Raw genomic sequence first — 55,657 nt, 5'->3', positions numbered from 1 at the left:
TCTCGATGCTGCTGGACACTGCACGCGGCAGGGCAACGGTCGCCCAACGGCTGCGCACGCTCGTGCAGGAAACAGCGGAGCATCTGCGCATTCAATTGCCGGTCTATCTCGTGGTGACCGGCCTGGAGCGCCTCGACGGTTATCAGGTCGTGCGCGACTCGCTGCCGCAGCAAGTTCTCTCGCAGGCGCTCGGTCATCGGCTGCGCAACGACGCATCGCCTCGCGCGCCGGCCGACACCCAGCTGGACGGACTCTTCGCGGAGTTCATGCAGCGCATGTATGCACTGCGGATGGCGCTTTTCCGTTCCAGCGAACACCCGGCCGAGCGGCGGGCGATCCATGCCTTCGTGGAGCAGGTCCGGTCGCTGCAACCGGGCCTTCGCGCTACGGCGGACTGCCTCTTCGGCAATGGCCAGGGACCGCGCTCGCCGCGCTGGCGAGGGCTCTACTTCACGGCCGCACCGCCCGACGGCAGCGGCGGCGCCTTCGCGCAGGATCTCTTCACGCGCTTTCTTCCCACCGACCAGCCGCTTGCGCATTCGAGAAGACCCGGCGCCGGCAGCGACAGCGATTTCGACTCGACGCGGATCTGACGCTTGCAGGCCTCAGTCTTCGTCGCGCACGCGGTGTTGGCCCATCAAGGTCTGCTGGACGCTGGGCGGCACGGCTTCGTAATGCGACAACGCGATCGTGTAGCGCCCCTGGCCGCTGGTCATCGCGTTGAGCCGCGATTGATAGCTGGACAACTCCGACATCGGCACCTGGCCCCGAACGACGATCGTGCCGGCCGCCAGATTCGACGTGCCGGTCACGAGCCCGCGTCGCGACGACAGGTCGCCCGTGACGTCGCCGACCGCGCTATCGGGTGCGGCGATCTCGATCTGCACGATAGGCTCCAGCACGATCGCCCGCGCGTCGCGGATCGCGGCCATGAACGCCTTGCGGCCCGCCGTGGCGAAGGCGATGTCCTTGCTGTCGACGCTGTGGTGCTTTCCGTCGTAGACCACCACGCGCACGTCGACGACCGGGTAACCGGCGATCGCGCCGGTCGTCAGCACCTCGCGCACGCCCTTCTCAACGGCGGGAATGAACTGGCCGGGGATCGTTCCGCCCTTCACCTGATCGACGAACTCGAAGCCTTCGCCGCGCGCCAGCGGCTCGATGCGAAGAAACACCTCGCCGAACTGGCCCGCGCCGCCGGTCTGCTTCTTGTGGCGATGATGGCCCTCGGCCGGTGCCGTCACTGTTTCCCGGTAGGCAATCCGCGGCGGGCGCGTGTTGACCTCGAAGCGATACACCTCCCTCAGGCGGTCGAGCAATACCCGCAGATGCAACTCGCCAAGCCCGTACACCACCGATTCATTGGTCGCGGCCACGTGCTCGACACGCAGGCACGGGTCTTCCCCCACCAGCTTGCCGAGGATTTCCCACATGCGCTGCTCGTCGCCATGCCGCTTGGGCTCGATGGCGAGGCCGTGTACCGGCACCGGAAACTCCAGCGGCGCCAGATGAACATGGTCGTCCTCGGCCGCGTCGTGCAGAACGGAGTCGAAGCGGATCTCGTCGACCTTCGCCACGGCGACGATGTCACCGGGAAGGGCGCGCGACACCTCCACATGGTCCTTGCCCTGCAGCATGAAGAGATGGCCGACCTTGAAGGGCTTGCGGCCATCGCCCACGAAGAGTTGGCTGTCGCGGGTCACGGTTCCCTGGTGCACCCTGAAGATGCCCATCTTGCCCACGTAAGGATCGACCGTGACCTTGAACACGTGCGCCAGCACGTGCAATGAAGGGTCCGGCCGAGCCGCCATGGGTTCAGCCGAGGCCCCTTCTCCCACGAGGAAGTCCGGCGGATTGGCCTCGGTCGGATCCGGCAGCAGCTTGACCATCACGTCGAGCAGTTCCGCCACGCCCGCCCCTGTGCGCGCCGATACGAAGCAGACGGGGATCAGATGGCCTTCACGCAGCGCCTGCTCGAGCGGTGCATGCAGCTCGCTCGGATCGACATCCCCATCGTTCAGGTAGCGATCGACAAAGGCCGCATCGACCTCGACCACCTGTTCGACGAGGGCGCGGTGCGCAGCGTCGACAGCGCCGAAGTCGCAATGCCCGTCGCGGCTGTAGAAGCAGTCGACCACGCGGTTGCCGTTGTCGTCCGGAAGGTTCAGCGGCAGGCATTCGCGGCCGAACGCGGCCTGGATCTGCGCCAGCAGCCCCGGCAGGTCGACGCCCTGTGCATCGATCTTGTTCACGATCACCATGCGCGTGAGATGCCGGGACGCCGCGTATTCCATCATGCGTACAGCCATCTGCTCGACGCCGGTGCTGGCGTTGATGACGATCGCTGCTGTTTCGACGGCTTCCAGGGCTGGCAGGCTCTGGCCCAGGAAGTCCGAGCCGCCGGGCGTGTCGATGAAGTGGATCCGCGTGTCCGCATGCGTCATATGCATGATCGACGCGTTCAGCGAGTGCTGCATTCGCCGCTCGAGCGGATCGTGGTCGCTGACGGTGCTGCCGCGTTCGACGCTGCCCGGTGCGCCGATGGCGCCTGTTCTGTGGAGCAGCGCCTCGGCGAGCGTGGTCTTGCCGGAAGCGGACGCTCCAACGAGCGCCAGCGTCCGCACCGCTTCCATTTCGGCCGCGAGGCCGTTCGATCGGCTTGGCATGAGTGGGTCTCCTCGACACCCCGGAGACGGCCGAACGGCCCGACCGGGCCGCGCGTCGTCTGGACGGCAATCCAGCGTACGGGATTGACCGGCCGGACGCAAGCCGATGCGCGGTCAGGATCGGTTCAGGCCTCCATTGAGCCAAATGGCGACGGCGGTGTAGTTGTCCTGCCCGGGCACCGCCTGCGCGCTGACTTCATCCCCGATCTTCGCGATCCACTCGCTCGCGTCGCGCGAGGCCCGCAGCGTCTCGCACAGCCGGACGTCCCCCAGCACCTCCCAGACGCCGTCGCTGCACAGCAGCACCGCATCTCCCGCCACGAGCGGCATGCGCCTGGACACTTCGACGTCGAGCTCTTCGTCGGGAGCGCCAAGCGCCGACAGCAGCAGATTGCGTCGCGGATGTTGCCTCGCGTGTTCCTCGTCGATCAATCCGCTGCTCACCATCTGCTGGACGAAGCTGTGGTCGACGGTACGGGTCACCATGGCCCGATCCCGAAACAGATAGGCCCTGCTGTCGCCGGTATGCGCCCATGCGATCTCATGCGCATGAAGATCGATGGCGGCCATGACGACGGTGGAGCGCATCGCGGCCAGCCTGCCGCCTTCGGCTTGGCGCGCCACCACGGCGCGATTGGCCTCCTCCAGCAGGTGCCGGAGCCTGCCGCTTTCGAGCCCCGGCGCCGCTGCAAAGCCCTGGAGCACGCTGGCGCAGGCGATCTCGGCCGCGACATCGCCGCCGCCATGGCCCCCGGCACCATCGGCCACCACGCAGGCGACGAAGCGTTCGTCCCTCCATTGGCCGAAGACGTCTTCGTTGTACTGCCGGTCGCCCTGCCTCGACAGGCTGACGATCTCCAAGTCCACCGGGGCGCCTTTCACTTTCAGTGTCACTTTCAAGTCCATTTCAGCGGGCGCCGAACGCCTGCCATGCAACGAGGACGGCGATGACGATCGGGACGGCCACCGCCAGCGCCACGGCCATGATGGGTGTCAGAGCGAAGCGCCTCTTGCGTTCGACGCCCGTCGGTGCCTGCGGCGGCGAAGTCGGCGAAGTCGGCGAAGTCGGCGAAGTCGGCGAAGTCGGCGAAGTCGGCGGCGGCAAGCCTGCAGGTGCCGTGCGCCGCCCGACAACCGGAACCGGACGCATCGGCGCCGCGATCGGTTCGAGACCCATGGCCTCCCGAAATGCCGCCATCGATTGCGGACGCGACTCCGGTCTCACGCCAAGCCCCGCGTCGATCGCCGCCAGCAGCCGCTCGCTGTACCGCCGGCGCAGCGCTTCGTCCTGCGCCAGTGGCCGATGGCTGTCCGCAAGAAGGCGTGCCACCGAAGGCGGCGGCGCGCGGCCACATACCGCGACATGCATGACCGCGGCCAGCGCGTAAACGTCGGTCCACGCGCCTTGCGCCATGTCAGGCGTCTCGGCGTATTGCTCGACAGGCGCATAGCCCGGCTTGAGGATCACGGTGATGATCTGTGTCCTGTCGCTGATCACGCGCCTGGCCGCCCCGAAATCGAGCACCACCGGCCGGCCGGAGCCTTCGAGCAGGATGATGTTGTCCGGCGCGATGTCGCGGTGGTAGCACTGTGCCTGGTGCATCACCGCCAGCGCCTGGGTGACGCCGTCCATGATGCGCAGCAGCCAGCCTTCTTCGGCACCGCCGGTCAACGCGGCCAGCGCCTGCTTGAGCGTGTCGCCGCGATAGAACGGCATGACCATGTAGGTCGTGCCGCGCTCCTGCCAGAAGCGGTAGACCTTGAGCAGCGACGGGTGCCCGAACTGCGCCAGCAGGCGCGCTTCCTTGATGAAGCTGCGCATGCCCAGTTCGAAGGTTTCGCGATGCCGCTCGGACAGCGGCACGACCACGCCGTCCATCCTGCGCGCCGACAACGCCGTCGGCAGGTATTCCTTGATTGCCACGACGCGCTCGAGGATCGGGTCCCAAGCCTCATAGACGACGCCGAAGCCGCCCTGGCCGACGATGCGTGTCACCTCGAATTCAGCGAGCCGGCTGCCGACCGCCAGCAACCCCGCTCCAAGGTTGCGCGGCGGAGGTCGCAAGGTCGGCGCAATCGTCGGCGCAACGGTCGGGCCTTCGCTCAGGAGCGCGGTCTTCGCCCTGGGTGCGGCCGGTCGATTCATGCGTCCTCCGCGCCCGGTGCGGCTGCGCCGGCACCGCCGAAGAGTGCTTCGAACTGGTCGTCCTGCGGCAAGCCCTGGCTTGCCATTCCCAAGCCCCCTTCGGCTGTCGGGTCGGTGAACCACAGCGACTGCCCCACCACGGGCAACGCGAGCACGGCTCCTTTGTCGTCGGCCACAGGCGCAGCGCGGCTCTCGAAGAGCTGATGCAGCAGCACTTCAAAGCCGACCGCGTCGAGCTTGTCTTCCAGTGCCTGGCAAACGGCGCGGGTGGCCAGCACCCACCACTGGCGCACGCTCGCCAGCGCCTCGCCCGTGAGTTCGGCATGTGAAGACAGCAACTCAGTCACGAGCGTGAAGGGGAAGTGCCCCATTGCGTCATCGGACGGAACCGAAGGAATGAGAACGCCGATCCACGATGGCGTCTGGACGACACCATTTCCGAGCACGAAACACCAGCGCGGCGCATCGAGGCGGCGCTCGCTTTGGTCCTGATGACGGACCCGAATCCGTCCGAGACCCGTGCGCAACCAGTTGTCCCAGTCTTCGCTGAACCCGGCCGGCAGGCGGCGATGCGCGAAGTCGTGCATACCCGGCAGCTTGCCGAACCAGCCCGGCGCCGCATCTCCAAGGACGGTATCCGCTTCGCCGTTCACAAAACCTCCGGCCAAGGCCTCAGTCGAAACACCCAGTTTCGTCCCCGCCGCCGCGGCAACAAATCCGGCTGATGGCCTACGGTGAGATGGCGGCTTACGGCGAAGGAACTATCGTGCCTTGCGCTCGCGCGAAGTTCAACGGCTTTCGCCGCGCAACGCGCTCACTTGGTCGGCGTAAGTGGTCTCGATGCGCTGCAGGCGCGCCTGGCGTGCCGCTTCATTCACCCATTGCGAAGTCATCGCGCTCTGCCGAGCCAGTTGGTAGGCCAGTTTTGCGGCCGGCAACAATGACGTGTTGTCCGCCGCCATGAAACCTGCAAGGTCGTGGAGCGACTTCAGGACAGCACGCTCCGAATCTCCGCGCGGCCCCCTGCTGCGCGCATATTCGACAAGAAAGCCCTGCACCTGCTTCTGGAACGCGGGCTCGTATTCGCGCCGGATGACGATCTGCGCATGCGGAATGAGCTCGGATTCCCAGATGACTTGCAGCCGATCCGCCTCGGCGGGGAATTGGAACTTGAACCGTTCAAAGTCGGCCGTGTTGTTGGTCGCGACATCCGCCTCGCCATTGGCGACCGCCAGCGCTGTCGCCTGGTGCGTGCCGACCACTTCGCTGCGAAAGCGCGTTTCCATGGCGATGTGGTTGGGCAGGAAGAGTTGCAATTGCGGCACGATGAAGCCCGACACCGATCGACTCTCTCCGCGCGCGATGCGCCACTTCTCCGGCTCGGCCAGCAGGCTCTTCAGGCTCGTGTAGTCGCCGGTCTTGCGCGTCAACAGCAAGGCGCGATAGCCAGGCAGGCCGTCGTGGCGGGTCACCTGCGCCACGACGTTCATGCGACGCAGCGTCACGGCGTCGAGCGCCATCTTGCCGGAGAGGAAGGCCATGTCGACCTGATTGCGCTGGATGGCCTGCTCAAGCGCCTCGTACGAGGTCACTGAAAGCATCGTGACCGGCCGGCCGATGGCGCGGCTCATGTCACCAAGCAAGGGCTCCCAGTCGTTGCGCGACTCGAAGGCGCCGCCCAGCGGCAGGATGCCGAAGCGCAAAGGTGTGGCCGTGCCGGCCGGCGGGTAAGCCGTCTGTGCCGAAGCGACCGCCTGACAAGTCAGAAGCAGGACCAAGGCCGCTCGCGCCAGCATCACGCCGACGCTCCGCGCCGGCGACCGGAACCAGTCCGGTCGGGATGCGATGGAGGCAAGGCTGGTCAAACCCATACAGTCGAGAACACAATTAAAAACCATCTTACTCATGCACGTGTCATTTTTCGCCATTCCTCCATGACCTGGCCCCCTCGCGCCCTCCGTCGGCTGCGCCTCACGCTGGCGCAGCAACTCGTGCTTCTGGCGCTGCTGCCGGCCATGGTCGCCACCTTGGGCGCGATCGGGGTGCTGACCCGCCAGCACCTGGCCAACGTGACCGAGTTGATGCGCGCCAACGCGCAGACGGTCGCACTGCAGGTCGCCACGGTGGCCCAATCGCAGATTCAGCACATGGATCGTCGCGCGCTGCAACGCACGGCGCAGTCGGGCAGCCATCAGCCGCATGTGCAGCAAGTGCAGATCTGGTCTGAAGACGGGGAGATCGTCGCCAGTTCGGAAAGCACGACCGGCAAGCGCGGCGAAGGGCTGCGCGTGATCGCGCCCATCATCGGGGACGACGGCAGGCACGCCGGCAAGGTGATGGTCGAGACGAGCCTCTCCGCCGTCGAGAGTGCCAGGCAAGCTGTGTGGATCAACGTGCTCCTGGTGCTTCTTGCAAGCCTGGTCGGCGTCGGACTGGCGGGCTGGTGGGCGGCGCGACGCATCAGCGCGCCGATTCGCGAGCTCGGAGAAGCCGTCGATCGGCTCGGCGCGGGCGAAGAGGCTCAGGTGAAGGTCCAGGGCACGGCCGAGGTCCGTCGCCTGCAGGATGGTTTCAACCAGGCGGCACGCGCGCTGTCGGAGAGCCGCAGCCAGCTCGAGATCCGCATCACCAACGCCACGGCCGAACTCGCGAGAAAGAACCAGCAGCTCGAAGTCGCGAGCCAGGCCAAGACGCGGCTGCTCGCAGCGGCCAGCCACGACCTGCGGCAGCCTCTGCACGCGCTCACGTTGTTTTCAGATGGCTTGGCCAACGGCGAAACCGACCCGGCACGCCTGCAGCGCATCGGCCACATCCGCGAATGCGTCGAATCGCTCGACAGGCTCTTCACGGAACTGCTCAATCTGTCGCAACTCGATGCCGGCGTGCTGCAGCCGCAATGGGCGGACTTCGCGCTCGACACGCTCTTCGACGAGATCAGCCGCAACTTCCGGGCAGTGGCCGAGCAGCAGAACCTGCGGCTGGTCGTGCGCAAGACCGACGCATGGGTACGCTGCGACTATGTGATGCTGTCGCGCATCCTCAACAACCTGGTCTCGAATTCGCTTCGGCATACCGCCGAAGGCGGCGTGCTGATCGGTGCACGCCGGCGCGGCAAAGCCATCCGCATCGATGTCTGGGACACGGGCATCGGCATCGCGGCACACCATCAGGCAAGAGTGTTCGAGGAGTTCTATCAGGTCGACCCGAACGGCCGCCCCGGCAGCCGCGGCACGCGCGGCATGGGACTGGGCCTTGCCACTGTCCAGCGGCTGGCCGCCTTGCTGAACACACGGGTCACGCTCAACTCGCGCCCCGACGAGGGTACCTGCGTGCGCGTGATGGTGCGCGCGACCGAGCCGGTGATCCCGACCAGCCTGCCTGCTCCTTTGCTGGCCGGCGCGATCGCCGAGGACGAGGCGAGCCTGCAGGACATCCGCGTGCTGGTCATCGACGATGAGCGCACGATCATCGAAGGTCTGCAGGTCGTCCTCTCGAATTGGGGCGCCGAAGTGATGGCCGCCCAGACCCGCGCCGAAGCGCTGGCGCTCGCGAGCGCATGGACCGAACCGCCCGATGTGGTGATCAGCGATTTGCTCCTGCAAGGCGGCGACAACGGGCTGGACGTGCTGGCGGCGCTCGAACGGCATCCGAACGGCATCGGGCCGTCGACCGCGCGGCTGCTCGTCACCGGCGAAACCAAGCCTGACCGCTTGCGTGAAGTCGCGAGCGCCGGTGTGGCCGTGCTGTACAAGCCGGTCTCGCCCAAGCTGCTGCGCCAGGCGATCTGCGCCCAATTGGCAGCCGTGCGCGAAGTCGCCTGACGGCCTTGCTGAGTTGTGGCTGGGTTCGCCCTTACGCCGTCAGACATAGACCGCACCACGGCGAGGATGCGGCGTTGCCCTCTCACGATGCGAGCCCGCGCAGGCGACATAAGCCCTCTGCCTTATCGCGCGCAAAGAGCCGCATCCGTACATTGGGTCCCAAGACTCACTGCGAATGCAGCTTCATGCCTGCGAACCGTTTCCCCCCATTGCTCCAGAAGCGGAGCGCCATTGCGGCCATCTCCATCGCCACTGCCTTTGGCTGCGGTGCGGCGGCATGGAGCGTCGCGAGCGCGGCCGGGCTCACGGTCTTGATGGCGGACGACAACGCGGCCCACAAGGACTTCGTCGTGCAATTGCGCGAGACCCAGGAGGCGGGTAGCCCGATTGACCTCGTCCAGGTAGCAGCCGGAGCACCCGGCATGGATCAGCCCCGCGCCATGAGTCCGCCGAAGGCAGGCGGCGGAAGCGGCCCCGCGAGCGCGGACATGCCGATCACCATGGCCGTCGGAATGATTGCCGCACGTGTGGCGGTGGAGAGACCCGGACAGGATCCGCTGGTGCTCGTGATGCTGAGCCGGCTCGACTACGAGATCCTGAAGATGAGCCCGGCCCTGCGAAACCCCGATCGCCAGATCGGCGTGGTGCTTCGCGAGCCGGCCATGAGCGACCAGCTTGCATTGATCGCTGCCGTGCTGCCGAACAAGCGCCGGCTCGGCGTGGTGGCAACCGCCGAATCGGAGCCCGTGGTGCGCGAGATGGAGGCGGCCGCCCAAGGCTGGGACCTCCAGGTCGAATATGCCCCCGATGCGAAAGCGCTGGCTGCGGCGCTGCGGGTTCTGGTGCCGCACAGCGATGCCCTGCTCGTGCTGCCCGACATGATCGGCGACAACCAGGCTGCCACCCTCACGGTGCTGCGCGCCGGCGCGGGCGCGGGCCTTCCTGTCTTCGGCACGAACGACGGGCTGGTGCGTTCCGGCGGCCTGGCCGCTGCCGTGTCGACGCCGACGCAAATGGCGCGGCAGGCTCGCGCGATGGGCCAGAAACTGGCAGCGAACGGCGGTGCCGGTGTCATGGTCGAGCCGGCGGCGCCGGCAACGGTGCGCGTCAACACCACCGTGGCACGCGGGCTGGGCTTGCGGTTGCCTGATGAACGAGAACTCACGGAGCGGGTCACCGCAGTCCGATGAACGCCGCGCCTCCCCATCCATTGGTCGCCCCGGCTTCGGAAGTGCGCCCGAGCGATCCGCCCGCCGCGGAAAGCCGCGACCTGCAGGTCGAGGGTAGTCTTCAGCGCGACCTGTTCCGCCTCGGCGTGGTGCCGTGTGCGGCAGTGGCATTGGCGCTCACCGGCTGGTTCACGAACAGCCGGCTCGTCACACTCGAAGCCGCCTTCGACACCGAAGGGCAGTCGGTCGCGAAGCAGGTCGCGGCCATGTCCGACCTGAGCCTCTACGCGGGCGACGTGCCCGCGCTGCAGAACGTCGCCAATGCCGCATTGCGCGGTGGCCAGGCCACGCGCGTCGAGATCAGCAATGGCGCGGGCATCTTCGTCACCGCCGGTCCGAAGCCGGCTCCGCTGGGTCAGCTTCGCACGTTCACGGCGCCCATCAACTTGCGCGAAGCCTCACCGACCAGCGCCTTTGCACCGGCAGGCGCAACCGCCGCGGGCGACGCCCCGATCGGATTGGTCCAGACCTTCCGCGACACCACCGCCTATGCGCACGAACGCACCCGCTCGTTGATGGCGGGGATCGGCATTGCGATGATCGCGCTGCTGCTCGCCTGGGCGTGGGTGCGGCACACGGCCCGGGCCGTCGTGCAGCCGCTGCGCCGGATCTCTCGCACCGTCGCTGCGCTGGAGGCCGGCCGCTTCGACGCGCGATGCAATGTCGTGACGCTGGCGGCGGAAGACGACCGCGATGCGAGCGCCCGCACGCACCGCGCACCGCATGAATTCGTCAACCTCGCGCACGACATCAACCGACTGGCTGAACGCCTTCAGCGCAACCGGCAACTGAGCGACGAGCAGGTGCGCGAAGCCACTGCGGTCGCATTGCAACGCATGGCCGAGGCGGAGCAGGCGGCGCTGTCGCGGGCGCGCTTTCTTGCTGCGGCAAGCCATGACCTGCGCCAGCCGCTGCATGCGATGGGCCTGTTCATCGATGGGCTGCTGCCCACGGCCAGCCCTGCCCAGCGGCCGGCCGTGCTTCGCCTGCAGGAGGCCACCGACTTCATGGGCGTGCTGCTGGACGATCTTCTGGAGATCTCGCGGCTCGATGCACAGGTGCTGACGCCGACAAGCGCCAACGTCTCGTTGGCCGCCGTGTTCGATCAGCTCGACGCACAGCATGCCGCTCCCGCCAAGGCGGCGCGCGTGCGGCTGATGTGGAAGGACCGCGGCCTTGCCGTCCATACCGACCCTGCCTTGCTGCTGCGCATCGTGGGCAATCTGGTCAGCAACGCGGTTCGCCACACGCCGGCGGACGGCACGGTGCTCGTGGTCGCGCGGCGCAGGGGTCGCAGCGTGCGCATCGAGGTCCGCGACAACGGCGTCGGCATCGCACCCATCCATCAGGCCCGCATCTTCGAAGAGTTCTACCAGGTGGCGAACACCGAACGCGACCGCCGCCAGGGCTTCGGCCTGGGCTTGTCGATCTGCGCTCGGATTGCGCTGCTGCTCGGCACGCGCATCAGCGTGCGGTCGGCGCTTCAGGCCGGCAGCACCTTCGCGCTCGATCTCCCGATTGCCGATCCCCGGCGGGTGGCGCTGCCCAGACCAGAACCCGCCATTCCGGCGCCGCTGGCGGGCCTGCATTGCCTGGTGGTGGACGACGATCCCGCCATCCTCGACGCCAGCCGGACCCTGCTCGAACTCTGGGGCTGCCGTGTCGACTGCGCATCCACGCACAAGGAAGCACTCGCGCGGCTCGACCGATCGGATGCGCATTTCGACGTCGTGCTTTGCGACCTGCAACTGGCCGGCGATGAAGACGGCATGGAAGTGATCGAGGACACGCGCCGGCTTCAGCCCGATGCGCTGACGGTGCTGGTGTCGGGCGCGACCGGGCCCGAATCACTCCAGCGTTTGCGCCAGGACGGCGTGATGCTCCTGACCAAGCCGGTCGCGCCAGCGAAACTTCGGGCATTGCTGTCGACCCGCCGCACCGGCGCCCTGGCGTGCTGTTGACGCCACCATTCAGCGGCTCCATGGCTGCCTTGCGACTGCTCTACCATTGCCATTTTTGGCCGAGCGGACAGAGATGGAACCGATGCATTGGGAGTACATGGGTGCCTTGGGCGGCGTCATCGGTGTGGGCTGGCTGGTCGTGGTGCCGATGTATCGCGGATGGACGCACCTGAACGAGAAGATGACCGGCCGCGTCAAGCGCAGCATCCGGATGATGGCGGAGGTCGATGACGCATCCACCCCGGGAGCCTCGGCCACCCCGGCCACCCGCGGCGTTCAGGCCGGCGCCAGCGCAGTGCCAAGTGCGAAGCACACGGTGTCGGCTTCGACAGACAACGCATAACCCAGCCCTTCGGCCAGCGATTGCAGCGCAATGGCGTCGATGGCCAGCGCGCGGGGCGCGCGATGCGCATGAGCCAACGGATCGGCGGGCGCGGATTCACCGGGTCGGGCCGAGAGACGCAGTGCATCCTCTCCGTCGGGCTCGACCTGGATCTCTCCGATATTGGGCACGCTGTCGTGCAAATAGCCCAATGCCCCGAGAAACATGTAGCGCAGCGCCGCCCCGCACGGAAAGCGCCTTTCGCCTTCCACCGGCGAAAGCCCGTCGGCGACCTGGATACGAATGCCGCGCAGCTCGAAAGCCACCCGCATGAGCGCCGTGCAACGCGCCACGAGATCGCCTCGGGTGATGCCCTCGTCATCGGTCGACAGCTCCCAGTCGCGCAAGGCGTGAACGCCGAGCGCGAGTGCCGCGACCTGTTCTTCGATCAAGCCCACCCGCTCGGTCCAGGCGGGGATGTCCGCTTCGCTCGGGGCCGACATCTGGCGTTTCAGCAGAAGCGCGCTCATGCGAATCACGGATACCGGCGCGGCCATTTCGTGGCGAAGCGCGGGAAGCGCCCGCGTGAGCAATTCATGGCGCACTCCGGCGGCCATCCAGCTGCGAGCGCCTGGCGATGCCTTCATCCGCTGGCAGCGCCCGACTGGCGGCGCCCATGGGCCCGCCGGCCGTCAACGATCAGAGTGTTCATTCGAAATCTCCCCCGGAGCGAAAGCAGGCGAGTATGGGCCGGCAGGCGAGTTTCGGAATGTAGGACACGGTCTCTCGTGGGGCGTCGCTGGGTGCCCGGCCGACTCAGGCAGTCTGACCCGAAACGCCCGCTTCGATCCGGCCCAGTGCCCGGACAAGGTCAGGCAATGACCGGGCGCCCATTTTTTCCATTGCATTGGCACGGTGCAGCTTGACCGTGCGCTCCGCCGCGCCGAGCGCCATCCCGATGTCCTTGTTGGGAACACCCGTCACGACCATGGCAGCCACCTGCCGCTCCCGTGGTGTGAGCGTGGCAAAGCGTGCCTTCAATGCGTCGACCTGCTTCAAGGCCTCGCGGCGCGAGATGTGATGGGCCACGGCGTTTCGCACTGCACCCACGAGCGCCTCGCCGTCCACCGGCTTGAGAAAGAAATCCCGCGCTCCGGCCTTCATGGCCTGAAGGGTGTCACGCGCGCTGGCCCTTGCTGTCACCACGACGACGGGAAGAGGCTCTGCGCTGCGCGTGATCACGTCCTGCAGGTCGAGCCAATCGGGTGCGGCCATGTGGAGGTCCAGGACAAGGCATGCCGCCTCGTCCCCAGTGTCCATCTCCGTCTCGAGCAGTTCGCCGATCGAGCCATAGGCGCGAACGCGGTAGCCGGCGACCTTCAGTTGATGGGATGCCGCATTCCGGAAAGCTTCGTCGGTGTCGACCACGCAGACGAGCGGCGTTTGCGTCTGCGTGGAAAGTTGATGGAAGGCGTCGTCCTTGGATGGCGTCATGAATGAATAAGCAGATGGCAGATGAATGCGGGAGCAATGCCGGATGTTCATCATACGAACGCGAATTACAGCGGGCTTTCAAAAGCGATGTAGCCGCAGACGCACAGTGTTTGTGGGATTCGGGCGCATTGACAGCCGCCCTGCGCCGGCGATGCTGTTTATTGATCCGGTGCCTTCGCACCATGACAGGAAGGATTTCATGCAACCGCAAACGCAACCGCAACCGTCGCAACCGTCCAAGGCGCTTTGGGTGGCGATCTGCGTATTGGCGATCGCCGTGGCGGCGCTCGGCGGCGCGCTGGTTCACAAGGAAGTGACGGGCAGTGCAACGGCGACAGCACCCACACCGGCCTCGACGGCCGTCGCAGCCGCGCCGCCCGCCAAGACGCCGGACGATTTCCCCGGGCCGCCTCCGGTGCAGGCAGTCACCCCTCCGCCACCTGCGGCCCCGGCACAGGCACCGGCACCCGTCAGGGCCCCCGAGGTCATTCCGCCCAAGGTGGTGCAGGCCAATCCTGCGGGTGCCGCCTCTGGCCCCGAACCGGCGCCCGCACCGGTCAAGCCGTGTTCGGTTTGCGGCCATGTCGAGTCGGTTCGCAAGGTGGAACGCCAGCAACCCACATCGGGCGTCGGCGCCGTGGCCGGGGGCGTGGTGGGCGGCCTGGTCGGCAATCAGATCGGCAGCGGCAACGGCCGCACGGCGGCCACAGTGCTCGGCGCGGTCGGCGGGGGATTCGCGGGCAACTCGATCGAAAAGCACACGCACACGAAGACCGTCTATGACGTCAGCGTCCGCATGCAGGACGGATCGGTGCGCAGGGTGGAAACGAGCACGGCGCCGCCCATCGGCAAGGCCGTCACCCTGAAGGGAAACGTGCTGCGCCCGGCTGACGGCCGCAAGTGAACGACAGGCTCGCCCACTGGGCGATTTGGCGAGCCAGCCATGGCCCATCGTCCAACGGGAGATCGTGGCCGGCAGTGGGATGCAGGACGATGGCGAGTCTCCATGCCCGCGCGAGTGCTCGCGAGCATTGCACGTTCACTAGCGCGTCGCATTGGCTCGCCAGCACCAGCAGCGGCACAGCCGGCGCCTCGGCAGGCGCACGATAGCGCGCAGCGGCAATCAACTGCCGCAATGCATTGGCAGCGTGCACGCGGCGGGTTTGGCGCAAGTCCGTCCATTCGTCGATGACCGCCGCCGGCTGCCGGGGGTGGCGCGTGGTCATGCGCAGGATCGTCTGCTCGCGCTGGCGATCGCCTCGCCCTGGCATCAACAGGCTTGCCAGCGCCCCATAGTTCGATGGCCGGAGGCGCTGGTACCAAGGGCTGAAAGGACGCACGCTGGTGTTGACGATCGCGCAAGCGGCCAGTTCGTCGGGGTACCGGCGCGCCCACTCGATCGCCACCATCGCTCCGAGCGACATGGCGAGCAGGCAGACGGGCTCCTCGATTGCCAGCTTTCGCAACTCGCGGCGGCAGCTTTCCACCGTGTCCTCGATGCGGGCGGGGCTTCGTTCCCCATTCAGTCCGCCGTTGCCCGGCAGATCGATCGCGATGACGCGCGCCCCGGGCAAGGCATCGCGCAGCATCGCCGGAAAGGCTCCCCAGTGCGCCGCTTCGCGTGTCAGTCCGCGCAGCAGCAGCCACGTGCTCATGTCGCGCCTTCCTTGCCGTACCACCGCGCCATCGCACGGCGCGTGTGTTCGATCCTGCGGGCGCCGGTGGGCACCCAGCGCTCGTGACTGCATGCCGCACGCACGAGGAATTCCAGCCATGCGACGTGACGGCGCAGCACGCGCTGCTGACGATGCGCGATCACCGGATTGAAGATGCCGTGGCGCGAAAAAATCTGCCTCGGATTCTTCTTGACCCACAGCCACGAGCCCATCTCCAGTGTCAGCGGCAGGAAGATTTCGGCTCTGTCGCAGGCGCGCAGGTAGAGGTGATCCCACAGGTCGCCATGCGTCAGGTATTGCCGGCTCTGCGGTTCCAGCACGTAGCGGTGATGCAGCAGTGAATCGTCAAGGATCTCGCAGAGCGCATGCATCTCCGCGAGATGCGCAATCGGCCGCGACGTGTGCGCGAAAGGAAACCAGATGCGGTCAGCCAGGCCGAAGCCCGAATGGCAATCCACCGCGATGCTGAACGGCCGGCCCAGCAGTTCGGCCTCGACCAGTTCGCACAGCGCGGCGCTCTCGCGCTCCATCGGCGCGCCCTCCGCGCCGCGATACCACGGCAAGGCGGCACTGACGCGCTGGCCGCCGATGAGGAAGGGCACGCGCTCGCGGGATTCCACCGGCGCGTTGCGCATCAGGTCGACGCCATTCGGATTCGCGCGCGTGCCAAGCCACAGCCCTCCCGGATTGACCAGGGGCACGAAGACCAGGCGCACCGACTCCAGCTGGCGGTGAAGGGTGTCGTCCCATTGCAGGCGCATCACGAGACTGCGCAGACAGGCAATGGCGACTTCGGCGCCGATGCGCTCCAGGCCGTGCACGCCGCCGAAGAAGCCGACTGCCGGCGCGTCCGCGCGCGCACTGCCGAGCATGAAAGCCTCGACGGAGAATTGCCGTTGGCCCGCATCGACCTCGCAGAGCACGCGCCGGGTGATGTGCGCACCGGCGAGTTCAGCAAGCCTTTGCAGCTCCAGCAGTTCGGGCAGGTCTGTTGGCAGGTCTGTTGAAGTCACGCGCAGCGGGATGAGTGGTGCGCGCAGGATAGCGGCCTGTCGCGACATCAATCCGTCACACGCACAGGCTAGGCTGGCGTGATCATGAGCCGTCTCTTCCAGCATTCATCCGGCCGCCAGGTGCGCGGCGTGGCTGTCGCGATCCTGTGGGGCACTGTCGAATGCTTCGCGCTGGCGCGGTCGCGCTGGTCGACCCGCTGGCGCACGCCGGCCGGCTAGGCCGGCACGCTGTCCACGTTGGCGCGGTCCCAGTGCCGGTGCTTCGCAATGGCGGCGACGAAGTCCTGCGCAATCTGCGTTGCGGCCGCGATGTCGCCGAGATTGGTCACCGGTGTTTCGGCGACGATCACGCCGGCGGGAACGCTCTTCGCGCCGGGCTGCACGCCGAGCATCGACAGCAGCTTGACGCCGTCGCCTACCGTGCATATCGCTTTGCAGTGCTTGTAGGCCTCCAGCACGAAGTGCACCGCATCGCCGTTGCGCGACAACGCCTCGGCACCTTGGGCGCCGGCGGGCACGAGCACCGCGTCGAACATCACCGACGGCATGTTGACGAAGGTGGCGTCGACGTCCAGTTGCCGCTTGGACATGCTCGCGACCGTGCCAAGCTGCGGGCCGATCACCTTGCATTGGGCGCCCGCCTTCTCGATTGCTTCCCGGATGGGCTTGAGAGAGGCTGAATCGATGCCGTCCGCGACGAGGATCGCCACCTTGCGCGTCTTGACCGAGCCGTCGCCGGTGTCGACCATGCGAAGCGCGGGCGATTCGTCAATCGGCATCGAGATGCGGTGTTCGCGAAAGCCCGCGCGACCGGCAGCCGCTTTTGCGTCCGGCGCGGCAATGCCCAAAGGTTCGGCCACCCGGCGCGCCAGCTTCTCGTCGACGTGCGCGAGGTTGTCGACCATGCGTTGGCGAATGGCGGGCACGTCGACCTTCGACAACTCGAAACGAAAGCCGCCGATGATGTGCTCCTTCTCGGCCGCGCTCTGGCTGTTGAAGAAGAGGCGGGCCTGCGTGAAGTGGTCGTCGAACGAAGGGCTGCGCCTTCGAACCTTGGGCGACTCCAGCGCCTCGGGATACGACTGGAAGCCGGCGCTCCCGCCATCGACGCGGTACTCCTTGCCATCGCCCAGCGAGTTCGGCTCGTAGGCCACCTGTCCCCGCGCGATGGTCTGGCGATGCATGCCGTCGCGCTGAAAGTTGTGGAAGGGACACACGGCCTTGTTGATCGGCAGCTCATGAAAGTTCGCGCCGCCCAGCCGCGAGATCTGCGTGTCCGTGTACGAGAAAAGCCGCCCCTGCAACAGCGGGTCGCTCGTGAAGTCGATGCCCGGCACCACATGGCCGGGGTGGAAGGCGACCTGCTCGGTCTCGGCGAAGAAGTTGTCAGGGTTGCGATTGAGCACCATGCGCCCGATTCGCTGCACCGGCACCATCTCTTCGGGAATGAGCTTCGTCGGATCGAGCAGATCGAAACCGAAGGCATGCTCCTTGTCCTGCGGAATCATCTGCACGCCGAGTTCCCATTCAGGAAAGTCGCCGTTCTCGATCGCCTCCCAGAGGTCGCGGCGATGAAAGTCGGCGTCCTTGCCGGCGATCTTCTGCGCTTCGTCCCACGCCAAGCCATGAATGCCGAGCTTGGGTTTCCAGTGAAACTTCACGAAGTGGCTGTCGCCCCGCGCATTGACGAAGCGGAAGGTGTGCACGCCAAAGCCTTCCATCATGCGCAGGCTCCGCGGGATGGCGCGGTCCGACATCGCCCACATCAGCATGTGCGTGGTCTCGGGCATGAGCGAGGCGAAATCCCAGAAGGTGTCGTGCGCGCTCGCCGCCTGCGGAATCTCGTTGTGCGGCTCGGGCTTGAGCGCATGGACGAGGTCGGGGAACTTGATCGCGTCCTGGACAAAGAACACGGGGATGTTGTTGCCCACGAGGTCGTAGTTTCCTTGCCGCGTGTAGAACTTGACGGCGAATCCACGCACGTCGCGCACCGTGTCGGCCGATCCACGAGAGCCTGCGACGGTCGAGAAGCGCGCGAAGACGGGCGTCTTCACCGACGGGTCCTGCAGGAAGTCGGCGCTGGTGAATTGCGACATCGACTTGTAGACCTCGAAGTAGCCATGCGCCGCGGAGCCCCTGGCGTGCACCGCGCGTTCCGGAATGCGCTCGTGGTCGAAATGCGTGATCTTCTCGCGCAGGATGAAGTCTTCGAGCAGCGTCGGGCCGCGCGCACCGGCACGCAGCGAGTTGTGGTTGTCCGGAATCTGAACGCCCTGGTTCGTCGTGAGCGGCGTGGCGCTGCTGTCGACGGTGAAGGCTTCGAGTTGCTCCTGCTTCGCGCTATAGCCGTCGCTCTGCTTGAGGCGCCGGGCGGCGGCCTTGTTCTGTTGCGTCATCGGGAGATTCCTTCGGGGGTAGCTGGCGGTGCTGACAGGGCAAGGGCAGTGCGTGCCAATTCGCAAGCGTATGTGGCCCCCGTGCCGCAACCCGTAGTGGCCGCGCGCCGCAGCGTGTGGGAGTCTCCAGTGATTCACAGTAGGAGCGCACCGACGAAAGGGCGGGGCTGATGAGGCCGGTTGACGTTTGCCTACGCGTCTTGAGGCGCTCATTCCCTCACCGGCACCGGCGCGAAGAGCATAGGATGAGTTGCTCGCCACCCCATCCGGCCCAACCCGACCCAATCCACTCGATTGCAGCGCATCATGCTCATCAAAATCGGCTTCGACATCGAACTGGGCGTCACTCCGCCCACGGCATTGATCTACATGCTGCGCGTGCACTCGTCACGTGCGCAGGATATCCAGCCCGGCGAAAGCACGACGATCAGCCCGCCGCTGCGAACAGACTTCTACACGGACACGTTTGGCAACGAGTGCGCGCGCGTGGCCATACCCTCCGGCGTGAGCAAGGTGCGCCTGCAGAGCCAGGGCGTGGTGTACGACACCGGCCTGCCTGACCCGGCGACATTCGATGCGATCGAGCATGCGCCTGCCGACCTCCCGACGTCGACACTGCAGTTCGTGCTGCCCAGCCGCTATTGCGAGGTCGACAGCGAACTGCTGCAGCTTGCGTGGGGGCTCTTCGGCGGCGTGCCGGCCGGATGGCAGCGCGTGCAGGCCATCTGCGATTTCGTTCACCAGCACCTGCGCTTCGACTATCAGAGCGCGCGAGCCACCCGTACCGCTTTGGAGGCTTACCGCGAACGCGTCGGCGTGTGCCGCGACTTCACCCACCTGGCCATCACGCTGTGCCGCTGCATGAACATCCCCGCACGCTATGTGACCGGGTACCTCGGCGACATCGGCGTGCCGCCGATACCCTCGCCGATGGACTTCAGCGCCTGGTTCGAGGTCTACCTGGGCGACCGCTGGCACACCTTCGACGCGCGCCACAACGTGCCGCGCATCGGTCGCATCCTGATCGCACGCGGCCGGGACGCGGCCGACGTGCCGATCACGATGGTGTTCGGTGCCAGCACGCTGGAGCGCTTCGAGGTGACGACGGATGAGGTGCTGCCGCAGCCGACCTTTGCGTGAGCCTGGTCAGTGGGTCAGGCCGACATGGAGGTAGCCGTTGTGGATGCTGGGACTGCCCATGAGGACGTAGAGGCCCTTGCCTTGCATCGCAAAGGCGACTCCGGTCGTCTGGCCGACGGTGAAGCTCGCCTTCTTCCATCCCTGTGGCTCGGTGGTCGACGGAACGGAGAGCGGGTAGCTTTCGGAACTGCTGCTGCCGTCTAGCGCCTTGCTGGTCACGTCGATCGACGTCGGACCGATGCTGTACTTGCTCCAGTCGCCCATTTCGCTGCCGCCATACGCAGTCGAAGTCGGCCACGAAGCGCCGCTCGGCAAGCCGACGCGGAAGACGCGATTCGCTGGCATGCGTGCGTCCGCATCCGATTCGAGCAGCACGTTCTCCCCGCCGATGCGCGCCACCGCAAAGACGAGCTTGTCGCTCGCATCGGAGTCGTTCGTGAAGGTCCAGTGCCCTTGCGCGTCCGCAGTGGCAGCGGCTGTGTAGTGGACCAGGGTCTTGCCGGTCCCCGTGCAATTGGCGAGATTCGACAAGGTGTTGGTTTCGTTGCACTGGTCGAGGCCGGTGCCCTGGCCCGAAATCTTCACTTCATGCAACCGCGAACTGAGTTGAGGCAACGAATTTCCCGATCCGGCAGTCAAGGTCAGGTCCAGGCGGTTGTACAGACCGTCGAGCTGGGTCTTGTCGGTCACGAGTGAACGCGTGGCGACAAACGGAAGCGACTCGCTGATGTTGGTGGTATTGGCGAACGGGAGAGGCAACGGCGCAACGCCGACGAGCGTATCCGCCGAGACGCGAAAACGCGCGTTATTAGAGGTCGCCAGCTTGGTGACCGCGTCGACCATGACGTAGGTGCCGGCCGTTTCAGGGTCGGTCATCAACGTGCCTGAACGAATGAGGGCGCCTGCGCTGTCGAGGAGCGCGTACTGCTTGAGGTCGAAGTCGACCTTGAACTTGAATTCCGTGCCGGCACCGCTGAACACCTGGTAGGTGCCGTTGCGGGCGTCGGCGGCGGGCACCTCCGGCGTCGTCTGCGGCGCCTGGGTGTTTCCGGTGGCTCCGGTGGCCGAGCCGCCCGGCGCCTGAAGCGAAAAGCCGGCGCTGCCGCCGCTGCTACCGCCGCCGCAAGCGGCGAGACTCAAGATCAACATCGTCGCGCTCGCGACGGAAAACGGTGCCCTCATCTCGGTTTCTCTTTCGTTTTTATTGCGTCGGTGCGTCGAACTGACGATCACCTGACCAATAAATCGTAGGTTGTGAAACAACCTGTCACATGAAAAACCGATGAGTCACCCTCAAAGATGAGGAGGGAAAGTTGCATCCATGCAACAACGATCTATGCGGCAGCGCGCTGGCGACGGTCGCCCTAACCCGCCACGTAGCCCAGCCGCTTCATCGCGGCGCCCAAGGCGGTCCGGCTTTTCTCATAGTCCGCCCACGGTGAATTGCCGGTGGGCAGTCGGGCGCCGACGTTCTTTACGGTCCACTGCGAAGCGCTTTCAAGCAGGGGCAGTTCGTCCCATGCCACGGGTACCGAGACGGCCAAGCCCGGCCGCGAACGGGCCGACCAGGCGCACGCCGTCGTCGCGCCGAATCCGTTGCGCAGATAGTCGACAAAGACCTTGCCCACACGATTGCGCGGCCCGCTCTTGGCAACAAAGCGATCGGGGATGGTCTCCGCCAAATGCTGCACGATCCCTTGCGAGAAGCCCTTCACGGCATCCCAGTCGTAGCTGCGACGCAGCGGCACGACCACGTGCAGGCCCTTGCCGCCGCTGGTCTTGAGAAATGCCGGCAGCCCCAGTTCGTCGAGCAGGGTCCGCACCAGCATGGCGGCTTCCTGGATACGCGACCATTCGACGCCTTCGCCAGGGTCGAGGTCGAAGGTCATCCGGTCGGGCTTGCCGATGTTGTTCGAGGTCGCGTTCCATGTGTGGAACTCCACGACATTCATCTGCGCCGCCGCCAGGATGCCTTGCGCGTTGTCGATCTGCAGCAGCGGATCGTGGCCTGGATCGAGCGCCGGATCGAGCAGCTTCACGCCCGGCAGCTCGCTCTGCTTCATGTGCTTCTGAAAGAAGAGCTCGCCACCCACGCCCTCCGGCGCGCGCACCAGCGCCACCGGCCGGCCCTTGAGGTGCGGAAGAATGAGCTCGGCGACCTCGGCGTAATAAGCGACTAGCTCGCCCTTCGTGGTGCCGCTCTGCTCGTCGATCACGCGTTCGGCATGGGTGATGCGCTGCGGCATGGCTTTCGAAGCTCCTTGAGGTTTCGGTTCCTTGGTCGACTTCTTTGACTTTGCCTCGGTCGGGGTCGCCTGCTGAGGGGGCGCCGCGGTCTCGCGACGGATCTGCCCGGCGGGCTTGTCCGTGCGAAGCCCCTGGAATGCGGAGTGGCGGATGCGCCCGTCCTGCGTCCATTCGCCAAAGGCCACTTCGCACACCAGCACCGGCTCGACCCATTGCGCCTTGACGCCCGCAGGCCGCGTCTGAAAGGGGCACTCTCTCGTCTGCACCTCGTCGAGCTTCGCCTTGATGTCCGTCAGGCGACCGACGTCGAATCCTGCGCCGACGTTGCCGCAATACTGGAGCGCGCCTTTGTCGTCGTACACACCCAGCAGCAGCGAGCCGAAGCCCGTGCGCGAGCCCTTCGGCGCGGTGTAGCCGCCGATGACGAACTCCTGCCGCCGCTGGTTCTTGAGCTTGATCCAATCCGGCGAGCGGCGCGACACGTAGCTCGATCCCTTGCGCTTGCCGACGATGCCCTCGAAGCCGACCTTCGCCGACGAAGCCAGCAAATCGCGCGGCGCGACGTCGAAGGCTTCGCTGAAGCGCAGGAGATCGGGCGGCTTGTCTCCCGTCAGCCGGGCCAGTGCTGCGCGTCGCTCTTCCAGCGGAACATCCCGCAGATCGCGCCCATCCAGAAAAGGCGCATCGAACAGCCAATAGACGATCGATGAAGTGGATCCACTGTCGAAGGCGTTCTGCAGCGCCTGGAAGTCGGGCGCCCCGTGCTCGTTATGGACGACGATCTCGCCATCGAGCCACGCCGATCGAGTGGGGAGCTTCGCCAATGCCCTGGCCACGCCTGGCAGCCTGGATGTCCAGTCATTGCCGTTGCGCGTGATGCACTGCACCTTGTCGCCGTCGATGCGAGCGAGGATGCGATAGCCATCGAACTTGAGCTCATACAGCCAATCGGCCGGCCGGAGCGGTGGCGCGGAGACCAACGTGGCGAGCTCGGGTGAAAGCATTGCAGGCAATGGAGCCTTGCGACCGATGGCGCCCACGGCGGGTGTCTCGCTGGGCCTTGCGCTCACCTTTGTCTTCTTCGCGGCGGGCTCGGGCTTGCTCCCATAGGTGACCGGCGGCGGGCTGTCGACGTCTCGTCCGGTCAAGACGCTGTCGGGTTCGGCCTCGACGACGTCATAGTCCGCGAGATCACGCGCCTCGTCGTCGCGCTCCTTGATCAGCAGCCAGGGCTCCTTCTTTTCGCCCCTGCCGCGCATGCGCACCAGCGTCCAATGCCCCCGCAGCTTCTTGCCGCGCAGTTCGAACTTGAGCTTGCCTTCGGCCAGGGACTTGCGCGCGTCGCCCAGCGCGGACCATTCGCCGCGGTCCCACACGATCACCGTGCCGGCGCCATACTGCTTCGGCGGAATGGTTCCTTCGAAGTCGGCGTACGAGATCGGATGGTCTTCCACCTGCACGGCCATCCGCTTGACGCTCGGATCGAGACATGGCCCTTTCGGCACCGCCCAGCTCCTCAGAGTGCCGTCGAGTTCGAGCCGGAAGTCGTAGTGCAGATGGCTCGCGTGGTGCTTCTGCACGACGAAGGACAGCGTCCCCTTGCCGGCCTTGCCGCCCGTCTTCGGTTCCGGTGTCTTCTTGAAGTCGCGCTTGCGGTGGTAGGGCGCCAGCGCTTCGAGTGCGGATGCGGGCATGTCGGGTCTCCAGGCTGGGACCCTAGGATGCGCCGACACGAACCGCTGTAGGAAAGCAACGGCGGCGAGCGTCGGGAGGATTGCACCTTGGGCGCGGAACGCCCGCGCCGATCAACTCCGCTTGGCGACGAGGGTCAGGATGTCGTAGCTCGCGACCAGATCGCCATCCTGATTGGTCACCTCGACGTCCCAGGCCACGACACCTTGTCCGACGCCGTTGGCATCCTTCTTCTGCCGATCGATCTTGCGCTTGCATGTCAGGCGCGCGCGGATCGTGTCGCCGATGCCCACCGGCTTGATGAAGCGCAGCGTGTCGAGCCCATAGTTGGCAAGCACCGGCCCCGGCGCTGGCGAGACGAAGAGCCCCGCGGCGGCCGACAGCACGAAGTAGCCGTGCGCAATGCGCTTGCCGAAGGGGCTCTCCTTCGCGGCCACTTCGTCGAAGTGCATGTAGAAGTAATCGCCGGAGATGCCACCGAAGGCAACGATGTCGGCCTCGCCCACCGTGCGCCGGTGCGTGAGCAGCGAGTCGCCGATCTGCAGGTCTTCGAAGTGCTTGCGGAAGGGATGCACTTCGGATTCGTTCAGCTTGGCACCGCGCACGTATTCGCCGGTGACTGCCGCCAGCATGCTCGGCGAGCCTTGCACGGCCGCTCGTTGCAGGTAGTGCTTGACGGCGCGCAAGCCGCCCAGCTCTTCGCCGCCGCCTGCGCGGCCCGGGCCACCATGCTTGAGGAAGGGCAAAGGCGAACCATGGCCGGTCGATTCGGCTGCGGCTTCGCGGTCGAGCACGAGCAGGCGTCCGTGGTGTGCGGCCGCAAAGGGGATGGCCTTGGCGGCGGTGGCCGGGTCCTTGGTGACCAGTGTGGCGACAAGGCTGCCGCGTCCGCGCGCGGCCAGTGCGAGCGCTTCATCGAGCCCCTCATAAGGCATGAGTGTGCTCACCGGGCCGAACGCTTCGACATCGTGCGCGGCATCGTGGCGCATCGGTTCGCGTGAAAGCAGAAGCGTCGGCGAGAAGAACGCGCCCTCCGCTGCGCCTTCGCCGCGCGGCGCAAATCCATCGCGCTCGCCGAAGACCAGTTCCGCGCCTTGCATCAGCATGCGCACGCGCTCGGCGACGTCGGCCTGCTGCGCGTGCGATGCGAGCGCGCCCATGCGCACGTCTTCGAGCGAGGGGTCGCCGACGACCATCTTCGCGAGCCGCGCACGCAGCTTGTCGGCCACGGCGTCGAGATGTTGACGCGGGACGATCGCGCGGCGGATGGCGGTGCACTTCTGGCCCGACTTGACGGTCATCTCGCGCGCCACTTCCTTGACGAAAAGATCGAACTCTTCATCGTCGGGCGAGACATCCGGCGCGAGGATGGCGCAGTTCAGCGAGTCGGCCTCGGCGTTGAAAGGGATCGATTGGCGCACGACATTGGGATGCACGCGCAGCTTCGCGGCAGTGTCCGCCGAGCCGGTGAAGCTCACGACATCGGAGCCATTGAGCCGGTCGAGCAGGTCGCCCGTGCTGCCGATCACCAGTTGCAGACTGCCCTCCGGCAACAGACCCGAGCGGTGCATCATCCGCACCAGCGCTTCGGTCAGGTAGCTGGTCGAAGTGGCCGGCTTGCCGATGCAGGGCATGCCCGCAAGAAAGCTCGGCGCCCATTTTTCGAGCAGGCCCCACACGGGGAAATTGAACGCGTTGATGTGTACCGCGACACCTCGGCGAGGCACCAGGATGTGCGTTCCCGCAAAGCCGCCCTTCTTGCCGAGCGGCATCGCCGGGCCTTCATGCACGAGGTTGCCCGACGGCAGTTCGTTGCCGCCGATGCCCGCATAAGCGGCCAGCGTACCGGCACCGCCTTCGATGTCGATCCAGCTGTCCGCGCGCGTGGCGCCCGTGTGCGCAGAAATCGCGTACAGCTCTTCCTTGTGCTCGGCGATGTACTTCGACAGCGCTCGCAGGCGTTGCGCGCGCTGCTGGAAATCCATCGCCAGAAGATTGGGCAAGCCGATGTTGCGTGCGTGATCGAGCGCCTCGCCGAAGTCGATGCTTTCGGCATGCGTGCTCGCCACGGCTCGGCCGTTGATTGCACTGCGAAGCTCTTGCGCGCCCTGCTGGCCGAGCCAGCGGCCACCGATGAAGCTTTGAAGGGTCTGGGTCATGAATTTCTCCGTTCTGCGGACAGTCAGGCAGCGACGGCGTTCTTGTTGCCGAGGCCAAGGTAGGTGTCGATGATTCGGCGGTCGTGCAGCAGTGCCTGCGCAGGGCCGGTCAATGCGACCGCGCCGGTTTCAAGCACGTAGCCGCGATCGGCGACCTGCAAGGCGGCACGCGCGTTCTGCTCGACCAGCAGCACCGAGACGCCATGCGAGCGCAATGAAGAGACGACATGCAGCACTTCGCGCACGATCAACGGTGCGAGGCCGAGCGACGGCTCATCGAGCATCAGCAGACGCGGACGCGCCATCAGCGCGCGACCGATAGCAAGCATCTGCCGCTCGCCACCCGACAGCGTGCTGGCGAGCTGCGCGCGGCGCTCTTTCAGGCGCGGGAAGATCGCGAACACTTCGTCCATGCGCTCGCGCTGATCGCGCTTGCCCGTGCGCCAGCGATAGAAGCCGCCGAGCAGCAGGTTGTCTTCGACCGACATTTCGCCGAAGAGCTCGCGCCGCTCGGGCACCAGCGCCACGCCGCGCGCCACCATCGCTTCGACGCTTGGCCGTGCGATGCGCTCGCCGGCCAGCGTGAGGCTGCCGGTGGAGCGCAGCAAGCCCATCGCCGCACACAGCAACGTGGTCTTGCCCGCGCCGTTGGGGCCGATGACGGTGACGATCTCGCCCTCGTCGACGCGCAATGCGACGCCATGCACCGCCTCGACCGCGCCGTAGGCGACGCTGAAGTCCTGGAGTTCGAAGAGCGGGTTCATGTCATGCAGCCATCGGGATCGGTTCGTCGCTGCCGCCGAGGTAGGCGTCCAGCACGCGGGGATTGGATTGCACTTCGGCCGGCGTGCCTTCGGCGATGACGGTGCCGAACTCCAGCACGGTGATGCGGTCGGCGAGGTTCATGACGAATTCCATGTCGTGCTCGACGACGAGGATGCCCAGCCCTTCGGCGCGCAGTTGCGAAAGCAGTGTTGCAAGCGCCTGCTTTTCGAGGTGGCGCAGGCCCGCCGCCGGTTCGTCGAGCAGCAGTGCGGCGGGCTGGCCCGCGAGCGCGCGTGCGATCTCGACCACGCGCTGCTGGCCCAGCGCCAGCGAGGCGGCCGGCGCGTCGGCGTATTCGCCGAGCCCGCAGCGCTCGATCTGGCGGCGGGCTTCGGCCAGAAGTGCGGCTTCTTCCGCACGGTCCATCCGCAACATCGAACTCAACCAGCCATGTCGCCCGCGCCGGTGGGCACCCAGCGCCACGTTCTCCAGCACGCTGCGCATGCCGAGCAGACGCACATGCTGAAAGGTGCGACCGAGCCCGCGTGCCGCGAACTCGCGCGATGGCCTGCCACGCATCGGCTCGCCCATCAGGCGCACTTCGCCTTCACTCGGATCGTCGACGCCGGAAATCATGTTGAAGAAGGTGCTCTTGCCGGCGCCGTTCGGGCCGATCAGCGCATGCACTTCGCCGGCCTTGAGCGTCATCGCCACCGCGTTGTTGGCGACGAGCCCGCCGAAGCGCTTCGTGACCTTGTCCGCCTCCAGCAGCAGTTGGCCCGCAGGAGGTAGTTTGCGAGTGGCAAGCGTGGTGGTCGTCTTCGGCACAGGCACGGGGTCCGGCTTGAGGAATCGACCGGACACGCGCGCCAGCGTGGGCCACATCCCTTCGGCGAAGCGTTGCAGCACGAAGAGCATCAGCAGCCCGAACACGATCACTTCGAAGTTGCCGCTTGCGCCAAGCAGCTTGGGCAGGATGTCCTGCAACTGCTCCTTGACCAGCGTGATCAGCGTTGCGCCAAGCACTGCGCCCCAAAGATGTCCGGCGCCTCCGACCACGGCCATGAACAGGTATTCGATGCCGATGTTGAGGTTGAAGGGCGTCGGATTGACGAAGCGCTGCATGTGCGCATAGAGCCAGCCCGACAGCGCCGCGAGCAGCGCCGCAAGAACGAACACCTTGACCCGATAGCGCGCCGTATCGACACCCATCGACTCGGCCATCACGCGGCCCGACTTGAGCGCGCGGATGGCGCGGCCCTCGCGCGAATCGAGCAGGTTGTGCAGCGCCCAGAGCGCCAGCAACAGGACCGCCCAGATCAACGGGCCCAATGCGCGCGGCGATGCGAGCGAGAAACCCGCCACCGTGAGCGCCGGAACGCCGGTGATCCCGGTCTGCCCACCGAGGAACTCCAGGTTGCCGAAGAGGAAATAGAGGCTCAGCCCCCATGCAATCGTGCACAGCGGCAAGTAGTGGCCCGACAGCTTGAGCGTGATGGCGCCCAATCCCCACGCGATCGCAAAGGTGAGCACAAGCCCGAGCACCAGCCCGACCCACGGCAGCACGCCCGGCGAAACCACCCCGCCCAACGCTGAAGCCGCAACCGGCGACGTGCAGACCCAAGCAGTCGCATACGCGCCGACGGCAACGAAAGCCGCTTGCCCGAAAGACGTCATGCCGCCGATGCCGGTGAGCATGACAAGGCCCGCCGCGACCATCGAATAGAGACCGATGTAGCTGAAGAGCGTGACGGTGAATTCCGGAAGCCAGGCCCAACTGAGCGCCAGCGCCGCAATGCACAGCAACGTGAGATAGCGCCGCGTCATTCTTCATCCTCCACATGACGGCTGCGCAGCGAGCGCCACCACAGGACGGGAATGATCAGCGTGAACACGAGAACCTCTTTGAATGCACTGGCCCAGAACGAAGAGAAGGCTTCGAGTTGGCCCACCAGCAGCGCACCGAGCAGCGCAATCGGATAGCTACCGAGCCCGCCCACGATCGCCGCGACGAAGCCTTTGAGCCCGATGAGAAAGCCGGTGTCGTAATAGACAGTCGTCAGCGGTGCGATGAGCAGGCCGGAGACGGCGCCGATCAAGGCTGCGAGGGCAAAGCTCAGGTCGCCCGAAAGATCGGTTGGGATGCCCATGAGCCGCGCGCCGACGCGATTCATTGCCGTGGCGCGCAGCGCCTTGCCGACGATGGAGCGTTCGAAGAAGACGAACATCAGCACCACCAGCACGAAGGCGACGCCCACCACCACCATCGACTGGCCGCTGATCGGAACACCGCCGATGTCGAATTGCGCCTCGGAGAAAGCAGGCGTGCGCGATCCTTCGGCGCCGAAGAACAACAAGCCGAGGCCGACCAGCACTCCGTGCAACGCGACCGAAACGATCAACAGAATCAGCACGGTCGCATCAGCCAACGGCCGATACGCGAGCCGGTACAGCAGCGGCCCGAGCGGCGTGATGAGCACCAGCGCCGTGACTGCCTGCATGGCGAGCGACGATGGATGAACAGCGAGCACGAGCAGGGAAGCCAGCGCCGGAAAGGCGATCGTCCACACAGCCGTGGCCTTCCAATCCACCGTGGCGCCCCGCTTCCAGCGCCAGGCTTCAACTCCAAGCGTTGCGACCGCAAGCGCCAGCAGTAGCCAGAGCGTGGCCGGCGTACGTCCGCCGTTGAGCGCCGCCATCGACAGCGCACCAAAAGCCACGAGTTCGCCCTGCGGAATGAAGATCACCCGCGTGACCGAAAAAACCAGCACCAGCGCCAAGGCCATCAGTCCGTAGACCGCCCCGTTGACGATGCCGTCCTGCCCCAGCAAAAGGGCGATCTGAGTGTCCATCACACCCCCAGGCTTGCCCACTGCGTGTGGCCGCCACCCCCCTCAAGGGGGCGCTGCCAGCGGCCCGGCGAAGCCGGCTCCGCGGCAGCTCCCGCAAAGAGGATCCGGAGCGCCGGGCACGTTTTAGAAATAGCGCGGAACCAGCTCACGTCGTTCACTGTGCGGGTGGGATGTATTTCCAGGCGCCGTTTTCGATCTTGACCATCACGCGTGCGCGCTGGTCCAGGCCGAGGTGATCGTTCGGTGTCATGTTGAACACGCCGTGGGCACCAGGCAGCTCCTTGATCTGTTCGAGCGCGTCGCGCAATGCAGCGCGGAATTCAGGCGTACCCGGCTGTGCCTTCTTGAGCGCTACCGGAACCGCGGCAGTCATCAGCAGACCGGTATCCCAGGCGTGCGCGCCGAAGGTCGACACCGAACCCTTGCCGTAAGCGCCCTCGTAAGCCGACACGTACGCCAGCGCCGACTTCTTCACCGGATTGGAAGCAGGCAACTGCTCCGCGACCAGCACCGGACCTGCCGGCAGGAAGGTGCCTTCGACATCCTTGCCGCCCACGCGCAGGAAGTCGGCGTTTGCCACGCCGTGCGTCTGGTAGAGCTTGCCGCCATAGCCGCGCTCCTTCAGGCTCTTCTGCGGCAGTGCGGCCGGCGTGCCGGACCCCGCGACGAGCACCGCATCGGGCTTGGCAGACATGATCTTCAGCGTCTGGCCGGTGACCGACGTGTCGGTGCGCGAATAGCGCTCGTTGGCAACGATCTTTATCTTCTTCAGATCGGCCGCCTTGGAGAACTCCTGGAACCAGCCTTCGCCATAAGCGTCGGAGAAGCCGATGAAGCCCACCGTCTTCACACCATTGGCCGCCATGTGCTCGGCAATGGCGAGCGACATCATGATGTCGTTCTGCGGCGTCTTGAACACCCAGCGCCGCTTGGCGTCCATCGGCTCGATGATGCGGGCGGAAGCAGCCATCGAGATCATCGGCGTCTGGCTCTCGGCCGCGACGTCGATCATGGCGAGCGAATTGGGCGTGGTGGTCGAGCCGAGGATGACGTCGACCTTGTTCTCGGAGATCAGCTTGCGCGTGTTGTTCACCGCCGCCGTGGTGTCGCTCGCATCGTCGAGAACGATGTAGTTGACCTTCTGGCCGCCGATGGTCTTGGGCATCAGCGCGATGGTGTTCTTCTCGGGAATACCGAGCGATGCGGCAGGCCCCGTCGCCGACACGGTGACGCCGACGTTGATGTCGGCGTGCGCGAACGCCGATGCAATCAGCGCCGCGATCACGGCGAAGGGTTTGAGGTGTTTCATGCTCATGCGGTTGTCTCCGTTTTGCTGGTTTGGAAAAAATGAAAAGGTATTGATGTCCGGCTGTCTCAGGCGTCCGCCTGGACAACGGGCCGCGGAAGTCTGACACCTGGAAGCCCGCCGAGGAAGAGGTCTGCTACTACTGGCGCCATCGCGTCGTAGTCGAGCTCGCCGTCGGGCCGCATCCAGATGAACATCCAGTTGATCATTCCGAACAGCAGCATTGTCAGTGGCTTGGCGAGCGTGGTCTTGCGCAAGTCGGGGCGCAACGCCATCACCGCGTGCGCGAAGCCGGCGACGACTTTGCGCTGGGTGCCCAGCACGCGCTCGCGGTCCGTGGGCTCCATGAACTTCACGTCTTCAGTCAGCACGCGGTGTGCATGCCGCGCGCCCGCGTATTCCTGGACGAAGCGCCGGATCAACTCTCGCAGGTGCGCTTCGGGCGACAGGGCCTGCTGGTCGACATCGGCCACCAGATCCTCGAGGCGTGACACGTGGTTTTCCGCGATGCTGATCAGCAGGCTGTATTTGTCGCGGTAGTAGTGATAGAGCAGCGCTTTCGAGAAGCCGCAGGCTTCGGCCACCTGGTTCATCGACGTCGCGGAATAGCCCCGGTTGGCAAAGAGCTGCGCGGCACGATCCAGGATCATTTCGCGCTGGTCTTCATATCCGGGTGAGCGTCCGCGTGCCATGGAATTTTTTCTTTCCGGGTTGGATGTTCTAGCGTTCGTCGAACGACAGGACCACGCGCTCGCTCAGCGGATGGGCCTGGCAGGTCAGGACGAAGCCGGCAGCGATCTCGTTCTTGTCGAGCGCGAAGTTTCGCTCCATCCGCACCTGCCCTTCGACCAGCTTGGCGCGGCAGGTGCCGCACACGCCCGAGGTGCATGAGAACGGCACTTCGAGGCCCGCGGCCGAGGCGCAATCCAGAATGCTCGGCTGGTCCTTGTGGAACTCGATCTCGCGCTGAAAGCCGTCGCGAATGATGACGATCTTCGCGAGTTCGGCATCGCCGGGCCGTGCTTCGTGGATGACGGCGCCCACCGGCGCGCCTTCGGGCGCCGCGACGCCGAATCGCTCGATGTGGATGCGCTCTTCGGGCACCCCCGCCGCGAGCAGCGCCGCCTCGGCCTCGTCGTTCATCTGGAAAGGTCCGCAGATGTACGCATGGTCGATGCTGCCGGCCGGAACCACCGTGCGAAGGAACTCGCCGATCTTGTCGCGGTTCATGCGGCCCATGTTCAGCGGCGCATCGGTCGGCTCGCCCGAGAACACGTGATGCAGCACCAGCCGCGTCATGTAGCGGTTCTTGAGGTCTTCCAGCTCCTCCTTGAACATCGTCGACTGCAGCTTGCGATTGCCGTAGATCAGCGTGAAGCGCGAATGCGGCTCGCGCGCAAGGACGGTCTTCATGATCGAGAGAATCGGCGTGATGCCGCTGCCGCCGACGATGCCCACGTGCTGGCGCCGCGACTGCGGCTCGATCGGCACGAAGAAGCGGCCTTGCGGTGCCATCACGTTGATGGTGTCGCCCGGCTGGAGCTGCTCGTTGATCCAGTTCGAGAAGGTGCCGCCCTTGACCTTGCGCACGCCCACGCGCAGCTCGCCGTCGTCCACACCCGCGCAGATCGAATACGAGCGGCGCAGGTCCTGGCCATCGATGTCCTTGCGCAAGGTGAGGTACTGGCCCTGGGTGAAACCGAAGACGTCGCGCAGATCGGTCGGCACGTCGAACGAAACAATCACCGCTTCTTCGGTGTCCGGCTCGACTGCGCGCACGCGCAGTGGGTGAAACATGACGCTCATGGCATTTGCCGCTTCAGATGGGTTTGAAGTGTTCGAAAGGCTCGCGGCAGGCGATGCAGCGATACATCGACTTGCACGCGGTCGAACCGAATGCCGACAAGCGCTCGGTGTTCTTGCTGCCGCAGCGCGGGCAAGCGACCGCATCCGCCTTGCGGCCGAAGATGCGGATCGGCACGGCGCCGTCCGGCGATACCGGCCCTGGCGGCGCAATGCCGTACTCGAAGAGCTTGCGACGGCCTTCGGCGCTGATCCAGTCCGTGGTCCACGCCGGCGCGCGTTGCAGCGTGACGTAGGCGGGGCCGAGCCCGGCCTTGTCGATCGCCGCGAGGACGTCGTGCTCGATGACCTCCGTGGCAGGGCAGCCTGAATAGGTCGGCGTCAACACCACTTCCAGCTTGTCGTCATGTTCGATCACGTCGCGCACGATGCCCAGGTCGCGCACCGACAGCGCAGGCACTTCGGGGTCGAGCACTGTGGCGAGCACGTCCCACGCTTGATCGCACCGCCCGGCGACGGAGGCGGGCGACGCGGTCACCAGACGCCTCCTGGGAAGGCGCGCTGCAGGTGCTGCATCTCGGCGAGGATGTAGCCCATGTGTTCGCTGTGTACGCCGCGCTTGCCGGTGCTGCGGAATGCGGCTTCTTCGGGCTGTGACAGCTTCGCTTCTTCGAGGATGGCTTTCATGTCGGCGAGCCATCCTTCCTTCAGGTCAACCCAGCGCGGGCCGATGCCAGCGGTGTGCGCGGCGGCGTCGACCGCATCCGATTCGAAGAACTCCGGCACATAGAGCCACAGGTCCTTCAGCGCCTTCTCGATGCGTTGCCGCGATTCATCCGTGCCATCGCCCAGGCGCACGACCCAGTCGGCCGCATGCTGCTGGTGGTAGCGCGCTTCCTTGACGGCCTTGCCGGCGATGCCTGAGAGTTCGGCGTTCCTGGAGCTGTGCAAGCGTTCCCACAGCAGCTTCATCAGCGTGGCGACCATCGCGTTGCGCATCACCGTGAAGGCGAAGTCGCCGCGCGGCAGTTCGACCATCGTGAGATTGCGGTAGTCCTTCTCGTCGCGCAGGAACGCGAGCTGGTCTTCGTCGTGCCCTTGCCCTTCGATCTGGCCGGCAAGCGTCAGCACGGCGCGCGCCTGGCCAATAAGGTCCAGCGCCATGTTCGACATCGCGATGTCCTCTTCGAGGATCGGAGCGTGGCCCGACCACTCGGAGATGCGCTGCGCATGGATCAGGCAGGTGTCGCCGATGCGCAGCAAGTACTGCACGGCAGGCGTCGATTCGATGGCGATAGAGGCCGTCATTTCAATGATCCTCGAGGCTGGGGGCGAGTGTTCATCACATGTGGTCTACCGAGCCGGGCAGCTGGTAGAACGTGGGATGGCGGTAGACCTTGTCTTCCATTGGATCGAAGTACATGTCCTTGTCACCCGGGTCGCTCGCGACGATCTGGTCTGAACGCACCACCCACACGCTGGTGCCTTCCTGGCGGCGCGTGTAGACGTCGCGGGCCATCTGGATCGCCATCTTCGGATCGGCGGCATGCAGGCTGCCGCAGTGCTTGTGGTCGAGGCCCGACTTGCTGCGTACGAAGACTTCCCACAGGGGCCACTCTGTCGCGACGCCAGGTGCTTCAGTTGTTGTCGGATTGGTGCTGCTGCTCATGATCGTGTTCCTTGCTCTGTGCCTGCGAGCTATGCCGCGAGCGGTTCGGGGGCTGCGCGGCGCGCGGCGTGGGCCAGTGCGGCTTCGCGCACCCAGGCGCCGTCTTCCCACGCCTTCACGCGAGCACCGAGGCGCTCGCGGTTGCAGGGGCCGTCGCCGGCAATGACGCGCCAGAACTCGCTCCAGTCGATGGGGCCGTGGTCGTGGTGCTGGCGCTCTTCGTTCCACTTCAGGTCAGGGTCGGGCAGCGTCACGCCCAACACCTTGGCCTGCTCCACGGCGGCATCGATGAACTTGGCGCGCAGATCGTCGTTCGAAAACCGCTTGATGCCCCAGCGCATCGATTGCGCCGAATTGGGCGACTGATCATCCGGCGGACCGAACATCATGATCGAAGGCCACCACCAGCGGTCGACTGCGTCCTGCACCATCGCCTTCTGCGCGTCGGTGCCCTTCTGCATCATCGTGAGCAGCGCTTCGAAGCCCTGGCGCTGATGGAAGCTCTCTTCGCGGCAGATGCGGACCATGGCGCGCGCGTACGGCGCATAAGAGCAGCGGCAGATCGGCACCTGGTTCATGATCGCGGCGCCGTCGACCAGCCAGCCGATCGTGCCCATGTCGGCCCAAGTCAGCGTGGGGTAGTTGAAGATCGAGCTGTATTTGGCGCGACCCGTGTGCAGCGCATCGACCATCTGGTCGCGCGAAGTACCGAGCGTCTCCGCGGCCGAATACAGATAGAGGCCGTGGCCCGCCTCGTCCTGCACCTTTGCCAGCAGGATGGCCTTGCGCTTGAGCGTCGGCGCGCGCGTGATCCAGTTGCCCTCGGGCAGCATGCCGACGATTTCGGAATGCGCGTGCTGGCTGATCTGGCGCACCAGCGTCTTGCGGTAGTGCTCGGGCATCCAGTCCTTCGCTTCGATGAAGTCGCCAGCGTCGATGCGGGCGTCGAAGCGTTGTTCGAGCTGCATCTCGTCAGCGGAGCGTACGGCCTTCTTGCCGTCGCCGGGCTCTTTGCCCATCGTGTCCATGGCTTGCGTGTACATCGTGATCTCCTATCGAAGGGTCAATGCGGCTTCTGCCGTCAATACGTCAGTTGCCGGGTGGATTCGAGATGGCGATCCACATCGGCCGGTGTCAGTGCTTCGCTCTTGCAGCCGAAGTCCTTGAAGAGCGCCATCTGGTCGCTGTAGTGCGCGGCCTTGCGGCCATCGGGCGCAACGAAGCCGCTCTGTCCGGGAGGCGCCGCCGTGCACATCGAAACGCTGCCGGGCGAGAACACGATCTTGTCGTTCTGCGTACCGCGATTCATGAAGCTCGGCAGCGTCAGCAGTTCGTCCGCACTCGCTTGCGGCGCGCCGATGAAGTTGCTGGTGAGGAACACATGCTTGGTGACCGGGGTGCGCCAGCGAACGGGATCGCTGCCGTAACGCGCCGTCAGTTCAGACACCGCTTGCGCCAGCGTGCTCCGGATCATCGCGTTCTTGTCTGCGCCATTGAAGAAGTCGTAGCGCTGGGGCACCCCGGCCTTGGTGCCGAGCAGTGCGTTGTAGAGCAACTTCGAACCGTTGCCCGGCCGAATGCTGGCGACCTGCGTCGCGCCCGCATAGCCTGCGCTCGCGTAGCCGGCAAACACCTCGGGGGGCAGATCGTCGGCCAGCAGTTGCTTGTAGATGATCGGCAGCCAGGTCATCATGATCGCCGTGGCCGGGCTCTGGTAGACGCCCTGCTCGGTCGGGTCGTCGTTCTCCATGTTCCATGCGCCGAGGATCTGCGCCGCGCGCTTTGCGGGATCGCTGGCCGGCAAGCTGCGCGTCGCCTCGATGATGAACGGCACAAAGTAGCGCGCGTTCGTGTCTGCGTAGGCCGTGCTGCGATTGATGGCCCAGAGCTCGTCGCCTGTCAGTCGCGGCTTGGCTTGCAGTCGCGCAATGAATTCGTTGACCCGGTCGGCCGCGCCATAGTTGCCGCCGTCGCTCACCGCTCCAGGCGCTGACTGGTTGTTCCAGTTCGCGATGAAGCCCTGCGCCGGGTTCAGCACCTGCGGATCTTCCTTGAAAGGGCGAATGCCAAGCCACTCCATCGAGCCATCGCCGATCGCGGGCAGCCGCAGATCCTGCGAAGCCGGACGCATCGGCAGCCGGCCGGGCGAAACATAGCCGATGTTGCCGTCGGCGTCCGCGTAGTACCAGTTGATGGTGATGGCAACGCGCGAAGCCTGCGCCAGCCACTGGTCCCAGTTCCTGGCCTGCATTGAATGGATCCAGCCGAGCAGCGATTCGAGTTCATAGCCGTCCCAACTGCGCTTCATCGAGAAAGCGGTGTTGTTCGGCAGGTCGAAGTCCGTGACGATGCCATGCACGGTCGAATAGACGTCGAGGCTCTGGTCCGGCTCGCCCTTGACCTTGATGATCTCCGTGCGCTTGCCCATCGGTCGCATGGCGCCGTTGAAGAGGTACTCGTAGCGATTCGACGGGTTGAGCTTCTCCTGGTACATGTCGTTGACGTCCAGCGGACCCGCGGTCGCGCCCCAGGCGATCTTTCCGTTGGTGCCGAACAGGACGACGGGATGCGCGAAGGGCGTGTTGCCCGTCACGTCATAGCCGGCGCCATGCAGCCCGATCGCGAACACATACGACGGATTGAACCAGTTGAACTGCGGCCCGTTGATCAGCACGGTGCTGCCGTCGGTGGTCTTCTTCGGGCCTGCGATCCAGAGATTGCTCGCGATCGGCCGCTGCCACGGCTGGGCAACACCGCGCCGCGCTGCATCGACGTCGCTGCTGGACGCCAGCAACTCGGGCGAAACCGGCGCCAGATGCGCCAGTTGCGTAATCTGCGCCGAAGCTTCGTTCGCCCTTGTGGCGTCGCTCGCTGGTGCCAATGCGGCCTGCGCCCGTCCGCCGACGCGCGGAACCGTGGTCGGCGCAAGTGGGTCCTCGATCCAGCGGATCTGATCGAAGAGTTCGCGGCCGACGGCATCTCCGCGCGCCTTCTGCAATTGATTCAACAGGCGGAGATTGGCGATTTCGCTGCTCGCATTGGAGTAGCGGTTGGCCATCGTTCCGACCCAGATCATCGCGACGTCGTAGCCCGTCCAGTCGGCCTTGGGCTCGAAGCCGGCGTCGATGAACTGCTTCGGCATCAATTGGGCCCTGTCAGCCAGGACCTCCTTGACGCGCGCATTGAAGCCTGCGGCATATCCGTCGAAGATGGCCCGGTCCTCCGGCGAGAGCTTGGCCATCTGTGCCTGGATCGAAGCCGGCGTGAAAGCCGAGCGGCTGCCCTTGTCGAGCGCCACGTACTTGGGCCCCATGACCTCCGAGACTGTGCCGAGCACCGCACGACGCGCCATCTCCATCTGGAACAGCCGGTCTTCGGCAACCACGTAGCCGTAGCCATGGAACAGGCCGCGCGCGTCGTTGGCATACACATGCGGCACGCCGTAGCTGTCGCGCTTGATCGTGACCGATCCCGTCGAGGTGGCCGTGGTGGCGGCGCATCCGGCAAGCGCAAGGGCTGCGCAAAGGAGAGAGAGTTTCTTCAGCATGAAGTTGTTGGCGTTTCAGCGCGAGCGCTTGTCGATGACGCGCCGCGCCTTGCCGGTCAGCGTGCGTTCAATGCTGTCGGGCTTGAGCACATTCACGGTGGTCGAGATGCCCACGAGCGTCTTGATGCGCTGCTGGAGCCATCCCGCGATCTCGCGTACTTCCTGGTCGCCGGTCGTCGGCGCGGCGAGCGGCTGCAACTCGCACTGCACTTCCACCGTGTCGAGCAACCCATCGCGGCTGACGTTGATCTGGTATTGGCCTGAGAGCTTGGCGTGCTGCAACACGATCTCCTCGATCTGTGTCGGGAAGACGTTCACGCCGCGAATGATCAGCATGTCGTCGGAGCGCCCGACGATCTTGCCCATGCGGCGGAACGAACGTGCAGTGGGCGGCAAGAGACGCGTGAGGTCGCGCGTGCGGTAGCGAATGATGGGCAGCGCTTCTTTCGTCAGCGACGTGAAGACAAGCTCGCCCTCCGAGCCTTCGGGCAGCACTTCGCCGGTTTCGGGATCGATGATCTCCGGATAGAAGTGGTCTTCCCAAAGCACCGGGCCGTCCTTGGTCTCGATGCATTCGCTGGCGACGCCGGGGCCCATCACTTCGGAGAGGCCGTAGATGTCGACCGCATCGATGCCGGCCTTGCCTTCGATCTCATGGCGCATCGCCTCGGTCCACGGCTCGGCGCCGAAGATGCCCACCTTGAGGGAGCATTCGCGCGGGTCGAGCCCCTGGCGCACAAACTCTTCGACGATCACCTGCATGTAGCTCGGGGTGACCATGATGATCTCGGGCTTGAAGTCGCGGATGAGCTGCACCTGCTTTTCGGTCTGCCCGCCGGACATCGGAATCACCGTGCAGCCCAGCCGCTCGGCGCCGTAGTGCGCGCCCAGTCCGCCGGTGAAAAGGCCATAGCCATACGCGATGTGCACGATGTCCCCCGCACGGCCGCCTGCAGCGCGGATCGAACGTGCGACCAACGATGCCCAGGTGTCGATGTCGTTCTTGGTATAGCCGACCACCGTGGGCTTGCCCGTGGTGCCCGACGACGCATGAACGCGCGAGACCTGCTCTCTCGGAACCGCGAACAGGCCGAAGGGGTAGTTATCGCGCAGGTCCTTCTTGGTCGTGAAGGGGAAGCTGGCAAGGTCGCTCAGTTGCTTCAGATCGTCCGGATGAACGCCCTTTTCGTCGAACGCCTTGCGGTAGTGCGGCACGTTGTCGTAGGCGTGCTTGAGCGACCAACGCAGGCGCTGCAACTGCAGCGACTGGATCTCGTCGCGGCTCGCGGTCTCGATGGGATCGAGTTCACCCGGGGCGGGTTGCTTCACAGGCATGGATGTCTCCTCGGGCGGCTCACGCGGCGACGGCCGGCTTGCCCTTGATGGTGTACGAACGGCCGCGGAACACGGCGATGCGTTCGTTGCGCTGGTTGGTGATTTCGCAGTCGTAGACGCCGGTCCGGCCCGCCTTCGAGACCTCGAAGCTGCGCGCGGTAAGCACGTCACCCTCGCGGCCCGGCGCCATCAGGTCGATCGAAAAGCCCGAAGCCACCGTCAGCTCGTTGTACGAATTGCAGGCGTACGCGAAAGCCGTGTCGGCGAGCGTCGCGATCAAGCCGCCGTGGCAAATGTCGTGACCATTGAGCATGTGCTCGCGCACCGTCATCGAGATCGTTGCATTGCCCGGAGAGACTTCGGCGATTTCCATGCCGAGGCTCTTCGCGGCGCGGTCATTGGCGAACATGCGCTCGCGGACGAGTTCCGCGGTCTGTTGCGGCGTGCGGTCGGATTGGGGTGCGGTCATGGTGAATCAGCGATCGGTGAAGACGGGAGCGCGCTTTGCGCCGAAGGCAGCAACGCCTTCGAGGTAGTCGTGTGCGCGGCCCAGCTCGGCTTGGACGACGGCTTCGCGGTCCAGCGCCTGGTCAAGCGTGAGGTGTTGCGCTGCATCGATGGCGCTGCGCGTCGCGGCCAGCGCCTTCACCGGCATCGCGGCGAGGCGCACTGCGAGATTGCGGGCCTCTTCGGCCAGCGCTGCATCGTCGACGCACTTCCAGATCAGACCAATGCGCTCGGCTTCGGCAGCGCCGAGCTTGTCGCCCAGCATCGCGAGCCCCATGGCGCGCGCGCGGCCCACGATGCGCGGCAGAAGCCACGTGCCGCCCGTGTCGGGCACAAGGCCGATCTTTGCGAAAGCCTGAATGAAGCTCGCGGATTGACCCGCCAGCACGAGATCGCAATTGAGCGCCAGGTTCGCACCCGCGCCGGCCGCGACACCGTTCACCGCGGCGATCACCGGAAACGGCATTGATTTCAGCCGTCGCACGAGTGGCTTGTAGAGGATCTCAATCGCGCAGCCCAGATCCTTGGGCGGCTCGCCGGCAGGTGACGGAGCGACCATCGGGTCGGCAAGATCCTGGCCGGCACAGAAGCCGCGGCCCGCACCCGTCAGGATCAGACAGCGGACTTCGGCATTCGACGCCGCCGCATCGAGTGCAGCGCGAAGCTGCTCGTGCATGGCACCGGTGAAGCTGTTGAGTGCGGCGGGCCGGTTCAGCGTGAGCGTCAATACCGGGCCGTCTTGCGATGCAAGGACGAGTGAATCGGACAAGCTTTGTCTCCAGTCGTGGGCGCAGTCGAGAGGTGGGGCCGATCTGTGTCACGAGTATTGTTGACCGACCGGTCGGTGAATCATAAGATCCACACCAGCCGGGCGCAAGTCAAAAGACCCACGGGGAAACCCGCATATCTGCCGACGATCCAGACGCCCCTTCCCGTCAACTCAAAGGAGACAGCCTTGCCTTGCTATTCGATCGAAGAAGTGGTGCCGGTCATCGACCCCAGCGCCTATGTGCATCCGACAGCCGTACTGATCGGTGACGTGATCGTCGGCCCCGGCTGCTACGTCGGGCCGTGCGCGGTGCTGCGCGGCGACTTCGGGCGCATCGTGCTCGAGCGCGGCTCCAACCTGCAGGACACGTGCGTGATCCACGGCTTCCCCGCGCATGACACCGTCGTCGAAGAAAACGGCCACATCGGCCACGGCGCAGTGCTGCACAGCTGCATCGTCAGACGTGACGCACTGGTCGGCATGAACGCCGTCGTCATGGACGAGGCCGAAGTCGGCGAAGCAGCCATCCTCGCGGCCTGCGCCTTCGTTCCGGCCGGCAAGAAAATCCCTCCGCGTTCGCTCGCCGCCGGTATTCCTGCCAAGGTGATGCGCGAGCTGAGCGATCAGGAAGTCGCGTGGAAGCTGGAAGGCACGCGCACCTACCAGGACCTCACGCGGCGCAGTCTTGCGAGCATGAAGGAAGTCGACGCGCTGCCCGCTGTCGAGGCCAATCGGCCGCGCGTCAATGCGCCGGATGTGAAGCCGTTGATTGCGACGAAGCGCGGGTAGCTTGGTCAGCCGGCGGGCATCATTCGACGCAGCGTAGGGGCACTCACACAGTATTCTTGCGAACCAGTCCTCCGCGGCGAAAGGATCAACGTGCCAATACGAGCGCTGCAGTTCTTGTGTCGGCGAAAAGTGCCGCCCCCGCCCGCGTTGACCTTGCTGGAGTACATCCAGCAAGAAGCCTGGCGAGAGGCTGGCTTTCTCGCCCGGGTTGACGACCCGAGCTTCGCCTACTCCGCCCAGTATGTCGTGCCGCATGAAGTGGAGATCTCGATACTGGAACTCATCACGATGGGTGGCCAAGGCCCCATTGAACTTCGGGGCCCCTCGCCCCCATCGCGCTTCCAGGAGAAGTTGACCTTCCCTCTTCTGGAGGCGGCCTACCGCAGGCTGAATGCAGCCGGCGCCATTCCCGCCGGCATCGTGCTGGGTGATTCGCTGCTGATGGGCACCGCGCCGCTGGCCTCCATCTACCCCAGCGTGACTCGCAATGACCTGGACGGAAAGACTGCCGTCGTATTCAGCACTGGGATGTTGGTCCTGCACATGCTCATCGGTGAGGTGCTTGCGCGCGCCGGAGACGGCCGCCCTGTGCAACCCACCGACCTGGAAAAGGTTCTTTCCCAGAGCACAGCGATGGACCTCCAGAGAGCGGCGACCACGCTGCATGGCGTTGCCGAGTCGCTATTCGGCCTCGTCACGCAGAACTGGCCGTATCCGGAGCACGGCGTCGACTACGCAAGCATGAGGAGCCACCTGTTCGCAGCCGAGTTCTTGTCGGATGCCTTCGCCTTTTGTCTTTTGCATGAGCTGTCGCATCTGTCGCTGGGTCACTTCTCCGGCGCTGCCGGCTTGGGGTCCTTGCAGCAGCGAGAGTGCGATGCGGACGTGCACGCGCTAAGGGGAACCTTGTCCAGCCACCAGCCGGCCAACAACACGATGCCTGCGCTCATTGCCGTCCTGGTGATGTTCGAAACCATGAGCTTGATCTATCGAACCATCAACTACCTGGCGTTTCGCATCGACTACTCACTCCTGCCGGAGGCCTTCATGGGCCATCTCTACTTCAGGGCCCATGGTGACGACATGCATCCACATCCCCGTACTCGTTTGACGTTCCTGGTGATGCAACTCAAGGCCGCACATCCCGACCTTGCCGATCGGATCGACACGATCTCGCGTCATTGCCATATCTTCTTCGACAACATCTGGACCATTGTTGCGGGGCACTTCCCCGCGCAAAATGTGGCGCTCTCTCCGACCTGGCGCGCGGTCGTGGAACTGCACCGAAGGGCGCACACCGCTCCCACCATGCCTTCATCAACCAAGGAGACGTGATGACCTGGATACTCATTGTGGGAATCGTCATTTCGGCCGTCATTGCCTACTTTGTGCGCGGCAAGCCTCAGCTGGCGGCGGTGACAGGAATTCTGACCAGTCATGGGTTTTCCGCGGATGCCATCGACGCAATCCGGCAGGCACCTGGAGGCGAGGAGATCACCGTGACACTGGCCGACGGACGCAGCTTCAAGACCACCGCCGCCGAGGCCTCAAAACGCCTGCAGCCGGCATCCGAGGGAAAGCCCCCGACCTGGCTGGAGAAGGGCTCCTCGAATTTGGTGTCGCTCGTCCTCTTTGTGTTGGGGTGCGGCGTGTCCTACGTCTTCTACTATCTCAGCTTGCCGAAGGCGTAAGCGGCGCCGCGGTAGCACCCCGCTACAAGCCCTTCAAGACCGTCGCAACCGTCTTCAACGTCTTCGACGGCATCCACGTGTTGCGCATGTAGAGGTCAATGAGGTCCTTGGGAGGAACGCCGACGAGACGGCTGGCCACGATGCGTTTTTCGCCATCCGCAACATTCCATGCGCCCCGCCAGATCGCGCGAAGGGTTCGCACCCCGTCGACCATCACGCCCACCGTCTTGGTGCCGAAGGTATCCCACAGGTCATCCCCTGCGTCGTAGGCATCGACGATCGACAGTGGCTTGATGGCCTTGAAGGTGCGCTGCATCAGTCGCACCGTCTCGACTGCCGCCGCGTGGCCCGTCGCTGGTGTCCTGGCTTGGCTGGCTCCCGACGAGAGCGCCTTCTGAATGCTGTCGAGAAAAGTCACCGCATTCCGGCGCAGCATCGTCTCTTCATACTCGGTGTGCACGCCAGCGCCGCGGTTGGGTTTTCCGTTGTCTTGAGGCTCGCCATCGTGCAGGTATCCTGGCGCGTGGGTCGCGAACCAATCCTTCTCGTGGATCAGGTAGCGCCCCACGGCGGTACCGACGACATTGGGGAGGTGGGCCAAGTGGACGTGATAGTGCTGGCGCGCTTCCAGGAGATCCGACAGCGTCAGCAGCATGTAGTTTCGCTGCGGCGGGAAAACGTCGAGGCCGCTGATCCGGCTGCTGTTGGCGATGGTCATTGCCTTCTCCCCACAGCCTCTTGCGTTGACTAGTCCTGCTTCATCTTGTTCGAATCGCTCTGTTTGGCCCGCGCTTTGCTGCTGGTGGCTGCCTCCGCCCGCCGGGCTTCCGCCTTTGCGCTCTCTTTGGCTGAGCCGGTCATGGCACCCATCGCGGCACCGGCCGTGGCGCCGGCGGTGGCACCGGCAGCTTCGCTTTCCTTTTGAGTCTCTGGCTTGTTGCTCACACCACCTGCCTCATCGCCTGGCGGTCGTTGATGTTTGGGCGGAGCGGTCTCCGTTTGACCATTGGCGCTGACGGTTGCGACCACAGCCGCCAAGGCAATACAGGCTCGCGCAAGAAGCCCGAAAGCTAAACGAGGTCTGTCGACGTTCATGCTGAGCCTCCGTCCTTGGTTTGCGAATTGACACCACTTGTGTCGGGGTGAGCGTGGGCTGATCCAAACAATCCTGTGCGTTCCCCTGCCCACCAAATAAGCTTCATGACGACCAGCGCGCTCACTCCCAATGGTGAAACGTAGTAGCCGGTGCTCCTTATGGTCAAAGCGAGCAACAGCAGAGTGATGCACGCCACGGACACGAAACGCGCAATCGCCACCAGGGCAGTCTTGTGCGAAAGCGCCCAATCTACTGCGAACAGGAACAAGATTCCGAAAACAATATCGACGAGAGCCGGCGCGGGGGGGAAGAATCTCTCGTCCAAAAGTGCTTCAAGTGCGTTCGCCTGCAGATCGACGCCGGAGATGTCTCCGATGACCGTGCTGTGTCGGTCGACACCCCGTCCGACCTCGCCCACGAAAACCACCTTGCCACGGAGGCGGTCCAGATTTTGAAGAGAAGGCTTCAGATCAAGGCATCGCTTTGCCAGACTCCGATCGCTGGACGGCATCGGAAGGCACAGCAAGTCTCCTGATCGCACGAGCACAAGATTCTCGGGCCGTATCAGGCTCATATAGGGTGATTCGCCGCTCCCCTTGAGGTGCTTGAGGACGGAGGAGTCATCCACAAGCCTGGGCTCGCGGAGGAGCGCCGATTGCAGGGCAAGTCCGTTGACCCATTCCTCCGATCCCCCAGGCTGCACCTTGACGGTCCATCCGAGAGCGAGCCTTTCGGGTGTACGGTCTGTATTGAGGATGCCGACCGTCAGCAGCGGGGACGAAGCGAAACCCAACGACGGAATGACATGGGCCGCAGTTCTATCGCCGCTCGGCGTCGGAGGAGCCTCCTCGATACCCATCCCGAGAATGATCGGGACGTGCAATACCGTGGTGACATGCGATATCGCCTGCTGCAGCCTTTCGGTCGGATCGTTTGACGCCATTGGTTCGCATCCAAGCGGCAGAAAGCGCCGGTCGAGCACGATGACATGCGGCGCAAAGCCCGCCAGAACAGGCAAGAGATCCGCAAAATATTTTCTTTGCACGCATGAATTGTTCGGAAAATATTCTGCGGTCGGGTCCGACCTCGGGTCTATGTGCACCACGGTGCTGAACTTTGGCGAAAGCGCTCGGGGGTACGCCGACACCATCAGCTGATACCAGCTTTGACCAGCGATGACGACGTTGGCGACCCTTTCGCCAAGAATTTGGTGCTCGATTTGCTGCTCGATGCCGTACGCCAGTGTCTGCAGGGCAATGACTGCTGCGACTTGAAGAATCTTGGGCCACGGCTCCCGCGTTGGCTTGTTCAATCCCAAAGGGCCCAACACGACCTTGAAGGCCCGGGCGATCTTCGTGCGAATGTTGAAACTCATCGCAGTTGCCCTTTGAAGGGTTTGAGTTGGAGATCTCAGGCGACGCACCGAATCCAACTCTACCCTTGGCAATCTCGGCGACGCAATCTATCTAAAGGTCGAACCTCGCGTCAGGGCTGCGGGCATCAGCGGCCTCTCCGAGGATTGATTTCAGATCGAGACTCCGCAGCAGAATTCTCCGATCCATCTCGTCTAAGGCAGGGAAACTCCAACCGCCGCCGCCGCGGCTCGAATCTGGGATGGCCAATTGATGTTGCCGGGATCACGGCCGCTTGCCATGCCCATGAGGTAGGCCGGCTCCGCCGCGATATTCCTGAATCCGCGCGACACACCGGGCGGTATCGAGATCGTGTCCCAGGTCTCCAGCACCACATTGCGTTCGCCAGCGGGACCCCAAAAGACCTCCCACCGACCCGACAGTGCGACGAACACTTCCTGCGTCAGGTGGTTGTGCAGCGGCGCAGACTTGCCGGATTGCAACAGACAATGTTGAGATGAAAGCCCTCTGCCGCGAGCGGCGCCGCCGGTGGCGTACCCAGCACGCGCCAGGTGGTTCGCTCGCAACCGGGGATGCCTGCATCGGCGTAGTCGTCCGTGGGTTGAAGTGAACGGAAACGCGCAACTCGGGCCTCCATTTCAGCGACCGTGGGGTTGGCGTCAGTGATCGGGGCTGTAGGCGACATGACTTGCTCCGCGTGATTCGGGGGATCCACGTAGTCTTGCATTCTTGGGCTTTGACATCCAGCCCCGGGAGCGCGTGCCGGCGTTCAGCGATCGGCGGCGAGCAATGTCTCTTCGAAGAGCACAAGAAGATGACGCGCGAACAGGTCCATGTTCGCCGCGCGGTCGTCATTGCCGGTTGCGATGGTCTTGCTTGCCGAAGCTGCGCCGACGACTGCGATGCACACGTGGCCTGGCGCATCGCCATACGGACTGCCCGATGGGCCGGCAGCGCCGCTTTCACTGATGCCCCACGAGGCGCGATGCATGTCGCGGACCTTGCCAGCGACCATCAGCGCGTAGGGCTCGGTTTCGGCCCGCATGCCTGCGACGTCATCCGGCGTGAGGCCGAGCAGCGCCTTGCCCGCGCGCCTGGAATAGACGACCGCGCCGCCGAGGAAGTAGCTCGATGCGCCGGGGACCGCAAGAAGCGCGGCTGAAACAAGGCCGCCGGCGGAAGACTCGACAACGGCGACCGTTTGCTTGCGCTCCTTCAACGCGGCGCCAACGCGCTGCGCGATCTCGGCGAGTGAAGGGAGAGTGGTGCTGTTCGGTGTGGCCATTACTGATGATCCAGCAAAAAAGGTGCTCAAGTTTCGCCCGGTTCTGCCGATAGGGATCACATATGGAGGCGGGATCCGGATTCCCTCGACCGTCCTTCATCAAGGGAGAAACTTTCATGAAACTCAGCATCAAGCTTCCACTGGCCTTCGCAGCCGGCGTTGCGCTGCTTCTGGCAGCGGCGCTTTCCGGGATGTTTTTTCTCAACCGCTCGCTCGACACCTATGGCAACACGGTGCAGGCCCGAGTCGCCGACGAGCGCGCGATCACTCAGATGCTGTTGACCTTCAAGGCTCAGGTCCAGGAATGGAAGGACACCTTGCTGCGCGGCAAGGACCCCGCCGAACTGGCCGACCACTGGTCGGCCTTTGAAAAGCAGGAGACCGCCGTGGCGACCGCCGCCAAGGCACTGCAGGTGTCCCTTCCGCCGGGCGAGGGCCTTGAGCTGGTAAAAAAATTCGCAGACGCCCACATCGCGATGGGCTTGGCCTACAGGAAGGGCTTCGAGGCATTCAAGACCAGCGGATTCGAGCCACACGCAGGCGATGTGGCCGTCGCCGGCGTCGATCGCGAAGCGACAAAATTGCTGGGCGAAGCGGCACGCCGCATCCAGACGGACAGTGCGGTGGTCGCGGCACAGGCGGCCGAGGACGCGAACAACGCCTTCTGGATCAGCCTGTCGCTCATGCTCGGCGTGTGCGTGGTCGGCGGCGTGGCCAGTGTGCTCTTCAGCCGCACGATCACCCGGCCGATCGGTGAGGCCGTCATGATCGCGCAAGTGGTCGCAGGCGGCGACCTGACGAGCCGGATCGAAGTGCGATCGAAAGACGAAACCGGTCAACTGATGCAGGCACTCAAGGCCATGAACGAGAGCCTGAGTACCGTCGTCGGCGAAGTGCGCCGTGGCACCGGCACCATCGCGAGCGCAACCACCCAGATCGCAACGGGCAACCAGGACCTGTCGTCGCGCACCGAAGAGCAGGCCAGCTCGCTGGAACAGACAGCGGCGTCGATGGAGGAACTCACGACGACAGTCAAGCAGAACGCGGACAACGCACGGCAGGCGAATCAACTGGCGGCGCAGGCATCGGAAGTGGCGGTGCGAGGCGGCGACGTGATCGGTCAGGTGATCGACACCATGGAATCAATCAACGCGTCATCCAAAAAGATCGTCGACATCATCGGTGTGATCGATGGCATCGCCTTTCAGACCAACATCCTGGCGCTCAACGCAGCAGTGGAAGCCGCCCGTGCGGGCGAGCAGGGCCGTGGCTTCGCGGTTGTGGCTTCGGAAGTTCGCGGACTGGCACAGCGCTCGGCGGCGGCGGCCAAGGAAATCAAGGGTCTGATCGACGATTCCGTCGGCAAGGTCGAAGCGGGCAGTTCGCTGGTGGACGACGCCGGCCGCACGATGGAACAGATCATGGCCAGCGTGCGCCGTGTGACGGACATCATGGGCGAGATCAGCGCGGCGAGCCAGGAACAGACCTCGGGCATTGAACAGATCAACCAGGCCGTGACACAGATGGATCAAGTGACCCAGCAGAACGCGGCGCTGGTTGAAGAGGCTTCGGCGGCGGCGCAGTCGCTGCAGATGGAGGCCGGGAGCCTGGTGCGGGCAGTGAGTGTTTTTACGTTGGCGCCGGGGCATGCGGACCCAGCGGTCACCTGAGGCCGCTATTGTCGAACCCGCGGCCGTTCAGAATGTGTTCGTAGCCCTTGGTGCCGTAGGTCGCCAGAACCTCCGACACCACCACCTGATAGCCCGCCAGCCAACGCGAGCTTGCAGACTTGGCCTTCAGGTGATCGGCATTCGCCATCAGTTCGCGAAGCCCTTCTCTTCCCTCCCAGTAGTACACCGTGCAAACCTTTCCGCTTTGCGTGTTCTCCCAACTTTCTTCGCCGATGAACCCCGAAGTGGCCTTGGCCGCTTGCGCGATCTGATCGTCCAGTTGGTAGTACTCGTCGTCGAAATCGCCTTTGTTGAAGATGAATGAAGCGGAAATCATTGTGTGTGGAACGGGAGAGAGAGAAGGGCACTGCGCACTTCGCGGAGCGCGAGTTTATGAGCGGCACGACACAGGGGCATCGGCCGCTCCATTCTTCATTCGAAGTTCACTCGAAGCTTCACTCGAAAGCACGCACGATGAAGGACGCCTTGTTCGCTATGAGCCAACTTCCCTCGATCTTGTGCAGAACGAAGTGATCGTTGAAAAGCCTGTTTCCAACCCGCGCCCTCACTGTCGCTGTTGAAAGAATGTCCGAAATGTTCTCCATGGAGAGAACCGCTTCATCCCTGGGCGCGCCGGTTGATCGAGGACTCGGCCTCCCGTGGATGAGCGCCGAATAGTCCGGAGACGACATGGAGTTGAGCTGGCCTTCTTGAATCCACTGGACAAGACAGCTCGGGTGGAAGACTTTATTGAAGTCACGGCTCGTAGGCTCGTACGCCAAATTGAAATAGTCATCGATCAAGGCGAGTACGGCTTGGGTCTGGGTCATTTGCTGACTTTCCTGAAGTGTCGAAAGGACTCGTATAGTGAAAGATCCCTCCGCGCTCGGCTACTGCGAAGCGGTTATCGCTGCCATTACAGGAACACATAGATCATGGAAGACCTCGATGGAGGACTTGTCAGCGGCTTGCTTGCCCTTGCCGCGGTAGCCGAATCCAAGAGCTTTGGTCGCGCCGCTTCTCGCCTGGGCAAGACTCAGCCCGCGGTGAGTCGCGCTGTTCAACGATTGGAGGACCGCTTGCGCGCCAAGCTCGTGCATCGCACCAGCCGACATGTTGAAGTCACGGACGCTGGGCATGCGCTGCTGTCAAAGGTGCTGCCGTTGCTCCAGGGAATTGAAGAGGCGACTGCGGGCGCTTCGGGTGAAACCTCAGTCGTCAACGGAACATTGCGCGTTGCGTGTGACGCCGTGTTTGCGCGCCTTGTGCTGGCACCGGAGTTGGCGCAGTTCTTGAAGAATCATCCTGCACTTGAATTGAAGCTGGAGACCCGAAACGACCTGTCGGATTTGGTGAGCGACGGATTCGATCTCGCCATTCGGTTTGGACCACCCTCGGTTTCAAGCTTGGTCTGTCGCAGGCTCTACAGTCCGCGAGTCCTGACAGTGGCCGCGCCGTCATATCTTGCGCAACGCGGCCGACCCAACTCGCCGAAGGACCTCGTCGATGACGGCCATGAATGCATCCACACCATCGATCCGGCGACCGGCAGGCCCTTCGAATGGGAGTTCTGGCGTGGCAACGAGAAGGTGAAGGTCGCCGTCAAGGGGAACCTGACAGTCACGGATGCGGGAACCAAGATCGGCGCCTGCCTTGCGGGCTACGGCATCGCGCAGGTGATCGATCTCGGAATCGACATGCATCTGCGCGCGGGCACGCTGGAGCCTGTTCTGACGGACTGGCCCGGCGAGACCTTTCCTCTTTACGTGTACTACCCCAGCCGGAGCCACGTTCCGGCCAAGGTAAGAGCGTTCATCGACTTTGTGGCGAGCATGATGCCCGGGCAGCTATCAGAGAGCCGCGACGACGCGCGCCAGCGGCCGACATCCGTATTCGAATCGGCGCTTCACGTGGTGGGTCAAGCCAGGAGCGGCATACGGTAGTGCCGCGTGTGCAGATCGCCTCTCCTGGTGCCTAGTGGCGCGGCATTGAAGCGATGCTGATCTTTGCAGCTTTGGCGCGGCGCTCGAATTCAGAGTTGATCAGTGCTACCAGCGCTTCCACTTCGCCGCGAAGATCGTCGCGCTCGGGCGTGTTCGGAGTTCGCACATGAAGCAGCAGGTTGTGAACACATGCGATTGCGCGATACGCCTCTCTTAGTGCGCTGAGATCGGCTTCGAGGGTTGAGCGTTCGTCTGAGGGGGGTGCGGTCGGGTGGCGCGCGAGCGCGCAAGTAGGGTGGACCATGAATGGCCTCCAAGGATTGCGGTTTGCTACAACCGCCGCGCCCGCTTCCAAACGGAGGGCGGCAGCTCGAACGGGTTGGAAGACCGGGCAATCCAAGGAAAACCGGCGAGCCTTGCGGCTCCCCGTCCGAGCCGCCAAAACTCGGCGGCGCAACAGCGAAGCCGCACACCCTGTACAGATGATTGCGGCTTGCTTTCTCAGATTGCTTCGGGCTTCCAAACCCGATCACGCCTTTGTTTGACGTGACGGAGCCAGTATATCGACACGTGCAAGTGCGATGCGAAGAAGCGCGAGCCAGTTTTGTTAGCCTCGGCGAATGAAGAGAGACGCGCTGAGAATCCATGCCCGCTGAATCACCCCGCAACGCCATTGCCCGGCAATGGGAGCTTCTCCGATGTCTGCCATCTCACGCACCAGGAAAAAGTGCAGGCGCGATCCAGGCGGAACTCGGCAGCGCCGGATACAGGGTCACCAAGCGAACCATAGAACGTGACCTTGAGGGTTTGGCGAACATCTTTCCAATCACGCACGGAGGGGCGCCGCCGTTTGACTGGCACTGGGTGAGAGGCGGCGCATTCGGGCTTCTCGGCCAGTCAATCACCGACGCGCTGTCTCTTCATCTCGTCGAACGCTATCTGCAACCCATTCTTCCTGATGCAGTTCGGCATCAATTGAAGCCGGCCTTCGCCTTGGCAGCGGCAAAGCTCGGCGCTCAAGAGAAGAGCAACCCGATGGGCGGCTGGCCGTCCAAAGTGGCCGTGGTCAATACCGGTTTGACGGTGATTCCGGCGCCGATTGACGCGACAGTGCTCCGCACAGTGCAAGAAGCGTTGATGGCGGCCGAACAGGTCGAGGTCTCATACCTGAAGGCGGACGCCGAGGCCCCAAAAGCGCAGACTCTCCATCCATTGGGCATGGTGCTCTGCGGCCCCACGACCTACTTGGTCGCGACCGCATTCCGCCATACATCGCCGCGCCTCTATGCAATGCACCGCGTCAGGGAGGCGCGACGTCTCTACACGCCGGCGAGGTTGATTCCCCGCTTTTCGTTGCAGACCTACATCGACGATGGAGGATTGCAATTCGGCGACGGACAACGCATTCGCTTCAAGGCTCGGATTTCACAGCGACTCGGGGCGGTGATGGCGGATGCCAAGCTCGACGCGGGGCAGAAGCTCGAACCTATTGAAGGAGGCTTCTTGCTCAAGGCGACCGTGCCTTCCAGCTGGAAACTCAGGTGGTGGATTCTTTCGAAGACCGGGGACATCGAAGTGCTCGCACCTTCGGATTTGCGTGCCGAAATCGGAGCGTCACTGACTGCGGCTTCGACGCTCTACGCGGGCTGAATTAGGGTGCTGCAGTGAATCGCTGCGTGTGCGACGCATTTTGTCGCGCTCGGTATCTAGTCTCACAGGCATCCAAACTCCTGGAGGCTCAATGCTTCAAATCTTTCTCATTGTTTGCGGGCTTGCCATCAGCCAGCAGGTCGCTCAAGCGGTCTCAGCCGGGCTTCCGCGTGGAAGGCTTTCCTCCTGGTGTTGGTCGTTTGCCGTCCAGTACGTGATTTGCCTCACGGTGCTGGTGTTTCTCGACCACTCACCGCTGCGAGACGCGATGTCTCCGGCGATAGCCTTGACCTCGTTTGTCCGGATCTTCTACTTCATCAAGAACCTAAAGAATCAATGAGCCGCAACAAGAACGCCGAGATCCAATCTTCGAGCGCCAACGGTGCTACGCGACCCGATGACCGTTGGGGCGGCCGCCGAATTCGTTGGGGCGCTTTGCTAGCCGGCGCCCTGCTCGCGTCGGTCTGCATCACCTATCTGAGCGGCACCGCGAACTATGAAGAACGGTTGACTGACATCGCAGCTTCGCGCGGTCTACCCATGGCTGCATACAAGGCCGCAGGCAATTCACCAAAGCTGAAGGAGCTCTTTCTCGAGGCAGCTGCAGATCGCGAACTCACCGGCAAGCTGGAACTTGGCTTGCTCAAATACGGCGACCGTGCGCGCGCCGTGTTCGAGATGTTCGGCGACGATGCACCGTTTCAAGAGATTCTCAGGCAGTACGGCGAAGGCGTGGTCCCTGTCGTCGATTACTTCATGGAGACGGACATGCTGATTCTCAAAGGGGGGTATTGGGCGCACGGGCAAATGCGAGACGCTTGGCTGGCAATCAGAAAGGCAATCCTGGACAAGCAATCTAAGCCGGATCAGGCCAACCACTTCCCCTACGGTCCTCGTTATCGCGGTATCTATGCAATCGAGGCAATTCACGTCGATGGACATCACTTCCTGGGGCAGTTCGTACTTGATAAAGACGGTCACGTTCAGCGGGTCCAGACAGATCGCATCCTGGAAACGATAAAAAAGATCTTTGCCGGTGGACTGATCGAACTGGAATCGAAATATGACTCAGGAGATCGAATCCAACTAACGGATATTGCCTGGGCCGGTGCCGATCTGCTTTCGGTGTTCGGCGTGCCCAAGGCCCTGAAATTTCTCGGCGGTGGCGGAAAGGCCATCGAAGAAGCCGCCATAGTGCGGCGCACGACGCTGATGGGCCGCGGTGTACTTCTCGGCGAGTCGGTTGGCAAGCACGTCGCGGGAGCGGGCGCCAAACTCGCCGCGGTCTATCTGGTCGTGCGTCACCCCAGTCTGCTAAGTGGCGTGTTTCGCGCGCTGGGGCTACTGGCAGGATTGCCTCCATGGATATCAATCCTGATCGGCTGGTGGGGGGCGGCTTTTCTGGCGATGCTCGCGATCATTCCGATGCTGCGGGGGGCGACGCTACTGATAACGCCCATCCGCTGGATCGCACAGGCGGCGGCGTGGATGGTACCGAAACGGTCCGCAGCAAGCCGATCGCCCACTTGAGCCTGCGGGCCAAACCACTCCAACGTGCTGACGGCTTCTCCCAAGACATGAGTGATTGCGGAGAAGCTCAGGCGCGAATGGAGCGCCCGCATAAACATCATCAATTTTGATGAGTTGTTTTGCAGGAACGGTGCGACTTAGTTCCGCCATCCATTCGGATGCCCATGCCAGTATTCATCGTTATAAAACCAACGATGAGCCAGCATGAAGACGAAGAACAAGAAGTCTCACCCAGCCAAAGCAATCCTTGTCGCCGTTTCGGTGACGCTCGGATCGAGCGGATGCACGACGATGGTTGCGTATTCCGCCAAGCCCCACGAGCCCGTGCAAACAGTGAGATACACGCAAGGTGTCGGCACCGTCATCGAAAAGCATGAAACCCATGAAGTGTTCATGTATCCGACGTTCAGGACACAAGGCACTGCGATGCCGACCTTCACGATTGGGTACGCGAACAACGGCACTCAGCCGGTCAACTTCACGCCCGACAACATCAAGGCCTATTTCCGCGGACAGCCGGTCCCGATTTATACGTATACCCAGCGTGTCGCGGAGATTCAAAGCGAGAAGCAAAGCAAGCAGATAGCGCTTGCGATTGTTGGCGGACTGGCGGCGGGAGCCGCCGCGTACGGCGCCTCTCATCAGACCTATCAAAGCAACTACTCAGGATTCGTGTCCGGAAGACGCGGCGTAACGACTTTCGCTGGCACCAATACCGTTCAGGTGTATGACCCCCTCGCCGGAATCGTCGCGGGCGCTGCCATTGGTGGAGCGACGGGGCTGGGCATCAGCCAGATCGAATTCAATGCACAGAACCAGGAGCAGGCTGCGAACTCGATTCTTCAGGAAAACACCGTGGACCCGCTGCATATGGTTGCCGGTGAACTCATGTTGAAGAACTGCTGCGATCCTTATCCCAATCCCAACGACATGCTTCGGTTTGAAGTGACTGCGAACGGCACGACTTCGGTATTCGAGTTCCAGCGGAAGAAGGTTTCGCAATAAAGAACGAGGAGTAGACATGCCGCGACGCAAGAAGACGAGCCCGCTGGACGACATGATTGACCTTGTGTCGATGCTGCCCTGGTGGCTCGGCGTTGCACTCGCCCCTGTGAGCTATCTCTTCATGCATGCGTGGGCTGGTCGGGTCGTGTCGGACATGGTGAGCCGGCCGCAAATTACCTCGAGCCTTTTCTACGCGTTGGCATTGGCTGGGCAGTACCTGCTGCCTTTCGTGTGCCTCGCCGGTGCGGCCGTGAGTGCGTGGCGCCGCCGCCGCAGGAAGGAACTGGCAGACAGTGTGGCCGCAGCGAAGGCGCCGGACATCTTGGGGAAGATGAGTTGGCGTGAGTTCGAAATCCTTGTGGGCGAAGGCTTCCGGAGGAAGGGCTTTCAGGTTGAAGAGCTGGGCGGTGGCGGGGCCGATGGCGGCGTCGACCTTGTGTTGCGCAAAGCTGGCGAGAAGCATCTTGTTCAGTGCAAGCAATGGCGGGCGTTCAAGGTGGGCGTGCAAGTCGTGCGGGAGTTGTATGGCGTGATGGCGGCTGAAGGTGCGGCGGGTGGGTTTGTGGTGACCTCTGGGAGATTCACCGACGAAGCGCGGGCGTTTGCTGAGGGGCGCAACGTCAGGTTGGTGGATGGTGAGGCGCTGATGTTGTTGATTGGATCTGTGCGTGGGGGTGAGCAGTGTGGGTCTACGCGGGTGGCGGAACAGAAGTCCGCGTTCGCCGGCACGTGGGCGACGAGCTCGCTGCCTCCAGCTTGTCCGAATTGCGCGGGCGCTATGGTGCGCAGAACCGCGAGAAAGGGCGCACAGGCCGGAAACTCATTCTGGGGATGCGCAGCGTATCCGAAATGCAGGGGAACGGCCTGAAGAGCTTGACCGTGCCACGTTGGCTCTTTCCCCCAACGGCAGGGTTGCAGGGGAACTGCTGTTAGGCGGCACACCTAGACTTCCGAGTTCGGCTGCGGATTCAACCGGTCGATGCAACGGTTTGGCTGAACATCTCAGCCGGTGTTCGGAAGTTGAGAGTCTTCCTGGGTCGCTCGTTTAATCTTCTCGCCAACGCATTCAGCTTGGCTTGCGAGTAGGTCGAGACATCAATGCCCTTGGGG

At 64.3% G+C, this 55,657-nt stretch carries 54 protein-coding genes and 1 pseudogene (1 of these 55 cut by a window edge); 18 read left to right on the top strand and 37 right to left on the bottom strand.

Annotated features, from left to right (window positions below; genetic code table 11):
* A protein-coding gene (locus AC1DEK_RS28555; RefSeq protein WP_478128696.1) for a type VI secretion system protein crosses the window boundary here: on the top strand, positions 1-593 show its 3' portion. Its footprint begins 391 nt before the window's first position; 593 of the gene's 984 nt are visible here — the last part of the coding sequence; its start codon lies beyond the left edge, outside the window; the stop codon is at positions 591-593.
* Between the two features lie 12 nt (positions 594-605).
* Here the strand turns inward: AC1DEK_RS28555 and fusA are convergent, their stop codons facing one another.
* The 5 genes from fusA to phnD all read right to left on the bottom strand — a co-directional run bounded on the left by fusA (position 606) and on the right by phnD (position 6,608).
* Complete coding sequence (fusA, locus tag AC1DEK_RS28550; RefSeq protein WP_478128695.1) at positions 606-2,666, bottom strand: elongation factor G; 2,061 nt, start codon at positions 2,664-2,666, stop codon at positions 606-608.
* A gap of 114 nt (positions 2,667-2,780) precedes the next feature.
* Complete coding sequence (locus AC1DEK_RS28545) at positions 2,781-3,560, bottom strand: PP2C family protein-serine/threonine phosphatase (RefSeq protein WP_478128694.1); 780 nt, start codon at positions 3,558-3,560, stop codon at positions 2,781-2,783.
* A gap of 13 nt (positions 3,561-3,573) precedes the next feature.
* Entirely contained in the window at positions 3,574-4,812 is a 1,239-nt protein-coding gene (locus AC1DEK_RS28540; RefSeq protein WP_478128693.1) for a serine/threonine-protein kinase, read from the bottom strand.
* Positions 4,809-5,465 carry a type VI secretion system-associated protein TagF gene (tagF, locus tag AC1DEK_RS28535; RefSeq protein ID WP_478128692.1) on the bottom strand — a complete coding sequence of 219 codons (657 nt, stop codon included), beginning with the start codon at positions 5,463-5,465 and terminating at the stop codon, positions 4,809-4,811. The genes AC1DEK_RS28540 and tagF overlap by 4 nt, the downstream gene beginning before the upstream one ends.
* A gap of 135 nt (positions 5,466-5,600) precedes the next feature.
* Positions 5,601-6,608 carry a phosphate/phosphite/phosphonate ABC transporter substrate-binding protein gene (phnD, locus tag AC1DEK_RS28530; protein WP_478128711.1) on the bottom strand — a complete coding sequence of 336 codons (1,008 nt, stop codon included), beginning with the start codon at positions 6,606-6,608 and terminating at the stop codon, positions 5,601-5,603.
* A gap of 138 nt (positions 6,609-6,746) precedes the next feature.
* Here phnD and AC1DEK_RS28525 point away from each other — a divergent pair, with 138 nt between their 5' ends.
* The 4 genes from AC1DEK_RS28525 (at position 6,747) to AC1DEK_RS28510 (ending at position 12,166) form a co-directional block, all read left to right on the top strand.
* Positions 6,747-8,633 (top strand): ATP-binding response regulator, encoded by a 1,887-nt coding sequence (locus AC1DEK_RS28525; RefSeq protein ID WP_478128691.1) that lies wholly within the window; start codon positions 6,747-6,749, stop codon positions 8,631-8,633.
* A gap of 185 nt (positions 8,634-8,818) precedes the next feature.
* Positions 8,819-9,823 carry an ABC transporter substrate binding protein gene (locus AC1DEK_RS28520; protein ID WP_478128690.1) on the top strand — a complete coding sequence of 335 codons (1,005 nt, stop codon included), beginning with the start codon at positions 8,819-8,821 and terminating at the stop codon, positions 9,821-9,823.
* Positions 9,820-11,823 (top strand): sensor histidine kinase, encoded by a 2,004-nt coding sequence (locus tag AC1DEK_RS28515; protein WP_478128689.1) that lies wholly within the window; start codon positions 9,820-9,822, stop codon positions 11,821-11,823. Before AC1DEK_RS28520 ends, AC1DEK_RS28515 begins: the two co-directional genes overlap by 4 nt.
* A 73-nt stretch (positions 11,824-11,896) precedes the next feature.
* Entirely contained in the window at positions 11,897-12,166 is a 270-nt protein-coding gene (locus AC1DEK_RS28510; protein ID WP_478128688.1) for a hypothetical protein, read from the top strand.
* Here the strand turns inward: AC1DEK_RS28510 and AC1DEK_RS28505 are convergent.
* Both AC1DEK_RS28505 and AC1DEK_RS28500 read right to left on the bottom strand, forming a co-directional pair.
* Complete coding sequence (locus AC1DEK_RS28505; RefSeq protein WP_478128687.1) at positions 12,100-12,762, bottom strand: hypothetical protein; 663 nt, start codon at positions 12,760-12,762, stop codon at positions 12,100-12,102. The two genes, AC1DEK_RS28510 and AC1DEK_RS28505, sit on opposite strands and share 67 nt — an antisense overlap.
* 199 nt (positions 12,763-12,961) lie before the next feature.
* Positions 12,962-13,639: a response regulator transcription factor gene (locus AC1DEK_RS28500; protein WP_478128686.1), complete on the bottom strand. Its 678-nt coding sequence runs from the start codon at positions 13,637-13,639 to the stop codon at positions 12,962-12,964.
* Between the two features lie 199 nt (positions 13,640-13,838).
* Between AC1DEK_RS28500 and AC1DEK_RS28495 the strand changes: the two genes are divergently transcribed.
* Positions 13,839-14,543, top strand: coding sequence for a glycine zipper 2TM domain-containing protein (locus AC1DEK_RS28495; protein ID WP_478128685.1), 705 nt, complete (start codon positions 13,839-13,841; stop codon positions 14,541-14,543).
* Here AC1DEK_RS28495 and AC1DEK_RS28490 read toward each other — a convergent pair.
* Together AC1DEK_RS28490 and AC1DEK_RS28485 are read right to left on the bottom strand one after the other, a co-directional pair.
* Positions 14,497-15,294: an alpha/beta fold hydrolase gene (locus AC1DEK_RS28490; RefSeq protein ID WP_478128684.1), complete on the bottom strand. Its 798-nt coding sequence runs from the start codon at positions 15,292-15,294 to the stop codon at positions 14,497-14,499. The genes AC1DEK_RS28495 and AC1DEK_RS28490 overlap by 47 nt on opposite strands.
* On the bottom strand, positions 15,291-16,376 hold the full coding sequence (locus AC1DEK_RS28485; protein ID WP_478128683.1) for a M14 family zinc carboxypeptidase: 1,086 nt from the start codon (positions 16,374-16,376) through the stop codon (positions 15,291-15,293). Before AC1DEK_RS28485 ends, AC1DEK_RS28490 begins: the two co-directional genes overlap by 4 nt.
* Before the next feature lie 36 nt (positions 16,377-16,412).
* On the opposite strand from AC1DEK_RS28485, the gene AC1DEK_RS28480 reads away from it, so the two are divergent.
* Positions 16,413-16,547, top strand: a complete 135-nt coding sequence (locus tag AC1DEK_RS28480) for a hypothetical protein (protein ID WP_478128682.1) — start codon at positions 16,413-16,415, stop codon at positions 16,545-16,547.
* Here the strand turns inward: AC1DEK_RS28480 and katE are convergent.
* Positions 16,544-18,724 (bottom strand): catalase HPII, encoded by a 2,181-nt coding sequence (katE, locus tag AC1DEK_RS28475; RefSeq protein ID WP_478128681.1) that lies wholly within the window; start codon positions 18,722-18,724, stop codon positions 16,544-16,546. The genes AC1DEK_RS28480 and katE overlap by 4 nt on opposite strands.
* A gap of 306 nt (positions 18,725-19,030) precedes the next feature.
* Here katE and AC1DEK_RS28470 point away from each other — a divergent pair, with 306 nt between their 5' ends.
* Positions 19,031-19,864, top strand: a complete 834-nt coding sequence (locus tag AC1DEK_RS28470) for a transglutaminase-like domain-containing protein (protein WP_478128680.1) — start codon at positions 19,031-19,033, stop codon at positions 19,862-19,864.
* Positions 19,865-19,870: 6 nt separating this feature from the next.
* Here AC1DEK_RS28470 and AC1DEK_RS28465 read toward each other — a convergent pair whose 3' ends face one another.
* The 17 genes from AC1DEK_RS28465 to paaG form a co-directional block, all read right to left on the bottom strand.
* A complete protein-coding gene (locus AC1DEK_RS28465; protein ID WP_478128679.1) occupies positions 19,871-21,046 on the bottom strand; it encodes a hypothetical protein in 1,176 nt (391 codons plus the stop codon).
* A 182-nt stretch (positions 21,047-21,228) separates the two neighbouring features.
* Positions 21,229-23,805, bottom strand: coding sequence for a DNA ligase D (gene ligD / locus AC1DEK_RS28460; RefSeq protein ID WP_478128678.1), 2,577 nt, complete (start codon positions 23,803-23,805; stop codon positions 21,229-21,231).
* A 111-nt stretch (positions 23,806-23,916) separates the two neighbouring features.
* On the bottom strand, positions 23,917-25,962 hold the full coding sequence (paaZ, locus tag AC1DEK_RS28455) for a phenylacetic acid degradation bifunctional protein PaaZ (RefSeq protein WP_478128677.1): 2,046 nt from the start codon (positions 25,960-25,962) through the stop codon (positions 23,917-23,919).
* Between the two features lie 23 nt (positions 25,963-25,985).
* Positions 25,986-26,726, bottom strand: a complete 741-nt coding sequence (locus AC1DEK_RS28450) for an ABC transporter ATP-binding protein (protein WP_478128676.1) — start codon at positions 26,724-26,726, stop codon at positions 25,986-25,988.
* 1 nt (position 26,727) lies between these two features.
* On the bottom strand, positions 26,728-28,554 hold the full coding sequence (locus tag AC1DEK_RS28445) for a branched-chain amino acid ABC transporter ATP-binding protein/permease (RefSeq protein WP_478128675.1): 1,827 nt from the start codon (positions 28,552-28,554) through the stop codon (positions 26,728-26,730).
* The gene (locus AC1DEK_RS28440) at positions 28,551-29,579 is read right to left on the bottom strand and encodes a branched-chain amino acid ABC transporter permease (protein ID WP_478128674.1); all 1,029 of its coding nucleotides are present in this window, start codon (positions 29,577-29,579) and stop codon (positions 28,551-28,553) included. The genes AC1DEK_RS28445 and AC1DEK_RS28440 overlap by 4 nt, the downstream gene beginning before the upstream one ends.
* Positions 29,580-29,733: 154 nt before the next feature.
* Complete coding sequence (locus AC1DEK_RS28435; protein WP_478128709.1) at positions 29,734-30,888, bottom strand: ABC transporter substrate-binding protein; 1,155 nt, start codon at positions 30,886-30,888, stop codon at positions 29,734-29,736.
* Positions 30,889-30,953: 65 nt separating this feature from the next.
* Entirely contained in the window at positions 30,954-31,577 is a 624-nt protein-coding gene (locus AC1DEK_RS28430) for a TetR/AcrR family transcriptional regulator (RefSeq protein WP_478128673.1), read from the bottom strand.
* A gap of 28 nt (positions 31,578-31,605) precedes the next feature.
* The gene (gene paaE, locus AC1DEK_RS28425) at positions 31,606-32,691 is read right to left on the bottom strand and encodes a 1,2-phenylacetyl-CoA epoxidase subunit PaaE (protein ID WP_478128672.1); all 1,086 of its coding nucleotides are present in this window, start codon (positions 32,689-32,691) and stop codon (positions 31,606-31,608) included.
* A gap of 13 nt (positions 32,692-32,704) precedes the next feature.
* Positions 32,705-33,226: a 1,2-phenylacetyl-CoA epoxidase subunit PaaD gene (gene paaD, locus AC1DEK_RS28420; protein WP_478128671.1), complete on the bottom strand. Its 522-nt coding sequence runs from the start codon at positions 33,224-33,226 to the stop codon at positions 32,705-32,707.
* Positions 33,223-33,996: a 1,2-phenylacetyl-CoA epoxidase subunit PaaC gene (gene paaC, locus AC1DEK_RS28415; protein WP_478128670.1), complete on the bottom strand. Its 774-nt coding sequence runs from the start codon at positions 33,994-33,996 to the stop codon at positions 33,223-33,225. The genes paaD and paaC overlap by 4 nt, the downstream gene beginning before the upstream one ends.
* A 34-nt stretch (positions 33,997-34,030) precedes the next feature.
* Entirely contained in the window at positions 34,031-34,357 is a 327-nt protein-coding gene (gene paaB, locus AC1DEK_RS28410; protein ID WP_478128669.1) for a 1,2-phenylacetyl-CoA epoxidase subunit PaaB, read from the bottom strand.
* Between the two features lie 29 nt (positions 34,358-34,386).
* Positions 34,387-35,400 carry a 1,2-phenylacetyl-CoA epoxidase subunit PaaA gene (paaA, locus tag AC1DEK_RS28405; RefSeq protein WP_478128668.1) on the bottom strand — a complete coding sequence of 338 codons (1,014 nt, stop codon included), beginning with the start codon at positions 35,398-35,400 and terminating at the stop codon, positions 34,387-34,389.
* 38 nt (positions 35,401-35,438) lie between these two features.
* Positions 35,439-37,904, bottom strand: a complete 2,466-nt coding sequence (locus AC1DEK_RS28400) for a penicillin acylase family protein (protein ID WP_478128667.1) — start codon at positions 37,902-37,904, stop codon at positions 35,439-35,441.
* A 15-nt stretch (positions 37,905-37,919) separates the two neighbouring features.
* Positions 37,920-39,239, bottom strand: a complete 1,320-nt coding sequence (paaK, locus tag AC1DEK_RS28395; RefSeq protein ID WP_478128666.1) for a phenylacetate--CoA ligase PaaK — start codon at positions 39,237-39,239, stop codon at positions 37,920-37,922.
* Positions 39,240-39,258: 19 nt separating this feature from the next.
* Positions 39,259-39,708, bottom strand: coding sequence for a hydroxyphenylacetyl-CoA thioesterase PaaI (gene paaI, locus AC1DEK_RS28390; RefSeq protein WP_478128665.1), 450 nt, complete (start codon positions 39,706-39,708; stop codon positions 39,259-39,261).
* Positions 39,709-39,714: 6 nt separating this feature from the next.
* Positions 39,715-40,515, bottom strand: coding sequence for a 2-(1,2-epoxy-1,2-dihydrophenyl)acetyl-CoA isomerase PaaG (gene paaG / locus AC1DEK_RS28385; protein WP_478128664.1), 801 nt, complete (start codon positions 40,513-40,515; stop codon positions 39,715-39,717).
* Between the two features lie 186 nt (positions 40,516-40,701).
* On the opposite strand from paaG, the gene AC1DEK_RS28380 reads away from it, so the two are divergent.
* From AC1DEK_RS28380 to AC1DEK_RS28370, 3 genes are all read left to right on the top strand, one after another.
* Positions 40,702-41,304, top strand: a complete 603-nt coding sequence (locus AC1DEK_RS28380; protein WP_478128663.1) for an acyltransferase — start codon at positions 40,702-40,704, stop codon at positions 41,302-41,304.
* Positions 41,305-41,433: 129 nt separating this feature from the next.
* Positions 41,434-42,639 (top strand): hypothetical protein, encoded by a 1,206-nt coding sequence (locus AC1DEK_RS28375; protein WP_478128662.1) that lies wholly within the window; start codon positions 41,434-41,436, stop codon positions 42,637-42,639.
* Positions 42,639-42,995: a hypothetical protein gene (locus AC1DEK_RS28370; protein WP_478128661.1), complete on the top strand. Its 357-nt coding sequence runs from the start codon at positions 42,639-42,641 to the stop codon at positions 42,993-42,995. The genes AC1DEK_RS28375 and AC1DEK_RS28370 overlap by 1 nt, the downstream gene beginning before the upstream one ends.
* A gap of 22 nt (positions 42,996-43,017) precedes the next feature.
* Here the strand turns inward: AC1DEK_RS28370 and AC1DEK_RS28365 are convergent, their stop codons facing one another.
* The 6 genes from AC1DEK_RS28365 to AC1DEK_RS28340 form a co-directional block, all read right to left on the bottom strand.
* Positions 43,018-43,713 carry a hypothetical protein gene (locus AC1DEK_RS28365; RefSeq protein WP_478128660.1) on the bottom strand — a complete coding sequence of 232 codons (696 nt, stop codon included), beginning with the start codon at positions 43,711-43,713 and terminating at the stop codon, positions 43,018-43,020.
* 29 nt (positions 43,714-43,742) lie between these two features.
* On the bottom strand, positions 43,743-44,090 hold the full coding sequence (locus AC1DEK_RS28360; RefSeq protein ID WP_478128659.1) for a hypothetical protein: 348 nt from the start codon (positions 44,088-44,090) through the stop codon (positions 43,743-43,745).
* Positions 44,087-45,466 carry a CHASE2 domain-containing protein gene (locus AC1DEK_RS28355; protein WP_478128658.1) on the bottom strand — a complete coding sequence of 460 codons (1,380 nt, stop codon included), beginning with the start codon at positions 45,464-45,466 and terminating at the stop codon, positions 44,087-44,089. Before AC1DEK_RS28355 ends, AC1DEK_RS28360 begins: the two co-directional genes overlap by 4 nt.
* Before the next feature lie 192 nt (positions 45,467-45,658).
* Positions 45,659-45,946, bottom strand: a complete 288-nt coding sequence (locus AC1DEK_RS28350) for a cupin domain-containing protein (RefSeq protein ID WP_478128657.1) — start codon at positions 45,944-45,946, stop codon at positions 45,659-45,661.
* Positions 45,907-46,149, bottom strand: a complete 243-nt coding sequence (locus tag AC1DEK_RS28345; protein WP_478128656.1) for a cupin domain-containing protein — start codon at positions 46,147-46,149, stop codon at positions 45,907-45,909. Before AC1DEK_RS28345 ends, AC1DEK_RS28350 begins: the two co-directional genes overlap by 40 nt.
* An 84-nt stretch (positions 46,150-46,233) precedes the next feature.
* On the bottom strand, positions 46,234-46,749 hold the full coding sequence (locus AC1DEK_RS28340) for a CinA family protein (protein ID WP_478128655.1): 516 nt from the start codon (positions 46,747-46,749) through the stop codon (positions 46,234-46,236).
* Positions 46,750-46,865: 116 nt separating this feature from the next.
* Between AC1DEK_RS28340 and AC1DEK_RS28335 the strand changes: the two genes are divergently transcribed.
* Positions 46,866-48,419, top strand: a complete 1,554-nt coding sequence (locus AC1DEK_RS28335) for a methyl-accepting chemotaxis protein (protein WP_478128654.1) — start codon at positions 46,866-46,868, stop codon at positions 48,417-48,419.
* Here AC1DEK_RS28335 and AC1DEK_RS28330 read toward each other — a convergent pair.
* Together AC1DEK_RS28330 and AC1DEK_RS28325 are read right to left on the bottom strand one after the other, a co-directional pair.
* A complete protein-coding gene (locus AC1DEK_RS28330; RefSeq protein ID WP_478128653.1) occupies positions 48,412-48,756 on the bottom strand; it encodes an antibiotic biosynthesis monooxygenase family protein in 345 nt (114 codons plus the stop codon). The genes AC1DEK_RS28335 and AC1DEK_RS28330 overlap by 8 nt on opposite strands.
* A 118-nt stretch (positions 48,757-48,874) precedes the next feature.
* Positions 48,875-49,249, bottom strand: a complete 375-nt coding sequence (locus AC1DEK_RS28325; RefSeq protein ID WP_478128652.1) for a nuclear transport factor 2 family protein — start codon at positions 49,247-49,249, stop codon at positions 48,875-48,877.
* A gap of 105 nt (positions 49,250-49,354) precedes the next feature.
* Between AC1DEK_RS28325 and AC1DEK_RS28320 the strand changes: the two genes are divergently transcribed.
* Positions 49,355-50,362 carry a LysR family transcriptional regulator gene (locus tag AC1DEK_RS28320; RefSeq protein WP_478128651.1) on the top strand — a complete coding sequence of 336 codons (1,008 nt, stop codon included), beginning with the start codon at positions 49,355-49,357 and terminating at the stop codon, positions 50,360-50,362.
* Positions 50,363-50,393: 31 nt separating this feature from the next.
* On the opposite strand, the gene AC1DEK_RS28315 is transcribed toward AC1DEK_RS28320, so the two are convergent.
* Positions 50,394-50,666, bottom strand: coding sequence for a hypothetical protein (locus AC1DEK_RS28315; RefSeq protein WP_478128650.1), 273 nt, complete (start codon positions 50,664-50,666; stop codon positions 50,394-50,396).
* A 503-nt stretch (positions 50,667-51,169) separates the two neighbouring features.
* Here AC1DEK_RS28315 and AC1DEK_RS28310 point away from each other — a divergent pair.
* The 5 genes from AC1DEK_RS28310 to AC1DEK_RS28290 all read left to right on the top strand — a co-directional run bounded on the left by AC1DEK_RS28310 (position 51,170) and on the right by AC1DEK_RS28290 (position 55,415).
* Positions 51,170-52,012, top strand: a complete 843-nt coding sequence (locus AC1DEK_RS28310; RefSeq protein ID WP_478128649.1) for a helix-turn-helix transcriptional regulator — start codon at positions 51,170-51,172, stop codon at positions 52,010-52,012.
* A gap of 91 nt (positions 52,013-52,103) precedes the next feature.
* Positions 52,104-52,352 carry a hypothetical protein gene (locus AC1DEK_RS28305; RefSeq protein WP_478128648.1) on the top strand — a complete coding sequence of 83 codons (249 nt, stop codon included), beginning with the start codon at positions 52,104-52,106 and terminating at the stop codon, positions 52,350-52,352.
* A complete protein-coding gene (locus AC1DEK_RS28300; protein WP_478128647.1) occupies positions 52,349-53,542 on the top strand; it encodes a hypothetical protein in 1,194 nt (397 codons plus the stop codon). Before AC1DEK_RS28305 ends, AC1DEK_RS28300 begins: the two co-directional genes overlap by 4 nt.
* Before the next feature lie 204 nt (positions 53,543-53,746).
* On the top strand, positions 53,747-54,547 hold the full coding sequence (locus tag AC1DEK_RS28295; protein WP_478128646.1) for a hypothetical protein: 801 nt from the start codon (positions 53,747-53,749) through the stop codon (positions 54,545-54,547).
* Between the two features lie 16 nt (positions 54,548-54,563).
* Positions 54,564-55,415, top strand: a complete 852-nt coding sequence (locus tag AC1DEK_RS28290) for a restriction endonuclease (RefSeq protein WP_478128645.1) — start codon at positions 54,564-54,566, stop codon at positions 55,413-55,415.
* A gap of 100 nt (positions 55,416-55,515) precedes the next feature.
* Here the strand turns inward: AC1DEK_RS28290 and AC1DEK_RS28285 are convergent.
* Positions 55,516-55,657: pseudogene (locus tag AC1DEK_RS28285) on the bottom strand (IS30 family transposase); the annotation flags it as partial.

This window comes from Variovorax sp. 10N420 (genome assembly GCF_056394705.1).
This window is presented reverse-complemented; position numbering and strand designations above follow the sequence as displayed.

Excerpts from the sequence above, each read along its gene's own strand:
- fusA (WP_478128695.1), bottom strand. The coding sequence starts at position 2,666 with ATGCCAAGCCGATCGAACGGCCTCGCGGCCGAAATGGAAGCGGTGCGG.
- AC1DEK_RS28540 (WP_478128693.1), bottom strand. The coding sequence starts at position 4,812 with ATGAATCGACCGGCCGCACCCAGGGCGAAGACCGCGCTCCTGAGCGAA.
- phnD (WP_478128711.1), bottom strand. The coding sequence starts at position 6,608 with ATGCTGGCGCGAGCGGCCTTGGTCCTGCTTCTGACTTGTCAGGCGGTC.
- AC1DEK_RS28525 (WP_478128691.1), top strand. The coding sequence starts at position 6,747 with ATGACCTGGCCCCCTCGCGCCCTCCGTCGGCTGCGCCTCACGCTGGCG.
- AC1DEK_RS28520 (WP_478128690.1), top strand. The coding sequence starts at position 8,819 with ATGCCTGCGAACCGTTTCCCCCCATTGCTCCAGAAGCGGAGCGCCATT.
- AC1DEK_RS28515 (WP_478128689.1), top strand. The coding sequence starts at position 9,820 with ATGAACGCCGCGCCTCCCCATCCATTGGTCGCCCCGGCTTCGGAAGTG.
- AC1DEK_RS28510 (WP_478128688.1), top strand. The coding sequence starts at position 11,897 with ATGGAACCGATGCATTGGGAGTACATGGGTGCCTTGGGCGGCGTCATC.
- AC1DEK_RS28505 (WP_478128687.1), bottom strand. The coding sequence starts at position 12,762 with ATGGCCGCCGGAGTGCGCCATGAATTGCTCACGCGGGCGCTTCCCGCG.
- AC1DEK_RS28500 (WP_478128686.1), bottom strand. The coding sequence starts at position 13,639 with ATGACGCCATCCAAGGACGACGCCTTCCATCAACTTTCCACGCAGACG.
- AC1DEK_RS28495 (WP_478128685.1), top strand. The coding sequence starts at position 13,839 with ATGCAACCGCAAACGCAACCGCAACCGTCGCAACCGTCCAAGGCGCTT.
- AC1DEK_RS28490 (WP_478128684.1), bottom strand. The coding sequence starts at position 15,294 with ATGAGCACGTGGCTGCTGCTGCGCGGACTGACACGCGAAGCGGCGCAC.
- AC1DEK_RS28485 (WP_478128683.1), bottom strand. The coding sequence starts at position 16,376 with ATGTCGCGACAGGCCGCTATCCTGCGCGCACCACTCATCCCGCTGCGC.
- AC1DEK_RS28480 (WP_478128682.1), top strand. The coding sequence starts at position 16,413 with ATGAGCCGTCTCTTCCAGCATTCATCCGGCCGCCAGGTGCGCGGCGTG.
- katE (WP_478128681.1), bottom strand. The coding sequence starts at position 18,724 with ATGACGCAACAGAACAAGGCCGCCGCCCGGCGCCTCAAGCAGAGCGAC.
- AC1DEK_RS28470 (WP_478128680.1), top strand. The coding sequence starts at position 19,031 with ATGCTCATCAAAATCGGCTTCGACATCGAACTGGGCGTCACTCCGCCC.
- AC1DEK_RS28465 (WP_478128679.1), bottom strand. The coding sequence starts at position 21,046 with ATGAGGGCACCGTTTTCCGTCGCGAGCGCGACGATGTTGATCTTGAGT.
- ligD (WP_478128678.1), bottom strand. The coding sequence starts at position 23,805 with ATGCCCGCATCCGCACTCGAAGCGCTGGCGCCCTACCACCGCAAGCGC.
- paaZ (WP_478128677.1), bottom strand. The coding sequence starts at position 25,962 with ATGACCCAGACCCTTCAAAGCTTCATCGGTGGCCGCTGGCTCGGCCAG.
- AC1DEK_RS28450 (WP_478128676.1), bottom strand. The coding sequence starts at position 26,726 with ATGAACCCGCTCTTCGAACTCCAGGACTTCAGCGTCGCCTACGGCGCG.
- AC1DEK_RS28445 (WP_478128675.1), bottom strand. The coding sequence starts at position 28,554 with ATGACGCGGCGCTATCTCACGTTGCTGTGCATTGCGGCGCTGGCGCTC.
- AC1DEK_RS28440 (WP_478128674.1), bottom strand. The coding sequence starts at position 29,579 with ATGGACACTCAGATCGCCCTTTTGCTGGGGCAGGACGGCATCGTCAAC.
- AC1DEK_RS28435 (WP_478128709.1), bottom strand. The coding sequence starts at position 30,888 with ATGAAACACCTCAAACCCTTCGCCGTGATCGCGGCGCTGATTGCATCG.
- AC1DEK_RS28430 (WP_478128673.1), bottom strand. The coding sequence starts at position 31,577 with ATGGCACGCGGACGCTCACCCGGATATGAAGACCAGCGCGAAATGATC.
- paaE (WP_478128672.1), bottom strand. The coding sequence starts at position 32,691 with ATGAGCGTCATGTTTCACCCACTGCGCGTGCGCGCAGTCGAGCCGGAC.
- paaC (WP_478128670.1), bottom strand. The coding sequence starts at position 33,996 with ATGACGGCCTCTATCGCCATCGAATCGACGCCTGCCGTGCAGTACTTG.
- paaB (WP_478128669.1), bottom strand. The coding sequence starts at position 34,357 with ATGAGCAGCAGCACCAATCCGACAACAACTGAAGCACCTGGCGTCGCG.
- paaA (WP_478128668.1), bottom strand. The coding sequence starts at position 35,400 with ATGTACACGCAAGCCATGGACACGATGGGCAAAGAGCCCGGCGACGGC.
- AC1DEK_RS28400 (WP_478128667.1), bottom strand. The coding sequence starts at position 37,904 with ATGCTGAAGAAACTCTCTCTCCTTTGCGCAGCCCTTGCGCTTGCCGGA.
- paaK (WP_478128666.1), bottom strand. The coding sequence starts at position 39,239 with ATGCCTGTGAAGCAACCCGCCCCGGGTGAACTCGATCCCATCGAGACC.
- paaI (WP_478128665.1), bottom strand. The coding sequence starts at position 39,708 with ATGACCGCACCCCAATCCGACCGCACGCCGCAACAGACCGCGGAACTC.
- AC1DEK_RS28370 (WP_478128661.1), top strand. The coding sequence starts at position 42,639 with ATGACCTGGATACTCATTGTGGGAATCGTCATTTCGGCCGTCATTGCC.
- AC1DEK_RS28365 (WP_478128660.1), bottom strand. The coding sequence starts at position 43,713 with ATGACCATCGCCAACAGCAGCCGGATCAGCGGCCTCGACGTTTTCCCG.
- AC1DEK_RS28360 (WP_478128659.1), bottom strand. The coding sequence starts at position 44,090 with ATGAACGTCGACAGACCTCGTTTAGCTTTCGGGCTTCTTGCGCGAGCC.
- AC1DEK_RS28355 (WP_478128658.1), bottom strand. The coding sequence starts at position 45,466 with ATGAGTTTCAACATTCGCACGAAGATCGCCCGGGCCTTCAAGGTCGTG.
- AC1DEK_RS28345 (WP_478128656.1), bottom strand. The coding sequence starts at position 46,149 with ATGTCGCCTACAGCCCCGATCACTGACGCCAACCCCACGGTCGCTGAA.
- AC1DEK_RS28340 (WP_478128655.1), bottom strand. The coding sequence starts at position 46,749 with ATGGCCACACCGAACAGCACCACTCTCCCTTCACTCGCCGAGATCGCG.
- AC1DEK_RS28335 (WP_478128654.1), top strand. The coding sequence starts at position 46,866 with ATGAAACTCAGCATCAAGCTTCCACTGGCCTTCGCAGCCGGCGTTGCG.
- AC1DEK_RS28330 (WP_478128653.1), bottom strand. The coding sequence starts at position 48,756 with ATGATTTCCGCTTCATTCATCTTCAACAAAGGCGATTTCGACGACGAG.
- AC1DEK_RS28325 (WP_478128652.1), bottom strand. The coding sequence starts at position 49,249 with ATGACCCAGACCCAAGCCGTACTCGCCTTGATCGATGACTATTTCAAT.
- AC1DEK_RS28320 (WP_478128651.1), top strand. The coding sequence starts at position 49,355 with ATGGAAGACCTCGATGGAGGACTTGTCAGCGGCTTGCTTGCCCTTGCC.
- AC1DEK_RS28315 (WP_478128650.1), bottom strand. The coding sequence starts at position 50,666 with ATGGTCCACCCTACTTGCGCGCTCGCGCGCCACCCGACCGCACCCCCC.
- AC1DEK_RS28305 (WP_478128648.1), top strand. The coding sequence starts at position 52,104 with ATGCTTCAAATCTTTCTCATTGTTTGCGGGCTTGCCATCAGCCAGCAG.
- AC1DEK_RS28300 (WP_478128647.1), top strand. The coding sequence starts at position 52,349 with ATGAGCCGCAACAAGAACGCCGAGATCCAATCTTCGAGCGCCAACGGT.
- AC1DEK_RS28295 (WP_478128646.1), top strand. The coding sequence starts at position 53,747 with ATGAAGACGAAGAACAAGAAGTCTCACCCAGCCAAAGCAATCCTTGTC.
- AC1DEK_RS28290 (WP_478128645.1), top strand. The coding sequence starts at position 54,564 with ATGCCGCGACGCAAGAAGACGAGCCCGCTGGACGACATGATTGACCTT.